The sequence below is a fragment of the Hymenobacter norwichensis DSM 15439 genome, assembly GCF_000420705.1.
GTDB lineage: Bacteria > Bacteroidota > Bacteroidia > Cytophagales > Hymenobacteraceae > Hymenobacter > Hymenobacter norwichensis.
Genome location: NZ_ATVL01000007.1, coordinates 115343 through 173013, shown reverse-complemented (window position 1 = coordinate 173013; position 57671 = coordinate 115343). Strand labels below are relative to the sequence as shown.

At 57.1% G+C, this 57671-nt stretch carries 40 protein-coding genes and 3 tRNA genes (2 of these 43 running past the window's edge); 24 read left to right on the top strand and 19 right to left on the bottom strand.

Translation table 11 applies throughout. From position 1 onward, the window contains the following. Nucleotides 1–1132: the 3' portion of a dicarboxylate/amino acid:cation symporter gene (locus tag G536_RS26650; RefSeq protein WP_022822842.1), read on the top strand. The gene continues 236 nt to the left of window position 1, outside the view; 1132 of the gene's 1368 nt are visible here — the last part of the coding sequence; its start codon lies off the left edge, out of view; its stop codon occupies nucleotides 1130–1132. 165 nt (nucleotides 1133–1297) lie between these two features. Next, the gene (locus G536_RS0106855; RefSeq protein WP_022822841.1) at nucleotides 1298–2770 is read left to right on the top strand and encodes a hypothetical protein; all 1473 of its coding nucleotides are present in this window, start codon (nucleotides 1298–1300) and stop codon (nucleotides 2768–2770) included. Between the two features lie 100 nt (nucleotides 2771–2870). Here G536_RS0106855 and G536_RS0106850 read toward each other — a convergent pair whose 3' ends face one another. Beyond that, complete coding sequence (locus tag G536_RS0106850) at nucleotides 2871–3440, bottom strand: DUF3109 family protein (RefSeq protein WP_022822840.1); 570 nt, start codon at nucleotides 3438–3440, stop codon at nucleotides 2871–2873. A gap of 118 nt (nucleotides 3441–3558) precedes the next feature. Further along, nucleotides 3559–4710: a glycosyltransferase family 4 protein gene (locus G536_RS0106845; RefSeq protein ID WP_022822839.1), complete on the bottom strand. Its 1152-nt coding sequence runs from the start codon at nucleotides 4708–4710 to the stop codon at nucleotides 3559–3561. Nucleotides 4711–5196: 486 nt separating this feature from the next. Here G536_RS0106845 and G536_RS0106840 point away from each other — a divergent pair, with 486 nt between their 5' ends. The 3 genes from G536_RS0106840 to murA all read left to right on the top strand — a co-directional run bounded on the left by G536_RS0106840 (nucleotide 5197) and on the right by murA (nucleotide 9746). After that, the gene (locus G536_RS0106840) at nucleotides 5197–7449 is read left to right on the top strand and encodes an ATP-dependent helicase (RefSeq protein ID WP_026879916.1); all 2253 of its coding nucleotides are present in this window, start codon (nucleotides 5197–5199) and stop codon (nucleotides 7447–7449) included. A gap of 143 nt (nucleotides 7450–7592) precedes the next feature. After that, nucleotides 7593–8339, top strand: a complete 747-nt coding sequence (locus G536_RS26645) for a DUF4290 domain-containing protein (RefSeq protein ID WP_022822837.1) — start codon at nucleotides 7593–7595, stop codon at nucleotides 8337–8339. Between the two features lie 102 nt (nucleotides 8340–8441). Beyond that, complete coding sequence (gene murA / locus G536_RS0106830; RefSeq protein ID WP_022822836.1) at nucleotides 8442–9746, top strand: UDP-N-acetylglucosamine 1-carboxyvinyltransferase; 1305 nt, start codon at nucleotides 8442–8444, stop codon at nucleotides 9744–9746. Between the two features lie 55 nt (nucleotides 9747–9801). Here the strand turns inward: murA and G536_RS26640 are convergent, their stop codons facing one another. Next, nucleotides 9802–10323, bottom strand: coding sequence for a GAF domain-containing protein (locus G536_RS26640; RefSeq protein ID WP_022822835.1), 522 nt, complete (start codon nucleotides 10321–10323; stop codon nucleotides 9802–9804). Between the two features lie 214 nt (nucleotides 10324–10537). On the opposite strand from G536_RS26640, the gene G536_RS0106820 reads away from it, so the two are divergent. The 5 genes from G536_RS0106820 to G536_RS30430 all read left to right on the top strand — a co-directional run bounded on the left by G536_RS0106820 (nucleotide 10538) and on the right by G536_RS30430 (nucleotide 14633). Beyond that, nucleotides 10538–10993: a thioredoxin family protein gene (locus G536_RS0106820; RefSeq protein ID WP_022822834.1), complete on the top strand. Its 456-nt coding sequence runs from the start codon at nucleotides 10538–10540 to the stop codon at nucleotides 10991–10993. 53 nt (nucleotides 10994–11046) lie between these two features. Next, nucleotides 11047–12093 carry an FAD:protein FMN transferase gene (locus tag G536_RS0106815; protein ID WP_022822833.1) on the top strand — a complete coding sequence of 349 codons (1047 nt, stop codon included), beginning with the start codon at nucleotides 11047–11049 and terminating at the stop codon, nucleotides 12091–12093. Then, nucleotides 12090–12323, top strand: a complete 234-nt coding sequence (locus G536_RS0106810) for a DUF4266 domain-containing protein (RefSeq protein ID WP_022822832.1) — start codon at nucleotides 12090–12092, stop codon at nucleotides 12321–12323. Before G536_RS0106815 ends, G536_RS0106810 begins: the two co-directional genes overlap by 4 nt. Before the next feature lie 20 nt (nucleotides 12324–12343). Then, nucleotides 12344–13612 carry a DUF3570 domain-containing protein gene (locus G536_RS26635; protein ID WP_169515053.1) on the top strand — a complete coding sequence of 423 codons (1269 nt, stop codon included), beginning with the start codon at nucleotides 12344–12346 and terminating at the stop codon, nucleotides 13610–13612. A 220-nt stretch (nucleotides 13613–13832) separates the two neighbouring features. Further along, nucleotides 13833–14633, top strand: coding sequence for a DUF4349 domain-containing protein (locus G536_RS30430; protein WP_022822830.1), 801 nt, complete (start codon nucleotides 13833–13835; stop codon nucleotides 14631–14633). Between the two features lie 74 nt (nucleotides 14634–14707). On the opposite strand, the gene G536_RS0106795 is transcribed toward G536_RS30430, so the two are convergent. The 8 genes from G536_RS0106795 to G536_RS26620 form a co-directional block, all read right to left on the bottom strand. Continuing rightward, on the bottom strand, nucleotides 14708–15043 hold the full coding sequence (locus G536_RS0106795) for a phage holin family protein (RefSeq protein ID WP_022822829.1): 336 nt from the start codon (nucleotides 15041–15043) through the stop codon (nucleotides 14708–14710). Nucleotides 15044–15148: 105 nt separating this feature from the next. Then, a complete protein-coding gene (locus G536_RS0106790) occupies nucleotides 15149–16231 on the bottom strand; it encodes an agmatinase family protein (RefSeq protein WP_022822828.1) in 1083 nt (360 codons plus the stop codon). A gap of 114 nt (nucleotides 16232–16345) precedes the next feature. Continuing rightward, nucleotides 16346–16966 carry a chemotaxis protein CheC gene (locus tag G536_RS0106785; protein ID WP_022822827.1) on the bottom strand — a complete coding sequence of 207 codons (621 nt, stop codon included), beginning with the start codon at nucleotides 16964–16966 and terminating at the stop codon, nucleotides 16346–16348. Between the two features lie 78 nt (nucleotides 16967–17044). Next, the gene (locus G536_RS0106780) at nucleotides 17045–18673 is read right to left on the bottom strand and encodes a chemotaxis protein CheA (protein WP_022822826.1); all 1629 of its coding nucleotides are present in this window, start codon (nucleotides 18671–18673) and stop codon (nucleotides 17045–17047) included. A gap of 2 nt (nucleotides 18674–18675) precedes the next feature. Further along, complete coding sequence (locus G536_RS30425) at nucleotides 18676–19674, bottom strand: CheB methylesterase domain-containing protein (protein WP_022822825.1); 999 nt, start codon at nucleotides 19672–19674, stop codon at nucleotides 18676–18678. A gap of 144 nt (nucleotides 19675–19818) precedes the next feature. Next, nucleotides 19819–20187, bottom strand: coding sequence for a response regulator (locus G536_RS0106770; protein WP_026879913.1), 369 nt, complete (start codon nucleotides 20185–20187; stop codon nucleotides 19819–19821). Between the two features lie 81 nt (nucleotides 20188–20268). Next, nucleotides 20269–20775 carry a chemotaxis protein CheW gene (locus tag G536_RS0106765; RefSeq protein ID WP_026879912.1) on the bottom strand — a complete coding sequence of 169 codons (507 nt, stop codon included), beginning with the start codon at nucleotides 20773–20775 and terminating at the stop codon, nucleotides 20269–20271. Nucleotides 20776–20853: 78 nt separating this feature from the next. Beyond that, nucleotides 20854–25254: a HAMP domain-containing protein gene (locus tag G536_RS26620; RefSeq protein WP_245575767.1), complete on the bottom strand. Its 4401-nt coding sequence runs from the start codon at nucleotides 25252–25254 to the stop codon at nucleotides 20854–20856. 350 nt (nucleotides 25255–25604) lie between these two features. On the opposite strand from G536_RS26620, the gene topA reads away from it, so the two are divergent. The 6 genes from topA to G536_RS0106730 all read left to right on the top strand — a co-directional run bounded on the left by topA (nucleotide 25605) and on the right by G536_RS0106730 (nucleotide 35519). Further along, a complete protein-coding gene (gene topA / locus G536_RS0106755) occupies nucleotides 25605–28109 on the top strand; it encodes a type I DNA topoisomerase (RefSeq protein WP_022822824.1) in 2505 nt (834 codons plus the stop codon). 248 nt (nucleotides 28110–28357) lie between these two features. Next, the gene (locus G536_RS0106750; protein ID WP_022822823.1) at nucleotides 28358–29173 is read left to right on the top strand and encodes a DUF4846 domain-containing protein; all 816 of its coding nucleotides are present in this window, start codon (nucleotides 28358–28360) and stop codon (nucleotides 29171–29173) included. Between the two features lie 107 nt (nucleotides 29174–29280). Further along, the gene (locus G536_RS0106745) at nucleotides 29281–29979 is read left to right on the top strand and encodes an SIR2 family NAD-dependent protein deacylase (protein WP_022822822.1); all 699 of its coding nucleotides are present in this window, start codon (nucleotides 29281–29283) and stop codon (nucleotides 29977–29979) included. A 25-nt stretch (nucleotides 29980–30004) separates the two neighbouring features. Further along, entirely contained in the window at nucleotides 30005–30541 is a 537-nt protein-coding gene (locus G536_RS0106740) for a metal-dependent hydrolase (protein WP_022822821.1), read from the top strand. Between the two features lie 97 nt (nucleotides 30542–30638). Further along, nucleotides 30639–34370: a hypothetical protein gene (locus tag G536_RS0106735; RefSeq protein WP_157530460.1), complete on the top strand. Its 3732-nt coding sequence runs from the start codon at nucleotides 30639–30641 to the stop codon at nucleotides 34368–34370. Between the two features lie 150 nt (nucleotides 34371–34520). After that, the gene (locus G536_RS0106730) at nucleotides 34521–35519 is read left to right on the top strand and encodes a Ppx/GppA phosphatase family protein (RefSeq protein WP_022822819.1); all 999 of its coding nucleotides are present in this window, start codon (nucleotides 34521–34523) and stop codon (nucleotides 35517–35519) included. A 97-nt stretch (nucleotides 35520–35616) separates the two neighbouring features. Here G536_RS0106730 and ppk1 read toward each other — a convergent pair whose 3' ends face one another. Both ppk1 and gyrB read right to left on the bottom strand, forming a co-directional pair. Continuing rightward, nucleotides 35617–37950: a polyphosphate kinase 1 gene (ppk1, locus tag G536_RS26615; RefSeq protein ID WP_022822818.1), complete on the bottom strand. Its 2334-nt coding sequence runs from the start codon at nucleotides 37948–37950 to the stop codon at nucleotides 35617–35619. Nucleotides 37951–38184: 234 nt separating this feature from the next. Continuing rightward, entirely contained in the window at nucleotides 38185–40167 is a 1983-nt protein-coding gene (gyrB, locus tag G536_RS0106720; RefSeq protein ID WP_022822817.1) for a DNA topoisomerase (ATP-hydrolyzing) subunit B, read from the bottom strand. A gap of 796 nt (nucleotides 40168–40963) precedes the next feature. Here gyrB and G536_RS0106715 point away from each other — a divergent pair. Together G536_RS0106715 and G536_RS0106710 are read left to right on the top strand one after the other, a co-directional pair. Continuing rightward, complete coding sequence (locus G536_RS0106715) at nucleotides 40964–41212, top strand: hypothetical protein (RefSeq protein ID WP_022822816.1); 249 nt, start codon at nucleotides 40964–40966, stop codon at nucleotides 41210–41212. Nucleotides 41213–41315: 103 nt separating this feature from the next. Beyond that, a complete protein-coding gene (locus G536_RS0106710) occupies nucleotides 41316–41621 on the top strand; it encodes a hypothetical protein (RefSeq protein WP_022822815.1) in 306 nt (101 codons plus the stop codon). Nucleotides 41622–41950: 329 nt separating this feature from the next. On the opposite strand, the gene G536_RS0106705 is transcribed toward G536_RS0106710, so the two are convergent. From G536_RS0106705 to G536_RS0106695, 3 genes are all read right to left on the bottom strand, one after another. Beyond that, nucleotides 41951–42024, bottom strand: a tRNA-Arg gene (locus G536_RS0106705). 40 nt (nucleotides 42025–42064) lie between these two features. Beyond that, nucleotides 42065–42138: transfer RNA gene (locus G536_RS0106700), tRNA-Pro, on the bottom strand. A gap of 74 nt (nucleotides 42139–42212) precedes the next feature. Next, nucleotides 42213–42300, bottom strand: a tRNA-Ser gene (locus G536_RS0106695). A 201-nt stretch (nucleotides 42301–42501) separates the two neighbouring features. Here G536_RS0106695 and G536_RS0106690 point away from each other — a divergent pair. The 6 genes from G536_RS0106690 to G536_RS26610 all read left to right on the top strand — a co-directional run bounded on the left by G536_RS0106690 (nucleotide 42502) and on the right by G536_RS26610 (nucleotide 53803). After that, the gene (locus G536_RS0106690; RefSeq protein ID WP_022822814.1) at nucleotides 42502–43473 is read left to right on the top strand and encodes a vWA domain-containing protein; all 972 of its coding nucleotides are present in this window, start codon (nucleotides 42502–42504) and stop codon (nucleotides 43471–43473) included. Then, nucleotides 43470–44465 carry a tetratricopeptide repeat protein gene (locus G536_RS0106685; protein ID WP_022822813.1) on the top strand — a complete coding sequence of 332 codons (996 nt, stop codon included), beginning with the start codon at nucleotides 43470–43472 and terminating at the stop codon, nucleotides 44463–44465. Before G536_RS0106690 ends, G536_RS0106685 begins: the two co-directional genes overlap by 4 nt. Before the next feature lie 131 nt (nucleotides 44466–44596). Next, nucleotides 44597–45781: an acetyl-CoA C-acyltransferase gene (locus G536_RS0106680; RefSeq protein WP_022822812.1), complete on the top strand. Its 1185-nt coding sequence runs from the start codon at nucleotides 44597–44599 to the stop codon at nucleotides 45779–45781. Nucleotides 45782–46034: 253 nt separating this feature from the next. Beyond that, on the top strand, nucleotides 46035–50561 hold the full coding sequence (gene gltB, locus G536_RS0106675) for a glutamate synthase large subunit (protein WP_022822811.1): 4527 nt from the start codon (nucleotides 46035–46037) through the stop codon (nucleotides 50559–50561). Nucleotides 50562–50709: 148 nt separating this feature from the next. Next, a complete protein-coding gene (locus G536_RS0106670) occupies nucleotides 50710–52179 on the top strand; it encodes a glutamate synthase subunit beta (protein ID WP_022822810.1) in 1470 nt (489 codons plus the stop codon). A gap of 187 nt (nucleotides 52180–52366) precedes the next feature. Next, nucleotides 52367–53803, top strand: coding sequence for a toxin-antitoxin system YwqK family antitoxin (locus G536_RS26610; protein WP_022822809.1), 1437 nt, complete (start codon nucleotides 52367–52369; stop codon nucleotides 53801–53803). A gap of 69 nt (nucleotides 53804–53872) precedes the next feature. On the opposite strand, the gene G536_RS0106660 is transcribed toward G536_RS26610, so the two are convergent. From G536_RS0106660 to G536_RS0106650, 3 genes are all read right to left on the bottom strand, one after another. Further along, complete coding sequence (locus G536_RS0106660) at nucleotides 53873–55171, bottom strand: sensor histidine kinase (RefSeq protein ID WP_022822808.1); 1299 nt, start codon at nucleotides 55169–55171, stop codon at nucleotides 53873–53875. A gap of 247 nt (nucleotides 55172–55418) precedes the next feature. Further along, the gene (locus G536_RS0106655; protein WP_022822807.1) at nucleotides 55419–56801 is read right to left on the bottom strand and encodes a sigma-54-dependent transcriptional regulator; all 1383 of its coding nucleotides are present in this window, start codon (nucleotides 56799–56801) and stop codon (nucleotides 55419–55421) included. Nucleotides 56802–56994: 193 nt separating this feature from the next. Beyond that, on the bottom strand, nucleotides 56995–57671 hold the 3' portion of the coding sequence (locus G536_RS0106650; protein WP_022822806.1) for an ABC transporter permease. It continues 517 nt past the right edge of the window; 677 of the gene's 1194 nt are visible here — the last part of the coding sequence; the start codon falls outside the window, past its right edge; the stop codon is at nucleotides 56995–56997.

The following is a 57671-nucleotide window of genomic DNA, read 5'->3' as shown; positions in this document are numbered from 1 at the left end:
CTTTGAAGTGGTGACCACGCTGGCGCTGGCAATTGGCATTATTGTGGCCAATCTGACCCAGCCCGGCGCCGGAGTGCAGGAAACGGCTCAGGCCGTTATGCAAGACTCCAAGAAGGCCGAAGAAGCAGCCAAGTTCACGTCGCAGGCCGGCGAAATGAACTGGGTGGAGTTCTTCACCCATATAGTGCCCGACAACGTGGTAGGCGCGTTTGCCAAAGGCGACATCCTGCAAGTGCTGCTGTTTTCGGTGCTGTTCGGGCTGGCGCTCAACCGCATGGGTGAAACGGCCCAGCCATTGGTGAAGACGTTTGACCGGTTGTCGCACGCTATGTTTGGGGTGCTGGCAATGGTGATGAAACTGGCGCCGTTGGGCGCGTTTGGGGGCATGGCTTTCACGATTGGGAAGTACGGCATTGCCACGCTGCTGCCGTTGGGCAAACTCATGCTGGTGGTGTATGCCACCATGTTCTTGTTCGTTTTCGTGGTCCTGAACCTGATTTTGCGCTACTACAAGCTGCGGTTGGGTCCGTATTTGCGCTTTATCAAGGAAGAAATTCTGCTGGTGCTGGGCACGTCCTCGTCGGAATCGGCTTTGCCGCGCATGATCGACAAGATGGAGCGCTACGGCTGCTCCCGCTCGGTAGCGGGCCTCGTGATTCCGACGGGCTACTCCTTTAACCTCGATGGCACGAGCATCTACCTGTCCATTGCGGTTATTTTCCTGGCGCAGGCCTTCAACATCCCGCTTTCCCTCACCCAGCAGCTCAGCCTCATTGCCATCCTGATTGTGACCAGCAAAGGCGCCGCTGGCGTTACGGGGTCGGGCTTTATCGTGCTGGCTTCTACGCTGGCTGCCACCAACGTTATTCCGGTGGAAAGCGTGGCGTTGCTATTGGGTGTTGACCGGTTCATGAGTGAAGCACGGGCCATTACCAACGTCATCGGCAACGGTGTAGCCACCTTAGTAGTAGCCAAGAGCGAGGGCGAATTCGACGAAAACCGCCACCAGTTGGCCTTGGCTGGCAAATCGGTACCCGAGGAACTGGCGCCCGAACCCGTCTCGATGCTGCCCCGCGTGGAAGTGCCCGAGCAGTCGCGCCAGGAAGTACCCATGGTAGCCGTAAAGAGCTAGATTCTAACGGAAAGCGTGGCTGGCAACCCAGTCGGCCACGCTTTCGGCGGACCTACCACCACTGCCTTTTCCTTGCTGCATATCTTCTGTTTCTTCCCAGCTCAGCTGGGAATGCAGGCGCAGCCTTGCTCTCTACCAAACTCCCACTTCCTCGCTCCCTTCCTGATGACTAATCTGTTACGCTGTTTGCTGACGGCAGGCACGGCTTTGGCCGTTGCCACCGCTCAGGCCCAAGTGGTAGCACCGCCCACCACCGGCCGCGCCCCCGATCCGGCCCCGATCAGCTTACCCCAGACCAATCCCGCGCCCACCAAATCCACTCCGTACGCGGGGGGCATGAAAATCAATATTTCGCCCGACGGGTCGAAGTACGTGCGCATCATGACGGCCCACCAGTTGTGGGTGCGCTACAACGAGAACAATACCGGCACCGTGTCGGCCACCGAGGAAGCCACCCCCGACCAGGTTGATTTTGGCTTGCGCCGCTCCCGGGTGCTGCTGGTTTCGCAGCTGAATCCGCGCTTTCTGGTGATTACCCAACTGGGCATCAACGGACAAAGCACTATCTCGGGTGGTGCGCCCGGCGAGCCTACCGGCCCCGGCAAAAAGCCCCAGTTCTACCTCCACGATGCGCTGGTGGAGTACAAAGTGAACAAGTATATGAGTGCCGGTGGTGGCTTGCACTACTACAACGGCATCTCGCGCCAAACCAGCTTTGCGGCTTTCTCGCTGATAACGCTGGACGTGCCCGGTACCCAGTCGCCAGTCATTGATGCCATCGACCAGACCGGCCGGGGCTTGGGCGTCTATACCAGAGGCCGGGTCGGCAACTTCGACTACCGCTTGTCGGTGAACGATGCGTTTCGCAACAACGTGACCAGCTCGCCGGCTACGCTGGCTACCAACGTGGCCCAGTTCAACCCGCGCAGCCGCGGCAAAATACTGCAAGGCTACTTCGATTGGGAGTTCCTGGATAAAGAGCTGAACCTCGTGCCGTTTGCGGTGGGCAACTACCTAGGTGCGCGCCGAGTATTCAACCTCGGCACCGGCTTCCTGTACTACGCCGACGGCATGTACTCCCGTTCGCAAGCCGCCCCTTCGCCCCTACCCACCACCACGGCTGGCGCCTGGGACGTTCCGTACGCCAAGCACGATTTGAGCGTCTTGTCAGCCGACTTATTTTTCGATACGCCCGTGGATACCTCTGCCCGCAACCAAACCGCCTTTACGGTGTACACGGCGCTTTACAAGTACAACATGGGCCCGAACTACGTGCGCTACGGCGGCACCCTCAACCCCGGCTCCGGCTCGGCGGCGCTACGCGGCAACTCAGTACCGGTGGTAGGCACGGGCACGGCCCAAACCATTCAGACCGGCTTTTTACTCCCCCGCCGGTTGCTAGGCCCCAAGGTGCGCTTGCAGCCTTATGTGTCATACATCCATGGCCGCTACGAGGGGCTGCGCCGCGAAGTTGGCGGCATTCAGGACGTGCACATTATGGACGGCGGGGTGAATGTGCTGCTCGACGGTCACCAAGCCAAAGTGACGCTCAACTACCGCGCCCGCCCCGATTTCAACGACGTGAACAACGTCAACTACCGCCCCGAAGTCACGATGCAGCTGCAAGTGATTCTGTAAAGCAAAATCGGGCCGCCAGTAGTGGCAGCCCGACCTAGTTCCCCATCCCCGAAGCCCAGCGGCCAGCAGATTTGTTCTGCGCGCTGGGCTTCTTTGTGTATTAGCTCGACGGATTCTCGATTTCCTGTACCAGCTCGCCGTACCAGCCTTCGCCGTACTTGCGGATAAGCGGGTCTTTCAGGAACTGGTATATCCGCACGCCTAGGTTGGCGCCGTGGGCGCAGGCCGGGTTGCAAATGCCCCACCGGTCGTAGTTCAGCGCCTCGAAGCCTTCATACTTGGTGATACGAATGGGGTACAGGTGGCAGCTGATGGGCTTTTTGAAGCTGGTAGCACCCGCCAAGTAGGCCTGCTCGATGCCGCACTTCAAAATGCCGCGCTCATCATACAAGGCGTAGGCACACTCCCGGTCGTTGATGGTGGTGGTGCTGTAGTCGCCTTCCCAGTCCTTGATGTAGAGGCCCTGCTGCTCGATGGCCTGCTGGCCAATTTCGGTGAGGAACGGCTTGATGTTTTGGTACTCCGCTTCCAGGATTTTCAGTTCTGCTTCTTCCAGCGGCGCGCCCAGGTCGCCCTCCACGCAGCAGGCGCCCTTGCAGGCCTCCAAATTGCAGACAAAGAAGTTGTCTTTGATATCGTCGGAAATGACGGTGTCTTGAATGATAATCATAGGTATTGCCGACAAAGAGCGGCCAGGATTTCAATGAAGTAGCGGTGGCAGTTCTTTACAACTCGTTGCGCTAGGTGTAGCGTTCCACTGCGAAAAGGGTAGCCACAAAGATACCCAATTACCGTAGCCCAAACAGCACACGTTCCGTCAGTTCACACTGCCGATGATGCGAGTACGTGGCCAACGCCTCGGCCTGCGCCTGCTGGCCTAACTGCTGCATCAGCTCCGGTTCCCGCAACAAGCGCCCAATGGCCGCCTCGAAAGCAGTTGCGTCGTGCAGCGGAAACAGCAAGCCGGTGCGTCCGTCGTTTACTATTTCCAAGGTGCCACCGGTGGCGGTGGCTACTACCGGCAAGCCCGCCGCCATGGCCTCAATGGTAACCATGCCGTAGGTTTCGTTGGTGGAACCCGTTACGGAAATATCGAGGGCGCGGTAGGCTATTTCGGGTTGCGGCGTGAACTCTCGGATGTGCACCACCTCGCTCAGCCCCAGTTCCTGCACGCGGCGCAGCACCGTCTCGCGGTAGGCATTGCCCTCGTTGCGCGTCGATTCGCCAACTAGCAATAAGTTTAGGTTTGGGTACTTCCTGCGCAATATGACCAGCTCCTCCACTAGAAAATCTTGGCCTTTGCCATCATCAAATCGGCCAATAAGCCCTAGCAGCACGGCACCAGCCGGCAAGTGCAGGTTAAGCTGCTGGCGCGCTACGGCGCGGGTTAATGCAGGGTCGGCAAACTTTTCCAGCTCGATGCCCAACGGTACAACGTGCAGCTTGTGGGGCGCTAAACGGGTTTTTTCGAGCACTTGCCGCCCCAGTCCCGGCAGCGGCGAGAGCCACGCATCCAGCGCCTGATAACGCAACGTGTGTACTAGGCCGCGCTTGGCCAGTCCGAGCTGCATGTGCTGCTGGTACACCAGTTTCAGAGCCGGCAGCCGCAGTTTCTTGCAAAGTACAGCTAGCCCCAGGTCGCCGTTGCGGGTGACGATGAGGGCCTGCGTGTTGAAAGCGCGCAAGGCACTGGCAAGCCGGCCGGCCGCGGGAACGTCCAGCGCTTTCCAACGGTTAGTAAGCAGAACGACCGGCAGCCCCAGGGCCGTAGCCCGCGCGGCAATGGGCGAATCGGGCAGCGTGACCACCTGCACTGGCCAGCCGCGGCGGTGCATCCAATCGGCGAAGCGCACGGTGTTCAGCTCCAAGCCGCCCCAACTAGCCGACAAGCACAGCAAGGACAACGGAAACTTAGCTTCGGTGGTGGTGGCAGGATTCACGCGGCGAAGATACAGCGTGTTGTTTCTGCATTGCTGTGTGTGCTACTACTTTATAGATGAAGCTAATTCCAGCCATATCCCACCCAATACTAGAATATGGCCAACAAAGTACCCTACAATAAATCGGTTGTGATTACGCGTCAGTAGAACAATCAGTGCCACTAATACTTGCACAGCCCCTATAACTACTAGTAAAGCTCCAACTCCCAGAGGTACACCTGGATTACACATATCGGCTACGGGCATGAATTGCACCAGACCAAAGCAGATTCCGAATCCCAAACCATAATAAGCCAGCGCGGCAACAGCTCCAATTAGAACGTTGTTGCACCAAGGTGAAGGCGTATAGGAGGTGTTCAACTGCGGGGATTATTAATAGTAATGAAGATACACCTAAATATATCCGCTGTTAGTATCGTTTCCGCACCCGGTTGCAAAGCCGTACCTTTGCTAATAAGCCAAAACGCTTAGCTTTTCTGAATGGCACTGGATTATCTATCTCTCTTAAATCCCTCGCAGGCGGCTGCCGTGATGCAAATCGACGGCCCTTGCATGATTATAGCCGGCGCGGGCTCGGGCAAAACCCGGGTGCTCACCTACCGCATTGCCAACCTGCTCGAACAGGGCGTTGACCCGTTCAATATCCTCGCTCTCACCTTTACCAACAAGGCCGCCAAGGAGATGCGCGCTCGGATTGAAAAGGTAGTAGGCGGCGCAGCAGCCAAAAACCTGTGGATGGGCACCTTCCACAGCATCTTCGCCCGGATCCTGCGCTCCGAGGCCGATAAAATCGGTTTCCCCCGCTCCTTCACCATCTACGACACCCAGGATAGCAAAACGCTGGTTGGTCAGATTCTGAAAGAGCTGGAGCTGGATGATAAGCTGTACAAGCCGGGCATGGTGCTGGGCCGGATTTCGGCCGCGAAAAACAAGCTGATTTCCGTCCAGCAGTACCTTAACGACCCGGTAATCCGGCAGGATGATGATGCGGCGCTGCGGCCCAAAATCGGCGTGATTTACCAGCAGTACGCCGTCCGCTGCTTCAAGGCCGGCGCCATGGACTTCGACGACCTGCTTTATCAAACCAACGTCCTGTTCAAAGACCACCCCGACGTACTCAACAAGTACCAGAACCTGTTCCGGTTTGTGATGGTGGACGAGTACCAGGACACCAACTATTCGCAGTACCTGATTGCGCGGAAGCTGGCAGCCAAGGAACGGAATATTTGCGTGGTGGGTGACGATGCGCAAAGCATTTACGCGTTCCGAGGCGCTGATATTCAGAACATTCTGAATTTCGAGAAAGACTATCCGGAGTTGCAGGTGTTCAAGCTGGAGCAGAACTACCGCTCCACCAAAACCATTGTAAAGGCGGCCAACTCGGTTATCAAAAACAACCAGGCCCAGTTGCGCAAAGATGTTTTCTCCGACAACGAGGAAGGCCCGCTGATTGAGGTACTGAAAGCTGCCTCTGACAACGAGGAAGGCAAGCTGGTGGCCAATTCCATCTTCGAGGACAAGATGAGCCATCATCTGTCGTACGACGATTTTGCCATCCTGTATCGCACCAACGCCCAGAGCCGGGCCATGGAAGAATCATTGCGCAAGCTCAACATCCGCTACAAGATTGTGGGCGGTTTGAGCTTCTACCAGCGCAAGGAAATCAAGGATTTGGTGGCTTACCTGCGCCTCACGGTGAACCCCAACGACGAGCAGGCCCTGCGCCGCGTCATCAACTACCCCAAGCGCGGCATCGGCGACACCACCATTGCCAAGCTCATCAACGCGGCCGAGGAAAGCAACCACACCATCTGGGAAGTGGTGGCCAACGCCGACCAGTTCCTACCTACCCGCACGGCCAACCCAATTGTTGACTTCGCCGAAAAAATCAAGGCCTACACAGCCGTAGCGGCCAAGGAAGACGCTTTTGAAGCGGCCAAGTTCATTGCCAAGAACTCGGGCATGATTGAGGAACTGTACGCCGATAAGAGCATCGAGGGCCTTTCGCGCTACGAGAACATCCAGGAACTTCTGAACGGCGTGAAGGCCTACACCGAGGACCCGGAACGCGAAGACAAAACACTTGGCGCGTTCCTGCAAGACATTGCCCTGGTAACCGACGCCGACACCAAAGACGCGCAGCAGGAAGGCGAGGCCGTGACCATGATGACTATTCACTCGGCCAAGGGCCTGGAGTTTCGCAACGTCTACATCGTGGGCATGGAGGAAAACCTGTTTCCGAGCCAGATGATGATTACCTCGCGGGCCGACCTGGAAGAGGAACGCCGGCTGTTTTACGTGGCCATCACGCGGGCCGAAAAGAAGCTGACGCTGAGCTACGCCACCTCCCGCTACCAGTGGGGCAACCTGCGTAGCTGCGAAAAAAGCCGGTTCCTCGACGAAATCGACCCGCAATTCGTGGACTTCAAGTTTGCGGCCACGCCCAGCGCCGGGCCGGGCGAGTCGCCGTTTGGGCACGTATTTGAGCGGCGCAGCAACCTGTTGCCCACCCCGCCCCGTAAGACCGTAGCGAAAGGCTACACCCCACCCGCTGATTTTCAGCCTTCTGACACCAGCAACCTGCAAACCGGGCAGCGGGTGGAGCACCCCAAGTTTGGTTTCGGCCACGTAACCAAGCTGGAAACCGTTTCGGGCTCTACCAAAGCCATTATTCAGTTCGAAGAAGTCGGCGAGAAGACGTTATTGCTGAGTTTTGCGAAATTGCGGGTGCTTGGTTAAGCGAATTCCCATCGGATGCCTAGTTTTGGCAACGATACTCCACCAGTAGCGCGGTGAATTTCACTGCTGCTCAACTTATAAGCATAGTAGCCGCCCTTACGTGTGGCTACTTGTCCCAGTTCTTAGGATTTTTCCTTTTCTAGATGCCCTTACCTTCCTTACATAAACACGAGCTGCTACAGCGCGAATACGGCCAAAGCACCTACCAATTGGTACAGGGCCTGCGCGAGGTAGAAGACAAGGCCGAGCGTACGCGCCGCGCCACCCAAATCGTGCAGCTTATTTTCCGGTTGCAACCCAACCTCCGCGACCAACCCGACGCCCAGCAGCGCGTGTGGAACCACCTCTACGAGATGGCCGACGAAGACTTGGACATCGACGCGCCTTTCGAGTTGCAGGGTTTGAGCCAGCTCAACCAGCAGCCCAAGCCCCTTCCCTACCCCAAGCTGAGCCCGAAGCTGAAAGCCTACGGCCGTAGCGTGGAGCTGATGGTGGAGAAAGCCCTGACGCTGGAAGATCCCACCGAGCGGGAGCAAGCCACCGTTACCATCGGGCGGACGATGAAGTTCCTGTACCGTTCGCACAACAAGGAAAACGCCAAGGACGTCACCATCCTCAAGCACTTGAAAGACCTTTCGGGTGGGCAGCTGACGCTGGACCCTGCCCAGGTGGAAGCCCAGGGCTTGTTTGAGTTTGCCGCTGGTTCTGCTCCCGCTGCCGCTACCAGCAGCGGCTCTAGCCGGGCCGCCTTTATCGTGCCGCAGCCGCGCCAAGACCGAGACGCACGCCGCAGCAGCAACAGTGGCGGAGGTAACAATAATAACCGGCGCGACAAGCAGCGCCGCGGTGGCAAAAAAGGCCGCCAGGAGCCCCAGCAGCCTCCCCAGTAGCTTATTTTGAGCTGTCGGCTAGTAGCTGACGGCTCTTCTCTTTTTCTCTCCCTTGAACTTAAAAGCTAATAGCTAACAGCCAGTAGCTAACGGCTCCCTACTATGGCCTCATTTGAAGTAATTGGCGGCAATCCGCTGAAAGGAGAAATTATACCCCAAGGTGCCAAGAACGAAGCACTCCAGATTCTGTGCGCCGTGCTGCTCACCTCGGAGCCGGTTACCATCTCCAATATTCCCGATATCCGCGACGTCAACAAGCTCATCGAGCTGTTGCGCGACATGGGCGTGAAAGTCGGCAAGCTCGCCACCGATACCTACCGTTTCCAGGCCGACGACGTGCATTTGGATTACCTGGACACGCCCGAGTTTGTGGCGCAAGGCCGGGCGTTGCGTGGTTCGGTAATGATTCTGGGGCCGATGCTGGCCCGTTTCGGTAAGTGCCAGCTACCCAAACCGGGCGGTGACAAAATCGGCCGCCGGCCACTGGATACGCACTTTGTAGGCCTGGAAAAGCTGGGCGGCAAGCTCACGCTGGAAGGCACTGATTTCTACCGTATCAACGCCGATGGCAAGCTAAAAGGCGCCTACATGATGCTGGATGAAGCTTCGGTAACGGGCACGGCCAACATTGTAATGGCGGCCGTGCTGGCCGAAGGCACCACTACCATCTACAACGCGGCGTGTGAGCCGTATTTGCAGCAGCTTTGCAAAATGCTGGTGCGTATGGGTGCCAAAATCAATGGTATCGGCTCCAACCTGCTCACCATTGAAGGCGTGGAAAGCCTCGGCGGTACCGAGCACCGCATGCTCCCCGATATGATTGAAATCGGCTCGTTTATCGGGTTGGCGGCCATGACGGGTTCAGAAATCACTATCAAAGACTGCCAGATTCCGGAGTTGGGCATCATCCCCGACACATTCCGCAAGCTGGGCATCCAGTTGGAGTTCCGCGGCGACGACATCTACATTCCGGCCCAATCGAATTACGAAATTGCCACCTATCTCGATGGCAGCATCCTGACTGTATCGGACCACACGTGGCCGGGCTTCACGCCTGACCTCCTCAGCATTGTGCTGGTGGTAGCTACGCAGGCCAAGGGGACGGTGCTTATTCACCAGAAAATGTTCGAGAGCCGCCTGTTCTTCGTGGACAAGCTCATCGACATGGGTGCTCAGATTATCCTCTGCGACCCGCACCGCGCCACCGTTATCGGCCTCGACAAACGCACCCAGTTGCACGGCATCACCATGACCTCCCCCGACATCCGGGCCGGGGTGGCGCTGTTGATTGCTGCTCTTTCAGCTGATGGCCGCAGCGTGATTGAGAACGTGGAGCAGATTGACCGTGGCTACCAGTACATCGATAAGCGACTGAACGCCCTTGGCGCCCAGATTCGCCGGCTATAAGTCTGCTGGCTCAGTAGTAGGCCTAATATGCAGAGCCCTAAGCTTAGAAGCGTTTCTAAACTTGGGGCTCTTTTTGTTTCTCAGGAATTTCCACGCTGCTGATATATTCCTGAATCAAAGGAAAAAACCGGGGCAGTCTAGCTTCTATCCAGGCGCGTTCCTGGGGCGTCCAGTGGCGCGGCCGGCCGAAGGTACAGGGCTGAAGGATGCCCCAGAGTTGCTCGCCTTCGGTGATGTGCGCGTGAACTAGGGCCCGGTGACCGAAGGTTTGGTGCTCGAAGTCCCGGTTGAGTACGTCGGGTGAGGCGGTTTCCACGTCTTCCACAAACACTGAGGGCCGACAAGCCAGCGCCGCCCGAAACAACGGGTCTTCTTCGGGCAAGTCGGTAGTATCCAGTTGCCAGTCGTGAATGGGGTTGGGCACTACGTCGTTTTTGCGCCAGCAGAAGGCAATCCGGCCCATACCGGCCGCCGGGTCGCGGACGTATAGGAAGCACCGGTCAACTTGCAGGTGCGTTCCGACCTGTTCAAGCAATTGATTGATGGCAGTAGATGATTCTTCTTTGGCGGCAGACATACGGGGAGGTTACGGGTACTAAACGCAATACGGAAATTGGCTGAATTTGACGGGAATCAACAAAATTTGGATTTAGTGTATTGATGAGCTACGCATGAATTTCTGCGCCTTCATACAGTGGCGTTTTTTTATTCCGTGGTATACAACTATTGGGATACTGATGGAGTTGTAGATTTAATTTAGTTTTAATCTTACACCTCTTTCCGCTTCCGCTATGCGTATGCTTCTCCTGTGCTTTTGCGCACTGCTAACTTTTAGCAGAGCCAAGGCGCAAACGCCTGTCCTTACCTGGAATACCGACCTAAACAAAGCGCTTCAACAGGCTAAAGTCGCCAACAAGCCCGTGTTGGTCGTGTTTTCGGGCTCTGACTGGTGCAAGCCCTGCATCATGCTCAAACAAGAAGTATTCGACCAACCTGAGTTTGCGCAGTACGCCCAAGATAAACTTGTGCTGGCTCGCTTCGATTTTCCGCGTAGTAAGAAGAACAAGCTTTCGGCCAGTGAAACCAAGATTAACGAACAAGCCGCCGCGCAGCTCAACAAAGAAGGTGCCTTCCCTTTAGTCGTTTTGCTTTCGCCGGAAGGAAAAGTGCTGGCCAAAACCGGCTACCGCCCCGGCGGCCCCGGCGCCTACGATGCGCACCTCAATCAGTTGCTAGCCAAGCAATAAGCCTCGTGTGTGCCTCTTCCTTTCTTCCTGCTGCTCTGCGGAGCGTGGTAGCAATGGTGCTTGCCCTACTACTGACCGGTACCCTAACCGCCCAGGCCAGCAGCGCGGCTTCAGTGGTATCCAAGCCGCGCAATTTCACCCGTAGCGCTCATTTGATGGGCTCCCATTTCACCTTTACGGCCGTTTCTACTGATGATTCGTTGGCTTGGCGTGCCATTCGGGCGGGCATTCGGGAGGCGCAGCGCATCGACCGGCTGTGCTCCTATTGGGACTCTACCTCGCAAATTACGCAGGTCAACCGTGCGGCTGGTTTGCGGCCCGTGGTAGTCGACCAGGAAGTGTATGACCTGATTGCGCGCACGCTCAAGCTTTCCAAACTCAGCAACGGTGCCTTCGACATCACCTTCGCGGGTGGCGAGAAAATATATAAGTTCGACCGGCAGGAACACGTGGCCTTGCCGGCGCCAGAGGTAGTGCGGGCTTCGGTAGCGCGTATCAACTACGAAAAAGTGCTACTCGACCCGGTAGCGCATTCGGTGATGCTTCAAGACAAGGGCATGCGCATGAATCTGGCGGGCATTCTGCAAGGCTACGGCGTACGGCGCGCGCAGGCGCTGATGCGGCAGAGGGGTATTCAGGGTGGGCTTATCAATGGTTCCGGCGACGTGTCGTGCTGGGGCAAGCAGGCTGATGGTTCTGGCTGGCGGATTGCCATCGGCGACCCAGCCTTTCCCCAGTCCGTTTCGTCGTGGCTGACGGTGTCGGATATGGCCGTGGTAACGGCTGGCAACTACGAGCAGTATTTCACGGTGCGGGGCCAATACTACGGCCACATTATCAACCCGCACACCGGCTACCCGGCCACCGGGCTGCGCTCCGTCACTATCATCTGCCCTGATGTGGAGCTGGCCGATGGCCTAGACGAGGTGGTATTTGTGCTGGGTCCGGAAGCCGGGTTGGCCTTTATTAATAGTTTGAAGGGCGTCGACTGCACGCTCATCACCAACGACGGCCGCACCCTAGCCTCGAAAAACATGAAGCTTAACTATTACTCCACGCCCGGCCAGCCGGCTCCTGCCACTTCTTCTCTGAAACCATGAAATCATCTAGAATAATCCGGCTAGCGCTGGGCATCGGCCTTTTGCTAGGCAGCAACGCCCTAAGCGGCTGCGTATCGGTGGCGGCTTACCAGAAAGTGTACCTCAACGACGAGGACATGAAGCTGGCCAACAAGCGTATTGAGGTGTACGAAACCAACTTCCAGAGCTACCGCGAAGGAGCCGGCGGGGCCAATGGCGGCAAAGTAGGCGGCGGCTGCGGCTGCAATTAATGTTAAGTATTCCCATGCGTATGCGCTCTTTTTCGTCCGTCGTTCTTACTTCTACTCTGCTCCTGCTGCCCGCTTTTGTTTGGGCCCAAGCCACGCCTACGCCTAACCGGGTGGATGGCTACGGTGCCCCGGCTACTACGGTGCCCAGCCCTTCCAACCCCAGCAACCACGGCGAAACCGAGGTCAACATCCTAACCAGTTACTACGAGCAGGATGGCAACCACAGCGCCGTGGAGGGCGGCCAGGGCACCCAGCACCTCACCGACCTCACGCCGACCATCATCCTGAACGTGCCCCTCGACTCGGTGACGCGCGTATCGGCCAACTTTGGCATGGACTACTACGCCTCAGCTTCCACCGACCGAATCGACCAGGTGCTGTCCTCGCCTTCCTCCAGCGACACCCGTTTTCATTTGGACCTGGGACTTTCGCGCCAACTGGCCGACAAACGCACCATTGTAGGCGTGGGCGGCGGCTTTTCCAAGGAATACGACTACAGCTCCGTCAACGTAACCGCCTCATGGGCCCACGCTTCCAAGGATGGCAACCGGGAGCTGAGCATAGCCGGGCAAGCCTTTTTCGATAAGGCTACCCTGATTTTGCCAGTAGAACTGCGCTACGGCGGTGGGCAGGAGCACGGCTCGGGCTTTGATACGCGCCAGAGCTACAACCTGAACATCGTGTACGCGCAAGTGCTGACCCAGCGGCTGCAAGCGGCCGTCAGCACTGAGCTGGTGGCCCAGCGTGGGCTATTGAGTACACCGTTTCAGCGGGTGTATTTCCGGGAAACCGGCGGCGCATTTGGCACGGCCAAGGCCGAGGTACTACCGCGCCAGCGCTATAAGTTTCCGGTAGGTCTGCGCCTGACTTACTACGCCACCGACTTAGTGCAGGTGCGCGGCTACTACCGGTTCTACAACGACAATTTCGGCATTACGGCCCACACGTTTGAGTTGGAAACCCCGGTGAAAGTGACGCCGTTTTTCGTGCTCTACCCCTTCTACCGCTACCACACCCAAACCGCCGCCGACTATTTCGCGCCCTATTTGCAACACTCCACTACGGATGCGTATTTCACCTCTGATTATGACTTAGCTGCCTTCTCGGCTCACAAAATGGGCCTGGGGTTGCGCTACTCACCGGTGTATGGCATTGGGCGCTTCAAAACGCCGTTTAAGGGGCGCGTGGCGCAATTCAAGGCGTTGGATGTGCGCTACGCTTACTACCGCCAGGATACTGGCCTGACGGCCAACCTCATCAGCGCCGACCTATCGTTTACTATGCCCTAGATATAGCTGAAGTTAAATTAATCCAAGCGAAGACGCTAGGCCGCATAACAACCGGCTTTCCGGGTACGTTAAGGGTACGTGCGGCAGGCTAGGGCGAAGGAGGCCATTCACTTTTACGCTTCGATTTATGAGAAATCCTGCCTGGATTATCCTTTCCGGCTTATTCGCCTTAGCCTCTTGTAGCAGTAACGAACAGAAATCAGCTGCTTCTCAAAACGAAATGGAGGCCGTCGAAATGGCCGCTCCTCCACCTCCTCCAGAAGCCCCTCCAGCACTAGACGACAAAGCGGTCATTTCGCAGGATAAGCCCGTTTCGAGTACCGCTTCGGCTGCCCCGGCTGCTACTCGCAAGATTATCTACCACGCTGAGGTGCGGGTGAAAGTAATCGACCTACTCCGCGCTAACGCCCGGATGGATAGCCTGACGCGCACTTATGGTGCCTACGTGTCGGATGCATCGGAGACGCGGGAGGATGGGGAATGGCGGTACCAGATGAAAATCAGGGTGGTGCCGGGCCGCTTTCAGGCGTTGCTTGGCAGCCTCAACGGCCTTGGCACGGTGGAATCTAAGGTACTGGGCTCCGACGACGTAACGGCCGAACATGCTGACGTTTCGGCGCGGCTGAGCACCAAGCGGGCCCTAGAGCAGCGCTACGTAGCCTTACTGGGCCAAGCCAAGAAAGTATCGGAGATTCTGGAAATCGAGGAAAAGCTGGCTGAAGTGCGCGGCGACATCGAATCGACGGAAAGCCGCCTGAAAACCCTCAATGACCAGGTGGCTTATTCCACCATCACACTTATTTACTTCCAGGAACTGCCGCTCAATACGCCGGATGCGCCCGTACTATCTTTCGGCAGCCGCCTCACGCAGGCTTTCTACGATGGTTGGCAACTCCTCACGGGCCTCGTACTAGGTTTGGTGACGGCCTGGCCCTTGCTACTTGGTGGCGCGCTGGTGCTATGGGCCGTTCGGGCGTGGCGCCACCGTCGGCAACGCGCCACTAAGGCTACCGGAGAGTAAGAATCACAATTCGTTTCATGAAAAGGGCCGGCTACTAAGTAGTCGGCCCTTTTCATGAAACGAATTGTGGCAAGTTAGTCTACTACCGCATCAATAATAGAGGTAACGACAGACAGCACCACGCTAAACAACAGGGCCGACAGGAATCCATCAACGGCAAAGCCCGAAAGCAACGCATCAGCAAGCATGACGATGGCCGCATTGATAACCAGCAGGAATAAGCCCAGCGTCAGCACTGTAATTGGCAAGCCGAGCAGCTTCAGAATTGGCTTAAGTACGGCATTAAGCACGGCCAGCACCAGTACCAGCAGGATAGCGTCGCCGAAGCCGCCGATGTGCGAACCGGGCAGGAACGCGGCCAGCACGTAGGTGATGACTGCCGTAAGCAAAAATTTCAGGATGAATCCCATAAGTGTGGAGAGAGTTAGGTTGGGGAGAAAGTTGAGGAATGTACGCAGGCAAGCTAAAAAGGATAGCCTGTCGTCTATACTTCGCAGTTCTTTCTCCACCAATTCCTACTTCTCGCCGCCTCTTTCAGTTAAGCGGCCCTGCGAGACGCCCATCCAATTGGCCATGCTGTACAGCAGGCGCGCGCCCACAATGGCGTTCCATTCGGTGTCGCCAGGAGCTACTTCGTTCAGGTCGCAGCCGATGATAGTACGGCCCGAGCGCACCACAGCACGGATCAGGTACAGCGCTTCCTCAAACTCCAGGCCACCGGGCACTGGCGTACCAGTACCAGGGCAAAGCTTGGGGTCCAGCCCGTCGATATCGAAGCTCAGGTACACCTTTTGCGGTAGCTGCGCAATAATTTTGCCGCACACCTTCTTCCACGACTTTTTGGCAAACCGTTCGTCGCTCAGAAACCGATTGTGAAACATGGCAATTCGGCCCTGGCTGTGCTCCACCATTTCGGCTTCCTGCTGGCATAGGTCGCGGATGCCCACCTGCACCAGCTTTTTCACCTGGGGCAGCTTGAGGGCATTGTACATAATGGAAGCGTGCGAATATTCGAAGCCCTCATAAGCGGGCCGCAGGTCGCAGTGCGCGTCAATCTGCAGAATGCCGAACTCCTCGTGGCGCTCAGCCAGCGCGTGCAGGTAGCCAAGCGGAGTGCTATGGTCGCCGCCAAGTAGCACCACGCCTTTGCCGGCATCGAGGTAAGCGCCGGTTTTCTGCTTGAGATAGTTCAGCAATTCCAAGCCCTGCTTGGTAATAGCTGGCAAGGCGGCGGCGTGCTGGGCGCTGTCTGCTGTAGGCTGGCCTTCTTCTAGCCACCCGATGTAGGCAGCAGCCTGGGGCCGCAAATCATGGCTTAGCTTGGCTACCTTATCATCAGCCTCTTCCATGGCCAACCCCATGCGCCAGGCATCAGGCAGGTCGGGGTCGTAGAGGTCCACCTGCAACGACGCATCCCGAATAGCTTCGGGGCCATCGGCGGTGCCAGCTCGGTACGAGACAGTTACTTCCCAGGGCACTGGCACTATCACCACCTGGGCTTCGTCTATGGTGAAAGGCAAACCGTATACCCCACCCTGCGAGTCGCCGAGGGCATTAGGGTCGAAATCAGCTAATTTTTTATCGAGGGCTGTAGCCATATTGTGGTTTGGTGATTAGGGAGATAATGAAATGGTGAGGTTGACGCTCGGTACTGCACAACTTGTACAGGTCAAACATCAACCTCACCATTTCACTATCTCACCAACTCACCGTTATGAGGGTTGTCCGTTCAGGAAATCGTAAGTGCGAATGATTTCGAGGATTTTCTCGAAAGTGAGACGGTCGAAGAACAGCATCAGGGGTAGCTCCACCGAATTATTCTTGTCGGAAAACTGGGTGATAACCGAGAAGATAAGCGGCTGCACCAATGGCTGCTCAGTGAGCAGGTTATGTAGAGAAGACGCTATGTCGCCGTGAGGGGCTATGGGGGGCGCCCCATAAATCTGGGCTTTCAGAATGTTAGCCAACTGCGTGACTAGGGCCCCAGTGATGATGTTACTGATTTCCAGCAACAACGATTCCTGCATCTCGTCGATTTGGGTGGATGCGGGTGTGTTCATGCGCAAGCAGACCTTCGACAAACGCTGAATATGCTGTCCGGAAAAGAACATAAGCGTAGTGCCGTTGAACTCGCCGCGAATATCGGACTGCACCGGAACGTGGTTGGCCTGAATGGCATGCACCCGATCTAAGATACCGATACCCGGCACCAAATCGAGGCTAGGCACTTCCAGAAGCACCTTTTCTTGGGCAATCACCGCGAAAGAATCGGCGGCGCGGGCCAGTCCTATGTTCAGAATCTCGCGGACTACGTCGCGCTCCAGTTCCGTCATGTGCAAGTCCATATACTTTATTCTATTAATTGGCCCGTTTGGTGAAACAACCACGCGGGCTTAGGCAGTACGTAAATCTTAAGGTCGCCGGGCAAGAAACAGCCGAGTCAGGGCGGGCACGTCGAGCACTAGGCAAACTTGCCCGCTGCCGAGCAGCGTCACGCCCCCAAACAACTCGATGGTATCCAATGGCTTACTCATGGGTTTGATAACAATATCCTGCTGACGCAGAAAACGGTCGACAATCAGCCCGAGCTTGCGGTTGTTGTAGTCAATGATGATGATATCGTGGCGGCCCTGCACCTCGGCCCGAACGACCGGCGGCATGGGCCCTTCGCCGTACAAAAGGCGTTTTAAGCTAACCACGGGCACATTTTCGCTCTGGATGCTGGCCATCAGCACCCCGCCTACAATATGTAACTGCTCTGGCATCAGCGACACCACCGAATCGGTGTGCATCAGCGGAATGGCGTAGCTGCGTTCGGCCAGTTCAAAGAGCAGGGCACCTTTCACGGCAATGGACGTAGGCAGCACCAGCGTGAAGGTGGTGCCTTCGCCCAGCTTGGAATCAACGCGTAACTGGCCGCCCAACGAATCGATGGCCAGCTTTACCACATCGAGCCCGACGCCCCGGCCCGATATTTCAGTTACTTCTTTGGCCATTGAGAAGCCGGGCTCAAATAAAAAGGCCCGCACGGCATCGTCGTCGAGGTTTTTGGCGTTTTGCTTGCTTACCAAGCCCCGCTCCACCGCCTTACGGCGCACTTGCTCTACGTTGATGCCTTTGCCATCGTCAATTACCTGAATCAGTACATCGTCGCGCTCAGTTTGGGCCGAAAGACGCAGCTGGCCTTCCGCAGCCTTACCAGCCTTCACCCGCTCATCGGGCGTTTCGATGCCGTGGGCCACTGCGTTCCGCACCAGGTGCAGCAGCGCATCGGTGATGATTTGCAAGATGTTCCGGTCAATCTGAATATCCTGGCCGCTCAGCGTTAGTTCCACTTGCTTTTGTTCGGCCGTGGCTACGTCGCGCACCACCCGCGGAAACTTGTTGAGCAACGACCCCACGTTTACGAGGCGCGCATCCATCACCGAGTATTGCAGCTCGTCGGTGATGCGGAACAGGTGCGCGGCTGTGTTTTGCAGCGCCGTGTTGCCGAGTTCCTTACTAAGCGTTAGAATCCGGTCTCGGTCGATAATCAGCTCGCCTACCAAGTTCAGCAGGTGGTCCAGTTTTTTAATCTGGATATACACCAAGTCTGATAGCTCCAGCTTGCGGGTAGCATCCTCATCGGACAGCTCCTCATCGGCTAATTCGGGCTCTTCGCCGCGCACCAGCCGGTCGAGGTTGTCGAGGAGCGTAGTTACGTCGGGCAGAGGCATCTCTTCTCCTACCGCCCGAATCATGGTGCCCAGCGTGTCAACTCCAGAAAACAGCACCTTGGACAGGCTGCCCGCAAAGTCGCGCTGCTTTTCCCGAATCAGACCGAAGATGGTTTCCATGTGGTGCGCCACCTCACCAATCTCCGTGAAGCCCATGGCCCGCGAGTTAGATTTGAGGTTGTGCATCAGCCGAAACAGCTCATTAAGTGAGGGCTGATCCTGCGGATTGCGCTCCAACTCACTGATGTGCTGACTCATGGCGTCGTAGTACTCAAGCGCCTCCGACATGAAAATCTCTCGGTATTCCTGCTCGCGTGATTTCATAGTCAGACGGAACGGGATACAGAGACAGTGGAACACACGCTTACACAGCGGAAACGGCCCACATGGCGCACAATGGTACTGGCCAGGTCACGCAGGGGCAGTACGGTATCGGCCCAACCTGCCTGGATTACCGACTTGGGCATCGAGAAAACCATCGAAGAGGCTTCATCCTGCACCAATACGGTACCGCCGTGCTGCCGAATGACTTGTGCCCCCAGCGTACCATCGCGGCCTAGCCCCGTGAGAATTACTCCTAGCACGTTACAGCCAACGGTGCGGGCCACTGAGCGCATCAGAATATCAATGGAAGGCTGGTCTCCAGAGGGACTGTACTCCGAGGAGAAATCGGTTTGCCAGGATTGCCAGGGGCTGTTCAGCGCCGACCGAACCAGCAGGTTGTGCCCGCCCGGTGCCACTACAATAAGGCCCGGCTCTAGCTGCGTACCAGGCCAGCCAGCCACTACCGGCAACGCTGATACCCGCGCTAGCCGCTTCACAAACGAATCGAGAAAGGAGCCCGGCAAGTGTACGGCCACTACCACGGCGCAGGCCAGTGTAGCTGGCAAGGCCCGCACCAGTTCTTCAACCGCTGCCGTCCCGCCCGTGGAGCCCCCAATAACAACCACGCCGCCAGGTAAGCCAGGTACTTCCGGTAAGCGGACTGGTTGCAAGGAAGGCGTAGTAGCCTGCGGCAGATGCAGGCGAACTTTACGCAATACTTCGCCGGCCCAATCGGTGCTGCTACTCACTGCCAAAATGTAATCAACCACTCCCCACCGCTTGGTTTCGCGCAGGGTACCGGCCAACGGGATACTTTCGCAATACAGCAGCACCGGCGTTGTTTGGTAATGGCTCAGCAGCTCCAACGTACGCACCTGGGCATCACTCACTATCAGCAAAGCCGGGCGCAACCGGCGCGCTGTAGCTATCAACTCGGCTGGCTTTTCGCTGGCGCTCACTACACGCACCCCTACCTGCGCCTCCAAAAGCCGCACCAGCATAAGCCGCCCTGCGGTAGGCAGGTGGCCAAGCAAAACAGTAAGAGATGAGGAGGGATTAGGCACGAGACTAATAACCAAGACGACAGGCAGGCTACAGCCGCAACAAAGGCGCGGGGCGTAAGCTAAAGGGAGAACAGTTGCTGCTTATTCGGCGGCTAAAGCGCCACCTACAATCTCCAGCACCTTCTCTTCCGAGAACGGCTTTACGATATAAGCTGAGGCGCCGCTTTCCAGTGCTTCGTTCACAATCACCTCCTGCCCCACGGCGCTGCACATCACCACTTTCACGTCGGGGTCGTTTTCGCGGATGCCTTTGAGCACGTCAAGGCCGGTATTGTCAGGCAGAATCACGTCGAGCGTAATCAGGTCGGGCTTGGTGGAGGCAGCCATTTCAATGGCCTGCTGGCCGTTGGCGGCCTCGCCTACCACTTCGTAGCCAGCATCAGTAAGCACATTCTTGAGCATCGTACGCATGTAGAAAGAGTCGTCGACGATGAGGATGCGGTTTTTCATAAAAGGAATTTCAAGATCCAAAAGGAAGCCAGAGAAGAGTAAAAGCTGGCCCGTTGTACGGTGGCTGCCAGGCAAAGATGCTTAGCTGCTTTGCAACTGCATTATTTCGGAGGGCGTGAGCAGTTTCAACATATCGAGCACGATAATGATTCGGCCGTTCACTTTGGCTATCCCCTCGATGTACTTGTCGTTGATGTTGATGTCCTGAATAAAATCGGGAGCTTTTTCAATAATGGACACCGGAATCGACAACGGCTGGGGCACTTCTCGCACCACAATGCCAATGGTATAGTCTTTGGCTTCGATGGCCAGCGTGTATGAGGTAGCTGGCAACTCTTGTCCGGCAGGGCGCAAGCCAAACCGCTCCTCTAAATCCACGATGGCAATAATGTCGCCGCGCAGGTTGGCAATGCCTTTGATGAACGGGGGCGTTTTGGGCATTCTGGCCACTTCCGGCGTGATGGTCACCTCCTTCACCTGCTCGATGCGCAAGCCGTATTCCTCGTCGCCCAGCCGAAACACAATCAGTTGAATGATGGCGTCGGCCTTGACGTTCTTTTTATCGCTGGATTGTTCTGAATCAGGCATTTACTGAGATAAACCAAAAGGTGAAAACTGAAAGAACGAAAGAGCAAGGTATAGCACTGCTATACCCTGCCCTCTTCATTACCTGGCTTTCGCTTTCGAGCGGGCTTTAGCAGGCTTCTCACCTGAAGCCGTGGCTTCTGTTTCAGGATTATTGGCGGCTTTAGCCTCGCTGGCAGCGCGGCGGCTGGCTTTGCGGCTACGCTGGGCTTCGTTCTGCTCGGCGTTGGTAGGCTTGCGCACGGGCGCCGGAGCCTCAGCCGTGGGCCGGGCGTCGCCGCGGCGCGTGGCCACCAACGGCCGGCTGGCTACGGCCTGGGCATGCGCGGCATCAATGGCGGCATTCTGGCGGCGGGTACTGGCCCGGTCGCGCTCCGGTGTGGTTGACACGGGCGGTTGCGTTGCCGCCGCCCTTCGTGCCGAGCGACGCGGACGTACTGGCTCGGGTTCCGGCTCGGGTTCAATTTCCTCTAGCAACTGGAAGTTGGACAAGCCCAGTTGTAGGTCGTCGGCAATGTCGGTGAGGCGCTGGCTGGATACGGTCAGCTCTTGCATCGAACCCGAGAGCTGCTTGGCGGTACCGGCTACTTGCTGCGTGCCGGTGGCAGTTTGCTCGGCAATAGCTACCACTTCTTCCACGTACTTTACTACGTCGCCAATCGAGGTTTTCTGAATCTCGGTGGCCGTGAGGATGTCGCGCGAGGTACGTAGGGTTTCACCGGAGCTAGTGGCAATGTTTTTGAAGGCCGAGCTGGCTTCGAAGGTGGCATTTTTGCCTTTCAATACCCGGCCTTCCATGGTAGAAATAGCCGTGGCAGCGCTGGTCGTGTCCTTTTTCACGTCGTCTACCAGCGTACCGATTTCCGAAGCCGAGCGGCGGGAGCCTTCGGCCAGTTTCCGGATTTCCTCGGCTACCACCGCAAAACCGCGGCCCGCTTCGCCGGCCCGAGCAGCTTCAATAGCGGCGTTCAGGGCCAGCAGGTTGGTTTGAGAGGCGATGTCGGTAATGACGGCCAGGGTCTTGCTGATATCCTGGGAACGGTTGGATAGAACCTCGATGGTGCGGGCCGTTTGGGCTGCCGCCGCCGAAATTTCCTCCATATTCTTCACCACCTCGGCTACTGTTTTCAAGCCGAGCTGTGAGGTTTGCTCCCCGAGAATAGCCGCCTTGATGCCTACATCGGCTTTGCCGGCCGTTTCCTTGGTGGCCTGCATGATTTCTTCAATCAGCTTGAAGGCTTGGTCAGTTTTGAGAGCTTGGTTCTGCGCACCTTCAGCCATTTGCTGCATGGCCAAGGCCACGTCAACGGTTACCCGGCTCATCTCCTGCCCTTTCGCTGCCATTTCCTCCGACGAGGTGCCTACCACCTGCGACGACTCGTTGATTTCAGCCAGCAAGTCGTTCAGGTTGTCAACGGCCAGGTTCAGCGCATCGGCCATGGCCTGAATGTCGCCGGCCGTCTGGATTTCCACTTGCTGCGTCAGGTCGCCTTCCGATATGGCCCGCACCACGCGGCTTACTTCCAGCACTGGCGAGGCAATGGATTCAAGCAGGTCGTTGAGGGTATCCACGATTTCCTTCCACGAACCGCTCACGCCGCCTACGCTGGCCCGTTCGGTCAGTTTGCCTTCCACCCCGGCCACTTTGGCCACGCGGCTTACTTCCTGCGCCAAACGGTTCAGGTCGTCCACCATGCGGTTGATGGTGTCGGCCAAGTCCGCTACTTCGCCTTTGGCGTCTAAAGTCAGCTTCTGGGTCAGGTCACCCTGCGATACGCCGGTTACTACCTTACCAATGCCACGTACCTGGGTGGTGAGGTTGGCGGCCAGCGTGTTTACGTTGTCGGTCAGGTCTTTCCACACGCCGGTTACGTTCGGTACATCAGCTTGGCCGCCGAGCTTACCTTCCGTGCCCACTTCCTGCGCCACGCGGGTTACCTCGCCAGCAAAAATGTTGAGCGAGTCCACCATCCGGTTGATGTTGTCCTTGAGGTCGAGCAGTTCGCCTTTCACGTCCACCGACACCTTCTGGCTTAGGTCGCCGCGGGCTACGGCGGTGGTTACGTTGGCAATGTCGCGTACTTGGCTGGTGAGCGAGGCGGCCATCGTGTTAACGTTATCGGTCAGGTCTTTCCAGGTGCCGCGCACGTTCGGCACATCGGCTTGGCCACCGAGCTTGCCTTCGGTGCCTACTTCGCGGGCTACGCGGGTTACTTCGTCGCCGAACGTATTCAGCGAGTCCACCATCTGGTTCAGGTTCTCTTTGAGCTGCAATAGCTCTCCGCGCACGTTCACGGTTACTTTCTGGCTCAGGTCACCTTTAGCTACGGCCGTGGCTACGTTGGCAATATCCCGCACCTGAGAAGTCAGGTTCGAGGCCATCGTATTCACGTTGTCCGTCAGGTCTTTCCAAGTGCCGCTTACGTTGGGTACCGAGGCCTGACCACCTAGGATACCTTCGGTGCCTACTTCGCGAGCCACGCGGGTTACCTCGCCGGCAAAGATGTTGAGCGAATCCACCATCTGATTGAGGATGTTCTTCAGGTCGAATATCTCGCCCTTCACATCCACTGTCATCTTCTGGGTCAGGTCGCCTTTGGCTACCGCGCTAGCTACGTTGGCAATATCCCGCACCTGAGAAGTCAGGTTCGAGGCCATGAAGTTTACGTTGTCCGTCAGGTCCTTCCAAGTGCCCGACACACGCGGCACGGCGGCCTGTCCGCCGAGCTTGCCTTCGGTGCCTACTTCGCGGGCTACTCGGGTTACTTCGTCGCCGAAGATGTTGAGCGAGTCCACCATCTGGTTCAGGATGTTTTTGAGCTCCAGAATCTCGCCCTTCACGTCCACCGTCATCTTCTGGCTTAGGTCGCCGCGGGCTACGGCCGTAGCCACGTTGGCAATATCCCGCACCTGAGAGGTCAGGTTCGAAGCCATGAAGTTCACATTGTCTGTGAGGTCTTTCCAGACGCCAGCCACGTTCGGTACCAGCGCCTGGCCACCGAGCTTGCCTTCGGTGCCTACTTCCAGGGCCACGCGGGTTACTTCGCCAGCGAACAGGTTCAGCGAGTCCACCATCTGGTTTAGGTTCTGCTTCAAATCCAGCAGCTCGCCTTTCAACTCCACCGTCACTTTCTGGCTCAAGTCACCTTTGGCTACGGCCGTAGCTACGTTGGCAATGTCGCGCACCTGCAATGTGAGGCTGGAGGCCATGAAGTTCACGTTGTCGGTCAGGTCTTTCCAGACGCCAGCCACATTCGGCACGGACGCCTGACCACCCAGCTTGCCTTCGGTCCCTACTTCCAGGGCCACGCGGGTTACTTCGCCGGCAAACAGGTTCAGCGAGTCCACCATCTGGTTCAGATTCTGCTTCAAGTCCAGCAACTCGCCGCGCACGTCCACGGTCATTTTCTGGGTCAGGTCGCCTTTGGCTACGGCGTTGGCTACGTTGGCAATGTCGCGCACCTGACTCGTCAGGTTCGAAGCCATATAGTTTACGTTGTCGGTCAGGTCTTTCCAGGTACCGCGCACGTTAGGCACCGCCGCCTGGCCGCCGAGTTTGCCCTCGGTACCTACCTCCAGGGCCACGCGGGTTACCTCGTCGCCGAAGATATTGAGCGAGTCCACCATCTGGTTCAAGATGTTCTTCAGCTCCAGCACTTCGCCCTTCACGTCCACGGTCATTTTCTGGCTCAGGTCGCCCTTAGCCACGGCGGTAGCCACGTTGGCAATGTCGCGCACCTGGCTCGTCAGGTTCGAGGCCATGGTATTTACGTTGTCGGTCAGGTCTTTCCACACCCCGCCGACGTTCGGCACAGATGCCTGGCCGCCCAATTTGCCTTCGGTACCCACTTCCTGCGCCACGCGGGTTACTTCGCCGGCAAACAGGTTGAGGTTGTCGATGGTCTTGTTGATGGTTTCGGCCATCACCTTGAAGTCGCCGGAAACCGGAATCTGGAAGGTTTCGTCGAGGTTACCTTTGCTGATGTTCTTGAGCACTTTGCCCACTTCCAACACCGGCACGGCAATGCTATCTACGAGGCCATTTATGTTGTTGATCATGTCGCGCCAGAATCCGGCGGCGTTGTCGGCCGAGGCGCGGGCTTTCAGGTTGCCTTCCACCCCGGCCACCTTCGAAATGCGTGACACCTCGCCCCCTACCCCGCCTATCATCTCCACCATCGAGTTATAGGCTTCGGCAATTTCAGCGAAGATGTCGTCGGTTTGCTTGGTGAGCCGCACCGATACGTCGCCTTTTTTGAAAGCATCCAGCGCAAAAAGCACGCGGTTAAGTTGCTCATTCACATATTCCGGATTTTGCACGGCTTGGTCGCGGCGGTTATTCCGGCTAGCTGCGCTCTTGCGGATATTCTCCTCAGGCAGGGCAGCGGTGGCGGTAATCTGTTCAGGCTCAGCGGCGGAGGCGGCAGAAGCAGCGGGCTTGGCGCGACGGATGGAGGGGGTGGTAGTCTTACCTGATGCCATAAAGAAGGAGTAGCGAGGCCCGTGGAAAGTGGGCAAAGCAAACGGGAACCGGCCAAAAAGGGCCGTATCCCTACTTGGCAAAGGTAACGAATACGGTTGTTTCGCCGCACAGGATTATGGCATAGGTAAAACAGGAAGAAAAGATTTACGTGAACCTCTTCTCACTAATCCGTTGTTGCCATCAAGCCGTATCACCAAAGGAGGCGTGGCAGAGTTATTGTGCGCCGCACAGTGGGACACGAGATTATTCCATCATCTTTGCGGCAAAATTCAACTTCCCACTCTCCGTCTCGTTTTCTAAGTACATTTTCTCTTAGTTAGCTGTCTACTGCTGCCACTACTACCCTCCAATGGTTAAAAATTTAGTCATCGTCGAATCACCCGCCAAAGCCAAGACCATTGAAGGGTATTTGGGTAAGGACTATATTGTAAAGAGCTCATTTGGTCACGTCCGCGACTTGCCCAAAGACAATAATGCCATTGACATTGCCAACGGCTTCAAGCCGACCTATGTGGTATCGGCCGATAAGCGCGAGATAATCGCGCAGCTAAAGAAGCTGGCTAAGGAAGCGGAAACGGTGTGGCTAGCGAGTGACGATGATCGGGAGGGCGAGGCTATTTCGTGGCACTTGGCGGAAACGCTCAATCTGAGTGGCAGCAATAAAACCCGCCGCATCGTATTCCGCGAAATCACTAAGAGCGCCATCCTAACGGCCATCGATAACCCGCGCGAAATCGACCTGAACTTGGTAAACGCCCAGCAGGCGCGCCGTGTGCTCGACCGGTTGGTGGGCTTTGAGTTGAGCCCGGTGCTTTGGAAGAAAGTAAAAGCCGGTCTTTCGGCGGGCCGCGTGCAGAGCGTAGCCGTGCGCATTGTGGTGGAACGGGAGCGGGAAATCAATCAGTTCAAGGTTTCGTCGGCGTACCGCATAACGGCTCGATTTGATGCCGGACGCGGGGCAGTGCTTGAAGCCGAGCTACCTAAGCGCTTCACGGCACGAGAAGAAGCTGAGGCCTTTCTGGCCCGTTGCGTAGGTGCAGAGTATCGGATTGAAAACCTAGAGAAAAAGCCTGGCAAGCGTAGCCCCGCACCGCCGTTTACCACGAGTACCCTGCAACAGGAAGCCTCGCGCAAGCTGGGTTTCTCGGTGGCACAGACCATGAGTGTGGCGCAGAAGCTTTACGAAGCCGGTAAAATCAGCTATATGCGGACCGACTCGGTGAACCTCTCGCAGGATGCCTTGGCCGCCGCTCAAGAGGAAATCAGCCGCGCTTACGGAGCCGAGTACGCTCAGACCCGGATGTATAAAACTAAGTCTGCCTCGGCGCAAGAAGCGCACGAAGCTATCCGCCCTACCGATTTTGCCCTGGTGAAAGCCGGCTCCGACTCACAGGAGCAGCGTCTATACGACCTGATTCGGAAGCGGGCTATGGGCTCGCAAATGGCCGATGCCGTGATTGAGCGCACAGTGGCTACCATTGGCATTAGCACCCAGCCCGGTGTGACCTTAACGGCTACCGGTGAGGTAATTACGTTTGAGGGATTCCTGAAAGCCTACGCCGAGAGCAAAGACGAGGAAGAACTGGATGAAACGGCTAACACAGACTCCTCGTTTTCGCGCGGTTTGCCGCCGCTCACGGTAGGCCAGCAGTTGCCATTGCAGTTGTTGCGCGCCCTGGAGCGGTTTGCGTCGCCACCGGCCCGCTACACTGAGGCTTCGCTGGTGAAGAAACTGGAAGAAATGGGTATCGGCCGTCCTTCCACTTATGCGCCTACCATCAGCACCATTCAGAAGCGTGGCTACGTGGAAAAGGACTCGCGTGAAGGCAAGGAGCGTAAGTTTCATGTACTGACGCTGGACGGCAGTGAGGTGAAAACGGAAGTGAAAACCGAAACCTTCGGGGCCGACAAAGCCAAGCTCTTCCCGACGGATACCGCTATGGTAGTCAACGACTTCCTGGTAGAACACTTCCCTAGCATCGTGGATTTTCAGTTCACGGCCAAGGTAGAAGACGAGTTCGACCAGATTGCCAATGGCCACGAGCAGTGGACCGATATGCTGGCAGGCTTTTACAGCACTTTCCACGAGACTGTGGAGCGCGGCCAGGACATTGAGCGGAGTACGTTGGGCAGCACCCGCGTAATCGGCATTCACCCCGAAACCGGGCAGAAGCTAACGGCTCGCCTCGGCCGCTATGGTCCTTATGTGCAGATCGAGCCGAAAGAAGGTGCGCCAGAAGATGAGAAGGCAGTGTACGCCAGCTTACGAAAAGGCCAGTTCATTGAGAACATTACGCTGGAAGAAGCGCTGGACCTTTTCAAGCTACCCCGCATTGTAGGTGAGTTCGAAGAAAAGTCGATGACGGCGGCGCTGGGCCGATTTGGACCGTATATCCGCCACGACAGCAAGTTCTACTCCCTCACTAAGGAGCAGGACCCGCACACCATAACTGCGCAGGAAGCAGTGGAACTGATTGAAAACAAGCGCAAGTCGGATGCCGAGCGCCTCATCAAGGAGTTCCCCGAAAACCCCGACATCCAGGTGTTGAATGGCCGGTTTGGGCCATACATTGTGGCAGGCAAGAAGAACGTAAAAATTCCGAAAGGTGAAGAGCCAGCCGGCCTCACGCTGGAACGTTGCCTGGAGCTGGCCGCCGCCACCCCCGACAAGCCTGCTAAAGGAGGCCGGTTTGCTAAGAAAGCCGCTCCAGCTGCTGATACCGAGGAAGCAGCCGACAAGCCCGCAAAAAAGAAGCCGACGGCTGCCAAAAAACCCGCCGCTAAAAAACCAGCTGCTAAGAAAGCCACTGGCACCAAAGCCGCCGCTAAAAAGGCTCCGGCCAAAGCTAAGTAGCCTTCCGGCATTCGTTTTGAATTACCAAGCGGCCCACCGAATTGATTCGGTGGGCCGCTTGGTTTTATAGGCATATTGAAGCCGAAAAAGATACAAAACGGCCGGCGGCAGCTATACCTGATGCGGCTTTTGAAACGTTAGGAATTTTTATAGCTACTATCCCTATGCTTCGCCATTTCCTTGTTATAGGCAGTCTTCTAATGGCGTTCAGTCAAGTTGCGTTGTCAACGAACTCACAAAAAGCGCCAATGATTGGTCAACAGAATGTTGCGAGTGCCGCTGCTATCACCAACCGCTATCCGTGGCTGCCAGTTGGTGCTTACAACGCGAAACAAAGTCTGGCCGCACGGTTTGCGCCACCACCGGGCTGTCGGCGGGTGGCGGTGGCGCAGGGCTCCTTCGGACAATGGCTGCGCTACCTGCCGTTGCTGCCCGCCGGTACGGCAGTGCACCTACACAACGGCCAGCTAAAAACCCCGCAAACCGTACACGCGGCGGTTGTGAACATCGACGTGGGCAGCCGGGATTTGCAGCAGTGCGCCGATGCCGTAATCCGGCTGCGTGGTGAGTACGAGTTTTCTCGAAACCTCGACCAAGTGCATTTCCATTTGACCAGCGGCGACGATATCCGGTTTGTGGACTGGTATGGGGGCCAGGGCTTCCGGGCGAGCGGCAACGCGGTAGTGGCAGCACCCAAAGCCATAGAACAACCCACACACGACGTTTTCCGCCGCTACCTCGACCAGATTTTCACGTATGCCGGCACCCTTTCGCTGGAGCGGGAGCTGGCCCCAACGCCGCTAACCGGCGTGCAGCCCGGCGACGTATTCATTCGGGGCGGCTCGCCGGGCCACGCCGTGCTGGTGCTGGATGTAGCCGAACTGCCTGCCACCGGCCAGCGGTACGTGCTACTGGCCCAAAGCTACATGCCCGCCCAGCAGATTCATGTGCTGCGCGACCCGGCGGCAGCGGGCGGGGTATGGTTCGCCGTAAATCCGGCCGAAGCGCGGTTCGATACGCCTGAATGGACGTTTGGCCGAGAGCAGCTGCGGCGGTTCAATTGATGGCCAGCCGCTCGCCGCTGGCTTTCCTTATTTGTTGCTTTATTGCTTGTTCATAGCTTCCAAAGCACTTTAACTAGTCTGGCTTCAATCAACAAGCAAGGAAATATATGGCTGGCAGAAAAAAGATAGTAGCCCTCACCGGGGCGGGCATCAGCGCCGAAAGCGGCCTAGCCACTTTCCGAGGCTCCGATGGATTGTGGGAAGGACACCGGGTGGAAGATGTGGCTTCGCCGGAAGGCTGGGCCCGCAACCCCGAACTGGTGCTCGATTTTTATAACCAGCGGCGGGCGGCGGCACGGGCAGCGCAACCTAATTCGGGCCATTTGGCGCTAGTGGCGCTGGAGCAGGATTTCGACGTGGTTATCATTACACAGAACGTGGACGATTTGCACGAGCGGGCCGGTTCATCCAACGTTATGCACTTGCACGGCAAGCTGTTTGAGTCGCGCAGCACAGCGTACGAAGACTTGGTGTACCCCATGACGTCCGACCGGATTGAACTGGGCGACTTGTGCGAGAAAGGCCACCAGTTGCGCCCGAATATCGTGTGGTTTGGGGAGCAGGTGCCGCTGATGGAAGTGGCCGCAGACGAGGCCGCCACGGCCGATATTTTTCTGGTGGTAGGCACGTCGCTGCAAGTGTATCCGGCCGCCAACTTGGTGCACTACGCCCCCACCAACTGCCCCATCTACGTCATCGACCCGCACCAGCCGCCACTGGTGCACCGGCCCAACCTGCACTTCATCACGGAGCCCGCCAGCCTAGGTGTACCAAACGTAGCAGTCGAGCTTATTCGAGCCTTGTAGCCTAACAACATATAATTCCAACGCCATGGCTTCTGTATTCGGACACATGCTGCTGGGCACCACCCTGGGCGCGGTGCTGCTGCCGGAGCGGCATCACTGGTGCTGGTGGCTGGTAGCAGCTGCCTGCGCGTTTCTGCCCGATGCCGACGTTATTGGTTTTAAATTTCACATAGCCTACGCCAGCTCGTGGGGGCACCGGGGCCTCACCCATTCGGTGCTGGCGGCGGCGGTAGTGGCCTCTGTTATTACCGGCTTGGCAGGGCTGCGCCGAAGCAACGCTATGCCACCGGTCGCACGGCTATGGACATTACTATTTTTGGCTACGGCCTCACACGGCGTGCTCGACGCCATGACTACTGGCGGACTGGGCGTAGCCTTTTTCAGTCCTTTCGACCAGCAACGCTACTTTTTTTCGCTCCGCCCCATTCAGGTTTCGCCCATCGGAATCAGGAATTTTCTGGGCGAAAAAGGCGTCCGGGTACTCGGCAGTGAGGCCTTGTGGGTGGGGTTGCCGTGTCTGCTTGTCTTACTAGTTAAACGGAGTTGGCTGCGCCGGGCCTAACCTTTATTGAAGAAAGCCGGTTAGGGGAAATGACAGGATTAATTTTAAATTAATCTTGCTCTCAATTCCGGTCTCGCCGGCCAATAACTCGTTCTTTATGCCCTCACCTTTCCGCTGCTTGTTGCTGGCCGCGCTTGGCCTGACCACTGCTTCTCCCCTGCTGGCGCAAACTCCTTCCCCCGCCACGCACACCGTTTACCTACTCGGCAACACGGCCACCGCCGACCTGCCCACCGCACACCTGCAAGCGCTGCGCAAGAGCCTAGAAGCCCAGCCCGGTACGTTTACAGTAGTGCACCTAGGTGATATTGTGGGTCCGCAAGGCATGGGCACCAAAAACGACTCCACCCGCGGCAACGAAACAGCCCGCGTGGATGCTTTGCTGGCGCTGGTGCAAGGGCTCCCTAACGGCAAAATCTACTTTGTGCCCGGCGACCGGGACTGGGCCAATTCCGGCCGCGACGGGCTCAAGCGTGTGCGGCGGCTGGAAGACTACATCGAGAAGCGCCTGCCGGGCCAGAATGCGTTTGTGCCCACCGGCGGCTGCCCTGGCCCCGAAGTGGTGGATGTGGCACCCAACGTGCGCTTGGTCGCCCTCAACTCGCCGTGGTTTACCCACCCCTTTCACCGCCCCGAAGCGCCCGATACCGACTGCAAAACCCTGACGCAGCAGGAGTTCCGGGAGCAGTTGCAAGACCTGCTCGACGACACTAAAGACAAGAACGTGCTGCTGCTCGGGCATCAGCCGGTTATCAGCAACGGCGTGTATGGTGGCAAGCAGCCCCTAAGCCGCCACCTACTGCCGCCCGTATTCGGCACGATATACGCTGCCTACCGCCAGAACGTGGGCACCCCGCGCGACCTAGCTAATCCGGCATACCAGGAGTTCAGCAAAGAGCTACTCAACACCCTGCGCGACCATCCCGGTGCCGTGTACGCCGCCGCCCACGACTACAGCCTGCAACTCAACCGCCGCGACGACAACTACCACCTCGTATCGGGCTCCTTTGCTGAGAAACAGCACGTAGGAGCCGGCGGGGATGCTTTATACAACAAGTCGGAAGAAGGCTTTTCCAAGCTCGAATATTTTGCCGATGGCACTGTAAAGGCCCATTTTTACACGTTCGATGCTGCGGGTACTACGGCGCAGGAGTCGTATGCAGGTACACTGTTTCAGTCGGCGTGCCAGCAGCCACGGCTGGCGGGCGTACCCGTCAACAGCTTTATTCCCGAATGTCCTTCGGCCCCGAAAGGCGTGGCCGAGTTCAAGCCCGATGCGCCTTTTCAGCCGACCCAAACGGTAGCGGCCGGGCCGCAGTATGGCGGTTCAGCTTCTTCGCGGTTTTTTTTAGGGCCAGTGTACCGCACCTCCTGGACCCAGCCGGTGCGGGTGCGCACGCTTAATCTCGCCACCGAGAATGGCGGGCTCCGGCCGTTTGGACGCGGCGGCGGACGCCAGACCACCTCGCTCAAGGTTATTGCCGCCGATTCGTCGGAATACGTGTTTCGTTCGGTTGACAAGGACGTAACCAAGATTCTGCCGCCGGAACTGCAAAACTCGGTGGCCGCCGACGTGCTGCGCGGTATTACACCCACGGCGCATCCGTATTCAGCGTTGGTTATCAGCTCGATGCTCGATAAAACCGATATTCTGCACGCCCGGCCACGCCTGTTTGCCCTACCCGACAACAACCAACTGGGGGCCTACCGCGCCGATTATGCTGGCATGCTGGGTACGCTCGAAGACAGCCCCAAAGACCCCAAGCCCAACTTACCCGGTTTCGGGGGAGCCGATGAGGTGCGCCGCTCGTTCAGTTTCTTTCGCCAGCTCTACAAGGATAACGACAACCGCATCGACGCAGAGGCTTTTGGGCGGGCCCGCGCCTTCGATATGCTGGTCGCCGACTTTGGCAAGCACGAAGACAACTGGAAATGGGCCGGTTACAAGCAGGGCAAGAAAACCATCTATAAACCCATTCCGCGCGACCGGGACCAGGCCTTCACCCTTTGGAACGGCCTGCTGACTTATCTGGCCAACCGTGAATGGGCGGTGGGCAGTATCGAGGACTTTCAAACGGAATTCCACGACCTCAAAAGCCTGAACTGGCCTGCCAAAGACCTGGACCGGTTCCTGCTGCAAAGCCTGACGCGGGAACAGTGGCAGGAAATCGGGCGCTACGTACAGGCGCGCATCACGCCGGCCGCCATTGACGAAGCCACCGCTCAGCTTCCACCGGAACTAATGCCGCTGTCGGGCAACGACCTGAACCGCAAGCTTAAGGCTCGTATTCAGGAACTGCCCAAAGTACTTGATGAGTATTACCTGATGCTGGCCAAGCGGGTAGACGTGGTGGGCTCCAATAAGAACGAGGTATTTGAAGTGACCCGCTTGGCCGACGGCAACGTGCGGGTGCAGATGTTCAAGAAAGACAAAGAGGAAGGCACCGCCAAAGGAGAGCCGCTATTTGAGCGCACATTCAAGCGCGACGAAACCGAGGAAATCTGTTTGTACGGGCTCGATGGCAAAGACGTGTTCAACGTGACGGGCACGGCCGGCAAGAGCGTACTGGTACGCGTTATTGGGGGCGAAGGCAAAGACCAAATCACCGATAATTCCCGCGCTGGTGGCTTGCGGGCTCTCACCAAAATCTACGACGTACCCGATACTCAGCTCCAACTCGGCCCCGAAAGTGACAACCGCACGTCTTTGCGCCCCGATGTGAACCGCTACGACCGGGAATCGTTCCAGTACAACGGCTACACCCCAAGCGCCACATTAATCTACAACCGCAACGACGGCTTTGGAGCAGGTGTGGGCATCAACTTCAACCGCCAGGGCTTCCGCAAACCGGGTTACCGTAACCTCTACACGTTCAACCTACGTGGCTCTACGGGCGGCAACTTTCAGGTGGGGCTGGCCTCGCGCTACCGCTATGCCTTCGGGCGCTGGGACGTAGGCGCGGCCGTAGATTACGGCGCTTATTTCCCGTTCTACAACTTTTTCGGCCTCGGCAACGATACCCAAAAAGACGAAGCCCGGTTCGACAACAACTATTACCGTGCCCGTTACAAGGGCTACACCATCAACGTGTTTACCGAGCGGGTTTTCCTGCGGCGTAGCGTACTGCGCGTGGGGCCGTCGTTCGAGCAATACACGTCGGATTTTGCGGGCAACAGCTACCTGGGTGAGTTGCTGGGTGGCCAATTGCCTGGCAACGACGACCGGCGCCCTAACACCAGCAAGCAGCAGCTATTAGGCCTGAACGGATTGTTCGATCTTGATTTGCGCGACCGGCAGAATTTTGCGCGGCGGGGAGTGCGCTTGGTGGCTCGCCACAACACGTACTATCAGCTCAATCAGGGCCAGGAGCTGTTTGGACTCACGCAGGGGTTTGCTGAGTACTATGGCACGGCCCGCCTGGGCATTCCGGTTACGCTAGTGGTGAAAGGCGGCGGCGGCAAAAACTACGGTGCCGACGACGAAATACCGTTCTACAAATTCACCAGCCTGGGCCTCAACGAAAGCCTGCGTGGCTACTACCGCAACCGCTTCACCGGTGACGCCAGCCTCTACCTCAATACAGAGCTGCGCCTGGCACTGGGCCGCGTGCAAAAGGCGTTTCTGCCCTTCTCTTACGGTGTATTTGGGTTCTACGACCGGGGCCGGGTGTACTACAAAGGCTCGTCGCCGGGCGGCTGGCACGAGGGCTACGGTGCAGGCTTCTACTTGGCCCCTGTTTCCGACCAATATGCCCTGTCCTTTTCTTATCAACAGTCGCCGGAAAACGGCCTGATTCGGTTTGGCGTGGGCTTCCGGATCGATAACTAGCCAATGTTTAGCGGGCCCCTCTGCCGGGCGAGTTTGATGGCTATGCTTGGTGGAGAGGCAGTTCTATTGAGGCAGTTTCTGATTAAAAGCTAGTCCAGTCTCCGCAAACGGCTATATTTGGCCGAAATTTCAACTTTACCTGCTTTCCTGATGGAGTATCCGCTACTGAAACTGGCCGCTATTGATATAGGCTCCAATGCCGTTCGTTGCCAGATTTCAGCAGTGCTCCACTACGGCGACCGGTACCGCCTCAAACGGGTGGAATATGTGCGCTACCCCCTCCGGCTGGGCGAAGACGTATTTGCCACCGGCACCATCTCCGACAAAAAGCAGGAGAAGTTCATCAAGTTTCTGCATGCTCTTAAGCTGCTGATGGAGGTGCACGATGTGGCGCCTAACCACTACTTAATCTGCGCTACGTCGGCAATGCGCACCGCGGCCAACGGCGCCGAAGTGGCAGCCCGCATCGAGCGGGAGTTGGGTATGAAAGTGCTGGTGATTGACGGCCAGGACGAGGCCGCCTACATCAACCGCGTCATCGAGCATTTGCTGGAAGACAAAAAGCACTACCTGCACATTGACGTAGGCGGTGGCAGTACCGAGTTCAATATCTACCACGACCGGCGCAAAGTAGCTTCACAGTCGTTTGAAATCGGCTCGATTCGGCGGATGCAACAGGAAGAGAGTGGCCTAGCTTCCACCGAAGCTCAGAACGACCTGTGGCAGCGTATGGAGGAATGGGTGAAGGAAAACGCCCGCCGCTACCACGTAACGCGCGCTATCGGTACGGGTGGCAACATCAACAAGCTCTACAGCATTGCGCAGCCGCAGCAACTCGATAAATCAGTGACGCGCCGCCGCATTGCCACCGTACTGCACAATCTGACCAGCATGAGCATGGATGAGCGGGTGAACGTGGCTATGCTCAACCCTGACCGCGCCGACGTCATTGTGCCGGCTGGCCACATCTACCTGTCGGCTATGGAATGGGCCAACGTGCACCAGATGATTGTGCCCGATATTGGGTTGAAAGACGGCATGCTCCAAACGTTGTTCGAAGAGCATTTCGACGAAATCCGAGCCCGCGAAGACCACTCGCTCACGGTGCCTTTTCCGACCCCGCAAAGCCGCCCAACAGAAATAGAATAGCAGCGCACTAGGTAAATAAAGTGGGGAGTAAGGACCAATGAGTTTGGCCTTTACTCCCCACTTTATTTACCTGCTTTTTTAGTAGTCGGCTGGCTTTTTACACGTTAGGCAGGCTGGCTTCGCCCTCATATTTCTCGATAACGGCAACTGGGTAAGCAAACTGCTCTTCTCCTTCTGCGGCTTCATTAGTGGTAGCATCCAGCTCACTGCCAGGAACTTCACTGCCAATATCCGTTCTGCCTTGGTCGTCATCTACAACGGGCACATCGGACACTTCGCTTCGAGAGGTTTGCTTGCTTAATAGCGTTAGTAGCTTTTCGGGCGTGGCAGCGGCCAGACGCTCTTCGTCGCGGCGGTAGAAGTCTCTGTGTACGTTCACAATGGGTTCGTCGGGCGTGGGTTGCCGGCGGATGTAGGCACCATCCTCCCGCATAATGTAGGCGTTCTGATTGTCCAGCAAGTTGAGCATCAAAATGCTGATGGCCTCACGCTTCAGCTGCGGATTCACAATCAGAAACAGCGCCTCAATACGCCGGTCAAAGGAGCGCACCATCACGTCGGCGGAGCCGGCGTACACTTTGGGCTGGCCGGTTTGGTGGAAGTAGAACAGCCGGGAGTGCTCCAGCAGGTCGCCCACAATGCTGCGCACTTCTATGTTTTCACTCAAGCCAGGCCGGCCCGGCCGCAGGCAGCAAATGCCGCGCACAATAAAGCGGATGGGTACGCCCGCCTTGGAAGCCCGATAAACCTCATCAATCATCTCCTTGTCTTCCAGGGAGTTCATTTTCATGACGATGCCGCTCGGCAAGCCCTTTTTAGCGTTGCGCACTTCCTCCCGAATCAGGTGGATGAGTTGCTGACGCATGTCTTTGGGCGCCGTAATCAGGTACTCGTAGTCGTCAGGCTGCGAGTGGCCGGTGATGACGTTGAAGAATTCTGACACGTCGTGGCCGTACACGTCGTTGGTGGTGAGCATGCTCACGTCGGTGTAGAGCTTGCTAGTTTGCTCGTTGTAGTTGCCTGAGCCGATGTGCACGTAGCGCGTCACCTTCTCTCCCTCCTTACGGATAATCATGAGCATTTTGGTGTGCGTCTTGTACTTGCTCACCCCGTAGATGACAAAGCACCCCGCTTTTTCCAGCCGCGCGCCCTCCCTAATATTGCGCTCCTCATCGAATCGGGCCTTGATTTCAAACAGTACCGATACGTGCTTACCGTTTTCCGCCGCCTTCAGTAGCGCCGCTGATACGCGCGAGTCTTCGGCTAGACGGTAGATAGTTTGCTTGATACCCAGCACCTGCGGGTCTTCGGCAGCCTGTTCCAGTAACCGCACCATCGGCTCAATGCTGTTATAGGGGTGGTGCAGCAGCACGTCGTGGTGCTTGAGGTACTCAAACAGGTTTTCGTCGGCGCCTTCAGGTAAGCTCAACGGCGCTACCGGCGAAGGCAACTTAGACCCCCTACCCCGGAAATTCGGGTGTTTCAGGATTTGTAACAGTCCTTTCAGGTCCACCAGCGAGCTGATGACAAACACATTGCCGTTATCAATCTTCCACCGTTCTTTCAGCACCGCCATCAGCAGCGGCGAGGCATCAGGCTCCACTTCCAGCCGTACAACCCGGCCCCGCTTGCGCGTTTTCAGCCCTTGCTGAAGCTCCTTGATAAAATCGGTATCGATGTCCTCTGATTCTTCCAGCGTGAAGTCGCCGTTGCGAGTGATGCGGAACAGGTTGGCCGACTCGATGCTGACGTTGCGGAACAGTTTCGGCAGGTTTTCGCGCACAATGTCCTCGATGGGCACGAACATCACCTTGTCTTTGCGGCTCAGTTCAAAGAAGCGCGACAGGTTCTGCGGAATCTGCACGAACGTGATGCGCTCCTGCCCTTTCTCCGTTTCCAAGTCGCCGGTGCCGGTGCGCGTTACCACACCTAGCACCAGCATCTGGTTGACCATCAGCGGGAAACCATGGTACGAGTCGTAAACCATGGGCGTAAGCAGTGGGAAGATGGTATTCTTGAAATAGCCATCTACCTTCTTCAGCTCTACTTCCGTCAAATCACTCACCTTCAATATATTGAAGCCATTCTTCTCGAACAGCGGCTTCAGCTCATTGAGGTAGGTCATCGACTGGTCATTCACAAAGCGGTGCGCGAAATCGAGTAGCTTGCGCCGAAATGGCATCTCCCGCAGCCCCGAGTAATCTACCCGCTCCTTGCCGTAGTCGAGGTAGTTGTACAACGACCCCACTCGAATCATGAAAAACTCGTCGAGGTTCGACGAAGTGATACTCAGGAACCGCATCCGGTCAAACAGCGTCCGGCCGGGGTCTTTGGCCTGGTCGAGGACGCGGTAATTGAAGCGCAGCCAGCTTAAGTCGCGGCTGATGTACTTGCTTTTACGGATGAGGTCGGCAGATTTGAAGAGTTTCATAGGGCAAGGCAGGAAAGCGCTGATAAGCCGGCTTACGCTGATTTAGGCAATGGGTGGCAGTAGATGGGCAAGATAGTGGCTTAACGTGGTTCAGGCTGAATTAAACATCAAAAGATAATGCTCCTGTCATTCAGAAATGACACATTATGCCACACTAGCTGCTAAGTATATTGAATCAACCCAAACAAAAAAGCCCGCTATACGCGGGCTTTTTTGTTGCAACCAATGCAAAAGCTAGACGTCCAGCTTGGCGTATTTGGCGTTCTTCTCAATGAAGTCGCGGCGAGGCGGTACCTCGTCGCCCATCAGCATCGAGAACAAGTGGTCGGCTTCGGCGGCCGATTCCACGTCCACGCGCTTCAGGGAGCGGGTCATGGGCTGCATGGTGGTAGTCCAGAGCTGCTCGGCGTTCATCTCGCCTAGTCCCTTATAACGCTGTACGTTCACGGTTTCCGGCTTGCCGCGGCCCATTTCGTCCTGGGCTTGCTGACGCTCGGTTTCGGTCCAGCAGTAACGCTCCTCTTTGCCACGCTTCACCAAATACAACGGCGGCAGGGCAATGTAGATGTAGCCTTTGTCAACCAGTTCACGCATATAGCGGAAGAAGAACGTCAAAATCAACGTCCGGATGTGCGAGCCGTCGATGTCGGCGTCGGTCATGATGATGACCTTGTGGTAACGCAGTTTGTCCAGGTTTAGGAAGCGGCTGCTGCTACCATCTTCGTCGTCGGTTCGGGTTTCGAAGCTCACGCCGAGGGCGGTAATCATGTTCCGGATTTCCTCGTTTTCGTAGATGCGGTGCTCCTGCGCCTTCTCCACGTTCAGAATCTTACCCCGCAACGGTAGAATAGCCTGAAATGCGCGGTTACGGCCCTGTTTGGCAGTACCACCAGCAGAGTCACCTTCCACTAGATACAACTCGCAGATAGAGGGGTCCGATTCCGAGCAGTCGGCCAGCTTGCCGGGCAAGGAGTTGGAACCCAGCACCGACTTGCGCTGCACCATTTCGCGGGCTTTCTTGGCGGCTACGCGGGCTTTGGCGGCCAGAATCACCTTGTCCACGATGACGCGGGCTTCCTTGGGGTTTTCCTCCAGGTACTGGTTCAGGATTTCGCCTACCACCTGGTTCACGGCGCCGCTCACTTCGGAGTTGCCCAGTTTGCCTTTGGTCTGGCCTTCAAACTTCGGCTCCTGCACCTTCACCGAAATGATGGCGGTGAGGCCTTCGCGGAAGTCGTCGCCCTGAATTTCTACCTTGGCTTTGGCCACTTCCCCCGATTTCTCGGCGTAGGCTTTCAGCACGCGCGTAATAGCCGAGCGGAAGCCCGCTACGTGCGTACCCCCCTCGTGGGTGTTGATGTTGTTGACGTAGGAGAAGATGTGCTCCTGGTACGAATCATTGTACTGGAAGGCCACTTCCACCGGAATACCGCGCTCCGTAGCCACATACACCGGCTTGGTCATCAGCACGGTGCGGCTGTTGTCGAGGTACTGCACGTACTCGGCCAGGCCCCCTTCCGAGAAAAACTCCTCGCTTACGGCACCTTCCCCGTTCTCGTCGGCCTCACGCAAATCGGTGAGCAGGATGCGCACCCCCCGGTTCAGATACGACAGCTCACGCAAGCGGCTCGCAATTCGCTCGAAGGAATACTCGGTGGTTTCATCGAAGATGGTGGCGTCGGGCTGGAACATAACCCGCGTGCCGCGCTCCGTGGTGTCGCCTACCTGGCGCACGTCGTACTGCGGAATTCCGATTACGTATTCCTGCTCGTAGATGTGGCCGTCGCGCTTGACGGTTACATGGGTATGGGTACTGAGTGCATTCACGCAGGACACGCCCACACCATGCAGACCACCGGAGGTTTTATAGCTGTTCTTATCGAATTTGCCGCCTGCGTGGAGCATGGTCAAAGCAATTTCGAGGGCTGATTTGCCAAATTTCTGGTTGATACCCACGGGAATACCGCGGCCGTTGTCTTGCACGGATATGGCATTGCCGGGGTGAATATAGACCTCAATATGGTCGCACTGCCCAGCCAAGGCCTCGTCAATAGAGTTGTCTACTACTTCCCACACCAAGTGGTGCAGGCCTTTTACACCGGTGTCGCCGATGTACATGGAAGGGCGCTTGCGCACAGCTTCCAATCCTTCCAGTACCTGAATGCTATCGGCAGAGTACTGTTCTTCGGCGGCTATTTTCTCTTTCGTTTCGCTCATGTTTCGGGCGTAGATTTAGCGGTTGTGCTATCCTACAAAAGTACCGATTTTTCCGCGTTTTTGCCAGCTTTTACCCAAATCATCCTCTCCAAAACCTCACAAAAACCGGGTATTGTTTCAGGCGTGAAGAGGTTCGTTTTTTGGACTAAAAATCAAGCTTTTACTTTAGCGTTTCCACCTAATTCTAGGAAGCTTATTCCCATACAACTCGCTGCCAGCCCTACCTCTGTGCAGTATTGCCCTTCAGTGCAATTGACAAGTAAAATTCAACGCTTGTTGCACGGACTCTTACACGAGTATAGCTTGCTGCTGTACCGCCTTCTGCTCCAGCACTAGCTGAGCGACTAGTCTAGTTAGGGATCCAACTGACATATATCTAAGCCGTGAAGTGGAATGCATTGCGACAGCCCCACAGATTACGTCTACCGTTTTCGGGCTTTACCAACGCTGGCGACGCTGTCCGATTAGCAACACAAAGATGAACAGCAGCAATAGTACCCAAAACGCGCCGACAAGCAAGTATAACATAACCTAAGCATGAGAGGTGACACTACTATGCTTATAGACATGCTCTTGCATACAAAGGCTTCTCTGAAATAAGACAACTTATTATTTCGTCGCCGCCTCACTTAGTGAGTTCTACCAAATGCTATAAAAAGAATAAGTAATATTTCTACTAGAAGTAACCTTTTGCCTGCTACACTTGTCTGCCGTTCGAGATACTATGCTTCAACATGTTATGCGCTACTTGTATCTTCTCGTTCTGCCCTGCTCCCGCTACTCCCCACCAATTCCCATGTTGCTTTCGTACTCGCAGTTCCAAACGCTGGCTTACAGTCAGCAAGACCAATTTGTGCGCTTTCATGGCCAGTTGATTGCCCAACGCTGGCACGAAAACTATAGCATTGAGCTATATGATTTGGGAGTATTCTATTGTGAGCTATGGCTGGAGCAAGAGTGCCTGCGCTGGCCTTCTTACTACGCTTTTGCTTCTGATACCTGCCTAGAGTTATACACTATACAGGCACAAGCAGCCAATTATTGAGCATGTATTCAGGATAGCAATAGCTAAAAACCGGTTGAAGTTCATTTTTTCAGCTAATTCCTTTTAATAATTAGTAGGTTGTCAACAAACCAAACTTTTTCTTATGACGGAACTTGAAAAGCAAGAAATTCTGCGCGATTTCAGTATCGTAGTTGACTACATGAACCAGCAGCTCGACGATGAGGAAAGCAAACTTATCCAAAGCACATTGCTTTACAATCTCACTTCGACCTCAGTTGATGGGCTGAGCATTCCGACTCTGCCTTTTCCTATCGTAGCTCCTTCAACATTGGCTGAGCGGGAAACCCAACTTAACCAACTCACCCAAACGGTTGACTACATTAAACATACAGAAGCAAGTGCACTAACTGATGAAAGCATTCGTAGCTTCGCCCAAACGCTACAGTAAAAGAGTTGCAACACCGAATCGGCATATTCAGCTCTAAAGCTTGCAAGTAAAATTGTGCTCTGCTAATCGGCAGGCGTATGCAGGAACATTGGAGATGCCTCGCAAGTAGTGTCAATTGAAAATAGCAACACCTCACCAACGCTTTTAAAAGGTCCCGCCAATTGATTAGTATGTTGCTAGGCGAAGGCAAGCTAGCAACATGCTAGGTTGGTGAATCAATAACACGAAATATCGAGCATAGCAGATCAACAACTTAGTTATACAACCCATGTATGAACCGGGCATAAAAAAACCACTTAGCAATTACGCTAAGTGGTTGATTCTGAGAGTGGCCCCGATGTGATTCGAACACATGACCGGCTGCTTAGAAGGCAGCTGCTCTATCCAGCTGAGCTACGGGGTCTGAAGCCATGGGCTCCGGCCCAGCGGCTGGGGTACTTGTGTCGGGGTGGCAAGATTCGAACTTGCGGCCTCCTGCTCCCAAAGCAGGCGCGATACCGGGCTACGCTACACCCCGAAAACAAATTTCAACTATTGAAGGCTACATGCTATACAGCAACTTTCAACATTGAAGCCAATAAAGTGAAAAAGTAGAGAGAGGGGGATTCGAACCCCCGGTAACCTTTAGAGCTACGGCAGTTTAGCAAACTACTGGTTTAAGCCACTCACCCATCTCTCTTTTTCTACTCCCTTCCGGCTGAAGAGTGTGCAAATATACAAGCCAATTCTACATACAACCGCTTTTCAATAAAAATTTTCTTGATTAGCAGCTAGCCAGAGGCTCTATACTACCGCCGGGCCAGACCGTATATTTGTTGCCTGTCGACAGCTACCAAGCTCGCTTCTATATGATTTTCATTCCGTTGCCTTTCCTGACCTTATGCTAAACTGGGCTTATCCGGTGGCCTGGCCGGAGATATTAGCACTGATTTTTTTTTTAGTACTCTACATCGGATTCGCTCTGCGGACCCGCCGATTAGCCGCCCCGCTGGGCCAACGGGGCTGGCGGCTGAGCTGGAAGCTAGCCTTGCGACTGTTATACTTTGGCTTGCTGGGCGTGGCTTTGCTTGGGCCGGCATACGGCGTAACTCAGCAGGCCGTCCGGACTACGGGTAAGGACGTGTGGCTTCTGGTAGATGTCTCACGGTCGATGGATGCTCCTGATGTGGCCCCAACTCGGCTGCAAAAAGCCAAAGCTGAACTAGCCACACTTATCAGCCGCTTTCAGGCCGACCGAATTGGGCTTATTGTATTTGGGGCCGACGCATATGTACAATGCCCGCTTACTTACGACCAAGGCGCACTCCAGCTTTTCCTGAGCACGCTGCAAACCAGTTTGCTTCCAGCGGGTGCCACCGACTTTGCGCCCCCGCTGGAAATAGCCTTGGATCGGCTGGCTAAGCTACAGCCTACAGCTACGCCCCGCGCCACGGCGCTGGTGGTAGTGAGCGACGGAGAAGACTTTGGCGAGAATCTGGAGCCTACTTTACGGGTGCTGGCTCGGTCGGGAGTGCGGCTGTTTGCGCTGGGAGTTGGCACTTTGGAGGGCAGCCGCTTGCCGAAGTCCAAGGGTGGCTACGTGCGCGACGCCCGGGGCCGCGACGCCGTAACCCGCCTTACACCTGCGCCACTCCAGCGGCTGGCCGAGCAAACCGGCGGGCAGTATTTCGAGTTATCGGAGCGGCGCGACGAGTTTGCATTGCTGGTGAATGCGCTAAACCGCCTGGAAGGGCAAACCGAGCAAGTCCGCTCGGTGTCGGTGGCCGATAACCGCTACCGGTATCCACTGGCGCTGGCCTTGGCGCTATTGGTGTTTGATATCATCATCACGGTACGCGTAATCAAACCATGAAAACGGGCTTCTTATTTATTTTCCTGACATTCTGGAGTAGCTGGCACGGCCTGAGTGGCATCCATGACCGCAACGAGGCAATTAGAAAAGCGCAGAACGCTTATCAGCGTGGCAACTACTTGGTGGCGGCTACCTATTATAAGGAGGCCGTCGAAAAGCTGGGCGCCTCCGACGAGGCAGTGCTACTGAATTGGGGGCACGCCAGCGCGCGGGCTGGCCAGCCAGGTACCGCCCGCACCGCCTATGGCCGGCTACTGACTAGCCGGCAACCACAAATGCGCAGTGTAGCCCAGCAGCAGCTGGCCGTATTGGCCGCGAGCAAAGGAGAATATGCACAAGCCCTACGCCTACTGAAACAGGCGTTGATTGCCAATCCAACAAATTCTGTGGCCCGCTACGACTACGAACTAATTAGCGACTATTTACGGCGACGGCACGATGACCCGCGTGTACCACCGCCAGTACCGGCTGGCGCGCCGCCAACACCAGAAAAGAACAAGAACGAGCAGCAGGACCCCACCAGCCAGCCTACCCCCCGCCCCGGCCAAGACAAGCAAGACGAGCTGAATGACGACAAGCAGCCCGATAATTCACAGAGCCCACCTCAAACCCGACCCGACCCGAGCGGACAGCGCGACCCGAACCGCTCCTCGGGGGCGCCGGGTGGTACAGCTAACGGAAGCTTGCAACCGGGTCAAGGGCCGGAACGCAGCATGGCGCAGGGCTCGGAACCGGGCACTACGCGCGGGTTGAGCAACGATGAAACTGGCGTTGAAGCTGGCGCCGGGGTCAGCAAACAGGCCGGTACCGAAGCGGCCACTCTAGACGAAGCTCAGATGCAGACCCAACGAGCCCGTTTGCAGCAGATAAACCTCAGCACCGGGCAGGCTAAGCAGTTGCTACAGGCGCTGGATGCCGCTGAGCAGCAGTACTTGCAGCAGCTACCGCGCAAAAGCACCCGCAAGCCAACATCCGGTAAGCCAACTTGGTAGCGTAACTGGGCACTAGCCCTGGCGTCACTGTACATTGTATGGCGTATGTGCTCAGCCTGACCACACAGCTAGTTCACCGCTGTACTTGTTACCTTTGTCACACAAATTCCACAAATTCCCACCCCCGCTTTATGCAAATTAAAGAAGTAGTAATCGTTGCTGCCGTTCGTACTCCCATTGGCTCGTTTGGCGGCAGCTTAGCCTCGTTGTCGGCCACAGAACTGGGAGCCATTGCCTTGAAAGGCGCGCTGGACAAAGCCGGTGTAGCTCCCGAGGAAGTGGACCAGGTGATTATGGGAAACGTTATTTCAGCCAACTTGGGCCAGGCCCCGGCCCGGCAGGCTGCCAAGAAAGCCGGCTTGCCCGACACCGTAGAGTGCACCACCGTGAATAAAGTATGCGCTTCGGGCACCAAGGCTATTATGTTCGCAGCCCAGGCTATCATGCTGGGGCAGGCCGAGGTGGTGCTGGCCGGCGGCATGGAAAGCATGAGCAATGTGCCGTATTACCTCGACAAAGCCCGTTTCGGGGCAAAGTACGGGCATAGCCAGATGATTGATGGCCTGATGCGTGACGGCCTCTGGGACCCGTATCACGACTACGCCATGGGTAACGCGGCCGAAAACACAGCCAAGGAAATGGGCTTTACCCGCGAGCAGCAGGATGCGTTTGCTATTGAGTCGTACACGCGCAGCGCCGCGGCGGCAAAGGCCGGCAAGAAGAAAGACGAAATAATACCCGTAAGCATCGAGAGCCGCGGCAAAGTGACGGTGATTGAGGACGACGAGGAATATCTGAAAGTGGACTTCGCCAAAGTTCCGGGCCTCAAGCCGGCCTTCCTGAAGGACGGTGGCACCGTAACGGCAGCTAATGCCTCCACCCTCAATGACGGGGCTGCTGCCGTGCTGCTAATGAGCCGCGAAAAAGCCGACGAGCTAGGCATCAAGCCGTTAGCTCGTATCCGTGGTTTTGCCGATGCCGAGCAGGCTCCAGAATGGTTTACGACTTCGCCAGCCCTAGCTATTCCGAAGGCATTGAAGCACGCGGGCCTCGAAGCCAAAGACGTGGATTTCTACGAAATCAACGAGGCGTTTTCGGTGGTATCGTTAGCCAACAACAAGCTACTGAACCTGGAAGGCACCAAGGTGAACGTGTACGGCGGCGCGGTGTCGTTGGGCCATCCGCTGGGAGCCTCCGGAGCCCGCATTGTAACCACCCTGGTGAACGTACTGCACAACGAAGGCGGTAAAATTGGGGTGGCCGGTATCTGCAACGGCGGCGGTGGCGCCAGCAGCATCGTAGTAGAAAAGCTGTAGGAGAGATTTTAGAAATAATATTGCGCGCTGCTTTTATTTAAATAAAAAAGCCCTTTTAAAGCGCATTAACCAAGTTTTCTGTTTTCCAGAGCAGAACTTAGAAATAAATTGGAAAGCTCCGGTCCTTTTTTGGGCCGGAGCTTTTTTTTGATATTACAACCTCTGTCCAACGGAGTTTTCCTGAAATACTCTCTTGGATTAGCTTCTCCTCGACCACCGGGCTGGTCGCCCCGGGTCTACACTCTTTCTTGCTATGGACACCTTCACTCCTGACCAACCAGCGGGCCTCTACCGCCCCGAGTTCGAGCACGACTCCTGCGGCACTGGATTCGTCACCAGTATCCACGGCCGCCGCTCGCACCAAACCATTCCGGATGCCTTAACCATTCTGGAAAACATGGAGCACCGCGGCGCCTGCGGCTGCGACGCCGATTCCGGTGATGGTGCGGGTATTCTGCTCCAGATTCCGCACGAATTCTTCATGGAAGAATGTCTGGCCCTGGACATCCACCTGCCCGAACCCAGCTACTACGGCGTGGGCATGGCGTTTCTGCCCAAGCGGATTGCGGCCAAGGCTGCCTGCCACACCCTCATCAACAAAGCCGCTGAACAGCTAGGCTTGCGGGTGCTGGGCTACCGCCGGGTACCGGTCAATCCGGCGGGTATCGGTACTACGGCGCTGGCTGCCGAGCCGGACATGGAGCAGGTGTTTGTGGCCAAGCCCGCTGGCATCACTGCGGGCGAAGATTTCGAGCGTAAGTTGTTTGTCTTGCGCCGGCTCATCACCAAAACCGCCAAGGAAACGCTCAAGGATGAAGGCCAGGACTTCTACTTTGCCTCGCTTTCCAGCCGCGTTATCGTGTACAAGGGCCAGTTGACTTCGTTGCAAGTACGCGGCTACTTCCCCGATTTGAGCGACGAGCGGGTGAAATCGGCGTTTGGCATGGTGCATTCGCGCTTCTCCACCAACACGTTCCCAAGTTGGAAGCTGGCCCAGCCGTTTCGTATGCTGGCCCACAACGGCGAAATCAACACCCTGACCGGCAACCTAAACTGGTTTTACTCGGGCCTCCGCTCCTACGCTTCGCCGTATTTCTCGGCCGAGGAAATGGAAATGCTGTTGCCCGTCATCGACGATGGCCAGTCGGATTCCGCCTGCCTCGACAACATCATTGAGGTGCTCACGCATTCGGGCCGCTCCTTGCCACACGTCATGATGATGCTGGTGCCAGAAGCCTGGGACGGCAACGAGCAGATGGACCCGCTCAAAAAGGCCTTCTACGAGTTCCACGCTACGTTTATGGCTCCTTGGGACGGCCCGGCAGCCCTCACCTTCACCGATGGCCGTATAATTGGCGCCATGCTGGACCGCAACGGACTGCGGCCCCTGCGCTACGTCATCACCGACGACGGCCGCGTAATTATGGCTTCGGAAGCCGGCGTACTGGCTATTCCCGAGAAAACGATACTGCAGAAAGGCCGCTTACAGCCCGGCAAAATGTTCCTCGTGGACACCGTGGCGGGCCAGATCCTGACCGACGAAGAAATCAAAGCCGATCTGGCCGGCCGGCAGCCGTATGGGCAGTGGCTGGAAAACTACAAGATTCGGATTGAGGAGCTACCAGAGCCTCGGCAGGTGTTTACCGATCTGGCCGCCGATTCGGTGTTCAAGTACCAGCAGGTATTCGGCTACACCCGCGAAGACCTGGAAACCATCATTAAGCCGATGGCGCTGGATGGCAAAGAGCCAATTGGCTCGATGGGTACCGACGTACCGCTGGCCGTACTCTCCGACCAGCCCCAGCACCTAAGCAGCTACTTCAAGCAGTTCTTCGCTCAGGTAACCAACCCGCCCATCGACCCAATTCGGGAGCGGCTGGTGATGAGCCTGGCCACGTTTATCGGCAACAACGGTAATACGTTCGATGAGAACAAGATGCACTGCCATTGCGTGGCACTGAAGCAACCCGTGCTTACCAACCACGAGCTGGAAAAGCTGCGTAGCATTGATACGGGCCTGTTTCACGCCAAAACGCTGCAAACCTACTTCAAGGCTGATGGGAAGTCGGGCTCGTTGCAGAACGGCCTAGAGCGCCTATGCCGCTACGCCGAAGATGCGGTGTACGACAAGTTCGAGGTGCTGATTCTGTCGGACCGCGCCATCGACTCCGAGCACGCCCCTATTCCGTCGTTGCTGGCGGCCTCCGCAGTACATCACCACCTGGTAAAGAAGGGGTTGCGTGGTGAAGTTGGGCTGGTAGTGGAAGCCGGCGACGTGTGGGAAGTCCATCATTTCGCTTGCCTACTGGCCTTCGGGGCCACGGCCATCAACCCATATTTGGCCCTGGCGAGCTTGCGCACCCTACACGAGGCTGGCAAGATGGAAACACAGCTCAGCTACCCGACCCTGACCAAAAACTACCTGAAGGCAGTGTGCGACGGGTTGCTGAAGATCTTCTCGAAGATGGGCATTTCCACGGTGCAGTCGTACCACGGGGCGCAGGTATTCGAGATTCTGGGTATCAACCAAAGCGTAGTAAACAAGTATTTCACCGGGGCCGTGACGCGTATTGGCGGACTAGGGCTCGATGAAATTGCCCGCGAAACCCTGTACAAGCACTTCAAAGGTTTCGGTGACGCCAAAGCAGACGTGCCGCTGCTGCCCGAAGGTGGCCTCTACCAGTGGAAGCGCCGGGGCGAGGCCCACCTCTTCAACCCGCAGACGGTGCACTTGCTGCAACTAGCTACCCGCACTAACAACTACACCACGTATCAGCAGTACGCGGCCCAAGTCAATGAGCAGGCCGACAAGCTGTTCACGCTACGTGGCTTGCTCACGTTTGCCCGCCATCGGGAGCCGGTGCCGCTGGAAGAAGTGGAACCCGCCGCGGGCATCATGAAGCGGTTTGCTACTGGTGCTATGTCGTTCGGCTCGATTTCACACGAGGCGCACAGCACGCTGGCAATTGCCATGAACCGCATTGGGGGCAAGAGCAACACCGGTGAAGGCGGCGAAGACCCGCTGCGCTACGAGAAAATGGCCAATGGCGACTCCATGCGCTCCGCCATCAAGCAAGTTGCCTCCGCCCGGTTCGGCGTGACAGCCAACTACTTGACCAACGCCGACGAGCTGCAAATCAAGATGGCGCAGGGTGCCAAGCCCGGCGAAGGCGGCCAGCTGCCCGGCCACAAAGTGGACGAGTGGATTGCAAAAGTGCGTCACGCCACCCCCGGCGTCGGCCTGATTTCGCCCCCACCCCACCACGACATCTACTCGATTGAGGACCTCGCGCAGCTGATTTTCGACCTGAAAAACGCCAACCGCGACGCCCGCATCAACGTGAAGCTGGTGAGCAAGGCCGGCGTCGGTACCATCTCGGCTGGTGTAGCCAAAGCCCACGCCGACGTGATTCTGGTGGCCGGCTATGATGGTGGTACGGGCGCTTCACCGCTTAGCTCCATCAAGCACGCTGGTTTGCCTTGGGAACTAGGCCTCGCCGAAGCCCACCAGACGCTGGTGCGCAACGGCCTGCGCAGCCGCGTGGTACTGCAAACCGATGGGCAGTTGAAAACTGGCAAAGACTTGGCCGTAGCAGCGTTGCTGGGCGCTGAGGAATGGGGCGTGGCTACGGCGGCGCTGGTAGCGGGCGGCTGCATCATGATGCGCAAGTGCCACCTCAATACCTGCCCCGTAGGCGTAGCAACGCAAGACCCCGAGCTGCGCAAGCTGTTCAGCGGGCAGCCCGAGCACATTGTGGCGCTGTTCCAGTTCCTGGCCGAAGATCTGCGCGAAATCATGGCGCAACTGGGCTTCCGGACAGTGCACGAAATGATAGGCAAGACGCAGTTCCTGAAGATGCGCGAAGACATGCTGCACTGGAAGGCTCGCCACGTGGACCTGACCGGCATGCTCTATCCGGCTCCCATAGCGGCCGGCACCACCGCCTACCACAGCGAAGACCAGGACCACGGCCTCACCAACGTGCTGGACTGGAAACTACTAGAAGCCGCGCAGCCCGCTTTGGAAGACGCTACGCCGATTTCCGGCCACTTCGAAGTGCAAAACACCGACCGCACCATTGGGGCGCTGCTTTCCAACGAGGTCTGCAAGAAGTACGGCGCGCCCGGCCTGCCCAATGATACGCTCAACTTCAGTTTCCGGGGCTCGGCGGGTCAGAGCTTCGGCGCGTTCTGCGCCAACGGCCTGACGTTCCGCTTGGAAGGCGAGGCAAACGACTACGTGGGCAAAGGCCTTTCCGGCGCGCGCCTGGCCATTTTCCCGGCCGCGGAAAGCCGCTTCGAACCCGACCAGAACATTATCATCGGCAATGTGGCGCTGTACGGCGCCACCTCCGGCGAGCTGTTCGTGCGTGGGCAGGCTGGGGAACGGTTTGCGGTGCGTAACTCCGGGGCTACGGCCGTGGTGGAAGGTATCGGTGACCATGGTTGCGAATACATGACCGGCGGCCGGGCCCTGATTCTGGGCGAAACTGGGCGCAACTTTGCGGCGGGTATGAGCGGCGGCATTGCCTGGGTGTACGACCCACAAGGCACATTCCCGGCGAACTGCAACCAGGAAATGGTGGATTTGGAAGGCCTCGAAGCCGAAGACGAAGTGGTTATCCGCGGCCTGCTGCAACGCCACGTGCAGCTCACGCAGAGCCGCCGCGCCAGCTTCCTGCTCGATAACTGGGCTGCTGAAGCCCGCAAGTTCATCAAGGTATTCCCCATCGAATACAAGCGGGTTTTGCAAGCTGCCCAGAAGGTGGCGGCGCAGTAGCCGTTCGGCCGGTTAGCTACGTCGAGACGCTAAACATAGCGTCTCGACGTAGCCCCGCCTAGTCTTGCTTTTAGGTACATAACGTCAGCAACGATGAGACGCCGAGTATCGCGTCTCTACATCTCTAACACATAGCACTTTACTCGTCATGGGACACGTCACTGGATTCAAAACATTCGACCGGGAGCTGCCGGCCAAGGTGGCCCCACAGGAGCGCATTAGCAACTACCAGGAGTTTGTGGGCCTCTACGAACCCGAGCAGCTCAACCACCAGGCCGCCCGATGTATGGACTGTGGCGTTCCGTTTTGTCATTCGGGGTGTCCGCTAGGCAACATCATCCCGGAGTTCAACGACGCGGTGTACCGCCAGGACTGGGAAGAAGCTTACCGCGTGCTGATTTCCACCAACAACTTCCCTGAATTCACGGGTCGGATTTGTCCGGCCCCCTGCGAATCGGCTTGCGTGCTGGGCATCAACCGGCCACCGGTAGCTATTGAGGAAATCGAGAAGCACATCATTGAAACCGCCTTTCAGAAAGGGCTGGTTAGGCCGTCGGCGCCGCTGCTGAAGTCGGGCAAAACGGTGGCCGTGGTAGGGTCGGGACCGGCTGGTTTGGCGGCAGCGGCGCAGCTCAACAAGGCCGGCCACTCCGTAACCGTATTTGAGCGCGACGACATGCCAGGCGGACTGCTACGCTACGGCATTCCGGATTTCAAACTGGAAAAATGGGTGGTAGAGCGCCGCATCAGCTTGCTGGAAGAAGAAGGCGTAATGTTCCGTTGCAACACCGAAATCGGGAAAGACATGCCCGCCGACGTGCTGCTGAACAGCTACGACGCCGTGGTACTGACTGGCGGCTCCACCATCCCGCGCGACTTGCCGCTGACGGGCCGAGAGCTATCGGGCATTCACTTCGCTATGGACTTCCTGAAGCAGCAAAACAAGCGCGTGAGTGAGCGGGCCGTGGAACAGGAGCCCATTGTGGTAACCGGCCAAGACGTCATTGTAATCGGGGGCGGCGACACGGGTTCCGACTGCGTGGGCACCTCCAACCGGCAGGGAGCCACCTCAGTTACGCAGTTCGAACTGCTGGCCCAGCCGCCCAAAGAACGCACCGCGCACATGCCGTGGCCCAATTACCCGATGGTGCTCAAAACCACGTCTTCGCACGAAGAAGGCTGCCAGCGTTACTGGGGCGTCAACACCAAGGAGTTTTTGGCCGACGAAAAAGGCAACCTGCGTGCCCTGCGCATCAGCGACGTAACCTGGGAAACCGACGTATTGGGCCGTCCCATGAAGTTTCAGGAAATTGAAGGCTCGGAGCGGGAAGTGCCGTGCCAGCGTATCTTCCTGGCCATGGGTTTCCTGCATCCGCAGGCGCAGGGCATGTTGCAGCAGTTTGGCGTGGCTTTGGATGGCCGCGGCAACGTGCAAGCCACCGAAAAGTCGTACCAGACCAGCGTAGCGCGGGTGTTTGCCGCCGGCGACATGCGCCGCGGGCAGTCGTTGGTGGTGTGGGCCATTTCCGAAGGTCGCGAAGCCGCCCGGCAAGTAGACAAGTTCCTGATGGGCAAAACTGCTTTGCCGACCAAGGATGCCGAGGCGATGTTCGCTTAGAAGAGGGAGGTATAGAAGAACGTCATGCTGAGCGCAGTCGAAGCATCTCGCGTGCTGATGTTGGATTACTAATCTGACGTCAGCACGCGAGATGCTTCGACTGCGCTCAGCATGACGTTCTGATATAGATGCTATAGGCCCCTTGCACTATCCGGCAGTTTCCTGCGTTCTTGCCGTCATGAAACGAATGACGCTTGCCCTGCTCCTACTTTCCACCGCCGCCCACGCCCAAAAACTGCGGCGCTTCACCACCTATTTCGACTCGACCAACGTCCATAAGCGCGAAATATATTCGGCCGTGGTGACGGGCGATACTGTGATGGAGGGCCCGTACAAGCGCTTTTACTACTCTGGCAAGCTGGAAGCCCAAACCCGCTACGCTGCCGGCAAGCGCGACTCGCTGTACGTGGAGTTTCACCCCACCGGCGGGCGGCGGCTGGAAGTGACTTACAACCAGGGCGTGCGCCAGGGGCCCTTCAAAACCTACTACGACACCGGTAAGCCTGCCCAGGAAGGCACTTACGAAAACGACCAGCCCACTGGTACGCTACGCTATTTCCATCCTGATGGCAAGGTAAAGCTGGAAACGACGCTCACCAACGGCCAACCGGTGGGCGCAGTGCGGGAAGTGTACCCGTCGGGCAAAACCAAGGCGGAAATCACCTACCTAAACGGGCAGCCCAACGGCCCCGTGAAGACGTATTACGAAAACGGTCAGCTCCAGAGCGAGGCCACTTTCGCAAAGGGCCTGTTGGCCGGCCCCTACAAAACCTACTACGACAACGGCCAGGTGGAAACCGAGGTGCTAGCCGATAAAACTGGCAAGGGCAGCTACCGCAGCTACTACCGCTCGGGAAAGCTGCGCACTGAGGGCACGTACGTGGCATCTAACTTCACCGGCCGCGCCGTGAAGAACCCTCTCGGCGACGACCTTACCAAGCAGGCCCGCAGCCTAACCGGCGGCAGTTCTAACCTCGATGGCCCCGCCAAAGCCTACTACGAAAGCGGCGCCCTCAAAAGCAAGATGAACTACCGCCAAGGCGTGCTAACCGGCACCCAGGAGGATTTCTACGAATCGGGCAAGCCGGAGCAGAAAACCGAGTATGCCAACCAAGCGCGCGACCGGAAAGTAACCGCCTATTTCGAGGACGGCACGGTGCGTGAAGAACAGCAGTTCAAAAACAACCAGCCCACGGGCATGTGGCGCAAGTTCCATGCCGGCGGCAAGCAGCCCGCCAGCCAAGAAACCTACGTAAATGGCCGCCTAGCCGGCGAGAAGCTTGCCTACTCCCCTACGGGCACAGTACTTAGCAAGGTGCTCTACGAGAACGGTAAGCCCACCGGCCTCGGCCAGGATTTCTACCCCTCAGGCAAGCTAAAAACGGAAACCACGTACGTTAAAGGCCTGAAAACAGGCAACTTCCGCCAGCTGCAAGAAGATGGCACCCCGGAAATAACCGGCTTCTACCGCAACGGCAAGGAATCAGGCGTGTGGACGTATCTCGAGGCCGATGGCAAGACCGTGAAGGAGAAAAAGACCTTTCGCAACGGCCAAGTGGTAGCCGAAGGTGCCGCCCCTGCCACCAAACCCACCCCGGCTCGCAAGCCGCCGGTTAAGAAGTAGCCAGTATTTGGTTATAATAGCCCGTCATGCAGAGGCGCAGCCGAAGCATGACGGGCTTTATACCTTCCGCTAGAACCGAATAATAAACGCGGTGCGGCCGTTTTCCTGGGTGGCTAGGCTGAACGTGAAATTGTGCTGCAAGAGAATGTCGCGGATGAGGGTGAGGCCGATGCCTTGACCGTCGCGCTTGGTGCTGAAGAAGGGTGTGAACAAGCGGCGCTGCACGTCGGAGGCAATGCCGGGGCCGTCGTTTTCGATGACGAGCTGCGGCGGAGTTGAGCTGGTGCGCACCCAGATGTTGCCGTTTTCACCAATGGCTTCGAGGGCGTTTTTGCAGATATTGAGCAGTGCTTGTTCGAGTTGCTGCGCATCCAGATCCACCAACAAAGGGCCAGGGGCTAGTTCTTGGTGCCACTGAATCTGGTGGCGGGTGGCCTGCACGTGCAGGAGCCGTTCGGTGGTGCGCAGGAGTTCATGCACGTCGGTGGGCTGGCGCATGGGGGCGGGCAGCCGCACCAGGTTGGCGAAGTTGGCAATGAAGTTGGCCAGGTGCGTGTTGCGGCCAATGGATACGTCGAGGGCTTCGGTGAAGTCGGGCTGGTCGTCGGGGGTGAGCTGGGGGGCGTAGTAGTGGAAGCTTTGCAGGATGGAGTTGATGGCGCCGATGGAGTTGTTGATTTCGTGCGACATCATGCGGATCAGCTTCTCGTAGGCCTGTTTTTCCTGCCGAATCAAGTCCTGGGTCAACTCTTCCAGCACAATAAAATGGCGCGTGAAGCCGCGGTCCACGAAGTGCGAGCAGTGCGCCCGGTACGTCTGGATGCCTGAAAGGCGCACCACCTGCGGTTCCTGCTCCGAGAGGTTGCTCAGGGTCAGGCCCCAGTCGCCGGGTAAGTCAAGGGGCTTAATGCCCAGCAACTGCGTCGAAGGCAAGCCTAGCATTCGTTCGGCGGCGGGGTTCACACCTTCAATGTGGCCATCAAACGAGAGCAGTAGCACCCCGGCCGGCGACGCCTGAATCAGGCTTTCCAGCAGGTAGCTTTTCTCGTGTTGGGTGATGCGCTCCTTGCGCAGCTCCTCAATCATGTGGTTGTACACGTCAATCAGCTGGTCCATTTCGCGCTGCCCCACCGGCACAAACTTCATGGAGAAGTCTTTGGCCCGGATGGCCTCGGTGCCCGCCGCAATGAGGTGAAACGGCCGCACGAACCCCTTGTAGAGCTGCACCGTGAGGATGATACTCACTAGCAACAGCACTTCCAAGCCCACAAACAACGGCGCGTTGGTGCGCACCACCTGCGCCGCTAGCACAATGAGCACGGCATGGATGATGACCACAAACAGAATGAACTTGACGCGCAGAGACATGCAAACGGGGTAGTGAATTAGCGTCTAATCTAAGGCTAGAAACCAAAAAGCACCCCTCCTTTTTCAAATTCCGCGCATCAAGCGGCGTGGGTGGCCGCAGGCCGGGGTAGTTGACTGCGACTAGAAAACTAGAGCTAGTTGTCGTCCTGACGGCTTTACCACCCCGGCCTGCGGCCACCCACGCCGCTTGATGCGCGGAATTTGAAAAAGGAGGGGAGCTAGACTTCTAGTTTTTTTAGCTTCGCTCCTACTCCGCATCAAACGGAATGGCGTACTTCTCTAAGCGGCGGTAGAGGGCACCGCGGCTAAGGCCTAATGCCTTCGCCACGCGGCTGATGTTGCCGTTGTAGTGCTCTAGGGTGCGCCGGATCATTTGGGCTTCCAGTTCGTCGAGGGTCATGGTGCCGGGCTCGGGTAGCTCGCCGGGTTCGGCGGGACGGGCGGGCATAGCAGCCGACTGCGCCTGGAAGTCTTCGGGGCCTAGCTCGTCTTTGCCGCTTACCAGCACGGCGCGCTCCACCAGGTTTTTCAGCTCCCGGATGTTGCCCGGCAACTGTTGCTCTTGTAGCCAATGCTGGCCGCGAGTGCCCACTTTCAGGGCGGGGCGGTTGTAGGTGGCGCGCAGGCCGTCTACGAAGTGCTGCACCAGCAGCGGAATGTCTTGGGGCCGCTCGCGCAGGGCGGGCAGGCGCACCGTTATCAGGTTGATACGGTAGAATAAGTCTTCGCGGAAACGGCCTTGGCGGACCATTTCGGCCAGGTTGCGGTTGGTGGCGCAAATCACCCGAATATCGAGGCGGCGGGGCTTACTGTCGCCGAGTACCTCGTAGGTGCGGTCTTGGAGCACGCGCAGCAGCTTCACCTGGCTGCCGAGGTCCAGCTCCCCGATTTCGTCGAGGAAGATGGTGCCGCCGTTAGCCAACTCGAAGCGGCCGACCCGGTCAGTTTTAGCATCGGTGAAGGCGCCGCGCCGGTGCCCAAACATTTCGCTTTCAAACAACGACGTGGACACGCCGCCTAGGTTCACTTTCACGAAGGGCTGGCGGCGGCGGTGGCTGTTGTGGTGCACAGCCTCGGCAATCAACTCCTTACCCGTCCCCGATTCGCCCTCAATCAGCACCGAGGCATCGGTGGCGGCGACTTGGCCCACGTTGCGCAGCACTTGCAGCAGGCGCGCATCCTGTCCCACAATGCCTTGGAAGTTGTATTGCTTATCGAGCTGGCGGCGGGTAAGGGTACCGGCTTCAACTTCCGGCTCTGGCTCCTGCAAGCTGAGAATGGTGCGCACCGTTTGGAGCAGCGCGTCGTTGTTCCAGGGCTTGGTCACGAATTCGGCGGCGCCGGCCTTCATGCCCTCTACGGCCAGCGTGATGGAGCCCCAGCCGGTAATCAGAATGACGGGTACCTGCGGGGCTACTTGCTTCACTTGGCCGAGTAACCGGAGACCGTCCTGCCCGGAGGTGTCCAGCGAGTAGTTCATGTCCATCAGTAGCAGGCGCGGGGGCGTTTCCTGCACGATGCGCAAAGCGTCTTCGGGCGTGGCGACGCTTTTGGTGGGGTAGCCGGCTTGTTTCAGCAGCAAGCCCAGCGACGTGCGCACCGCCACATCATCATCAATAATGAGAATCATAGGGAATAGAAAGCACGAAGGTAAGCGGGTTGGCTGTTCTGGCGTAGGGGCCTCACCCCTAGCCCCTCTCCGAAAAGGAGAGGGGAACTAGTTTTAGTTTTTAGAACTAGAATCTATCAGCAATACTAGAGCTAGTTCCCCTCTCCTTTTCGGAGAGGGGCTAGGGGTGAGGCCCCTACGCCAGAACAACTGGCTACTCCTCCCGCAACGCCACTGCTGGCCGGACGCTGGCAGCCAGCTGGCTTGGATACAGCGCACAAATGGCGGTCAGCACGTAAATCAGCACGGTGGCGAGGCCCATACTGGCCAGGTACACCGGCAGCCGAATGCCCATCACGCCCAACAACGGAAACTGCGCTGCTACCAGGAGCCCAAAGGCCAGCCCGAACGTGGTAACCACCATTACCTCGCCCAGAAACTGCGCGCTGATGCGGCTGCTGGTGGCACCAATGGCCCGGCGCAACCCGATTTCGGCGCGGCGCTGGCTGATGTTGTACCACAGCACCCCAAACAGCCCGAGGGCCACGTTGAAAATCAGGAAACCGCACACCAGCACCATACCGCCCATGGGCGCCAGCGCAAACTTCATGCGGGTGGTCCGCTCCTCGGGCAGGGTGGTGACGGTGGTTTTCCAGCCGCCCGTCACGGCCGCTATTTCCTTGGTGATACGCTGCTCCAGTTCGGCGGTGGCCGTGGGTTGCACCCGAATTAGTAGCCGGGGCCGGTCGAAGTTGGTGGTATCCTTGGGGTCTACCAAGTTTTCGCTACGCTGAAAAATAGCCGGTTCCAGCTCCTGAAATTCGCCCCGGCCGCGGTAAGACGAAGCCAGCACCCCTACCACTTGAAACTCTTTGTCGTCCATGGCCCGAA

Bases quoted from the DNA above. Each gene is read 5' to 3' on its own strand.
- G536_RS0106735 (WP_157530460.1), top strand. From the start codon at position 30,639: ATGCCCTCACCTTTCCGCTGCTTGTTGCTGGCCGCGCTTGGCCTGACC.
- G536_RS0106690 (WP_022822814.1), top strand. From the start codon at position 42,502: ATGCTAAACTGGGCTTATCCGGTGGCCTGGCCGGAGATATTAGCACTG.
- G536_RS0106740 (WP_022822821.1), top strand. From the start codon at position 30,005: ATGGCTTCTGTATTCGGACACATGCTGCTGGGCACCACCCTGGGCGCG.
- G536_RS0106780 (WP_022822826.1), bottom strand. From the start codon at position 18,673: ATGAAATCACGCGAGCAGGAATACCGAGAGATTTTCATGTCGGAGGCG.
- G536_RS26620 (WP_245575767.1), bottom strand. From the start codon at position 25,254: ATGGCATCAGGTAAGACTACCACCCCCTCCATCCGTCGCGCCAAGCCC.
- G536_RS26610 (WP_022822809.1), top strand. From the start codon at position 52,367: ATGACGCTTGCCCTGCTCCTACTTTCCACCGCCGCCCACGCCCAAAAA.
- G536_RS0106670 (WP_022822810.1), top strand. From the start codon at position 50,710: ATGGGACACGTCACTGGATTCAAAACATTCGACCGGGAGCTGCCGGCC.
- gyrB (WP_022822817.1), bottom strand. From the start codon at position 40,167: ATGAGCGAAACGAAAGAGAAAATAGCCGCCGAAGAACAGTACTCTGCC.
- G536_RS0106850 (WP_022822840.1), bottom strand. From the start codon at position 3,440: ATGATTATCATTCAAGACACCGTCATTTCCGACGATATCAAAGACAAC.
- G536_RS0106710 (WP_022822815.1), top strand. From the start codon at position 41,316: ATGACGGAACTTGAAAAGCAAGAAATTCTGCGCGATTTCAGTATCGTA.
- G536_RS0106655 (WP_022822807.1), bottom strand. From the start codon at position 56,801: ATGATTCTCATTATTGATGATGATGTGGCGGTGCGCACGTCGCTGGGC.
- G536_RS0106765 (WP_026879912.1), bottom strand. From the start codon at position 20,775: ATGCCTGATTCAGAACAATCCAGCGATAAAAAGAACGTCAAGGCCGAC.
- G536_RS0106795 (WP_022822829.1), bottom strand. From the start codon at position 15,043: ATGGGATTCATCCTGAAATTTTTGCTTACGGCAGTCATCACCTACGTG.
- G536_RS30425 (WP_022822825.1), bottom strand. From the start codon at position 19,674: ATGCTGGTGCGGCTTTTGGAGGCGCAGGTAGGGGTGCGTGTAGTGAGC.
- ppk1 (WP_022822818.1), bottom strand. From the start codon at position 37,950: ATGAAACTCTTCAAATCTGCCGACCTCATCCGTAAAAGCAAGTACATC.
- G536_RS0106785 (WP_022822827.1), bottom strand. From the start codon at position 16,966: ATGACGGAACTGGAGCGCGACGTAGTCCGCGAGATTCTGAACATAGGA.
- G536_RS26645 (WP_022822837.1), top strand. From the start codon at position 7,593: ATGCCCTTACCTTCCTTACATAAACACGAGCTGCTACAGCGCGAATAC.
- G536_RS26640 (WP_022822835.1), bottom strand. From the start codon at position 10,323: ATGTCTGCCGCCAAAGAAGAATCATCTACTGCCATCAATCAATTGCTT.
- G536_RS0106680 (WP_022822812.1), top strand. From the start codon at position 44,597: ATGCAAATTAAAGAAGTAGTAATCGTTGCTGCCGTTCGTACTCCCATT.
- G536_RS0106715 (WP_022822816.1), top strand. From the start codon at position 40,964: ATGTTGCTTTCGTACTCGCAGTTCCAAACGCTGGCTTACAGTCAGCAA.
- G536_RS0106770 (WP_026879913.1), bottom strand. From the start codon at position 20,187: ATGAAAAACCGCATCCTCATCGTCGACGACTCTTTCTACATGCGTACG.
- G536_RS0106745 (WP_022822822.1), top strand. From the start codon at position 29,281: ATGGCTGGCAGAAAAAAGATAGTAGCCCTCACCGGGGCGGGCATCAGC.
- G536_RS0106730 (WP_022822819.1), top strand. From the start codon at position 34,521: ATGGAGTATCCGCTACTGAAACTGGCCGCTATTGATATAGGCTCCAAT.
- G536_RS0106750 (WP_022822823.1), top strand. From the start codon at position 28,358: ATGATTGGTCAACAGAATGTTGCGAGTGCCGCTGCTATCACCAACCGC.
- G536_RS30430 (WP_022822830.1), top strand. From the start codon at position 13,833: ATGGAGGCCGTCGAAATGGCCGCTCCTCCACCTCCTCCAGAAGCCCCT.
- topA (WP_022822824.1), top strand. From the start codon at position 25,605: ATGGTTAAAAATTTAGTCATCGTCGAATCACCCGCCAAAGCCAAGACC.
- G536_RS26635 (WP_169515053.1), top strand. From the start codon at position 12,344: ATGCGCTCTTTTTCGTCCGTCGTTCTTACTTCTACTCTGCTCCTGCTG.
- G536_RS0106685 (WP_022822813.1), top strand. From the start codon at position 43,470: ATGAAAACGGGCTTCTTATTTATTTTCCTGACATTCTGGAGTAGCTGG.
- G536_RS0106855 (WP_022822841.1), top strand. From the start codon at position 1,298: ATGACTAATCTGTTACGCTGTTTGCTGACGGCAGGCACGGCTTTGGCC.
- G536_RS0106815 (WP_022822833.1), top strand. From the start codon at position 11,047: ATGGTGCTTGCCCTACTACTGACCGGTACCCTAACCGCCCAGGCCAGC.
- G536_RS0106660 (WP_022822808.1), bottom strand. From the start codon at position 55,171: ATGTCTCTGCGCGTCAAGTTCATTCTGTTTGTGGTCATCATCCATGCC.
- gltB (WP_022822811.1), top strand. From the start codon at position 46,035: ATGGACACCTTCACTCCTGACCAACCAGCGGGCCTCTACCGCCCCGAG.
- G536_RS0106820 (WP_022822834.1), top strand. From the start codon at position 10,538: ATGCGTATGCTTCTCCTGTGCTTTTGCGCACTGCTAACTTTTAGCAGA.
- G536_RS0106790 (WP_022822828.1), bottom strand. From the start codon at position 16,231: ATGGCTACAGCCCTCGATAAAAAATTAGCTGATTTCGACCCTAATGCC.
- G536_RS0106810 (WP_022822832.1), top strand. From the start codon at position 12,090: ATGAAATCATCTAGAATAATCCGGCTAGCGCTGGGCATCGGCCTTTTG.
- murA (WP_022822836.1), top strand. From the start codon at position 8,442: ATGGCCTCATTTGAAGTAATTGGCGGCAATCCGCTGAAAGGAGAAATT.